Genomic DNA, 57,671 nt, shown 5'->3' on the forward strand with positions numbered 1-57,671 from the left:
TTTCGCCTATCGAATTTCTTAATAATAGTGTCCAATATGATTGACAAACCTACATTTTTTATATATGCAAAAAAAGTTTACCTATCATTCGGTTAGGAAACGTTTACTTGATTTTTGTGTCTAAATGTACCGCAGTAACAGTGTGTTTTTTGTGAAAAGTGAGAAAAATTTATTATTTGCGAAAAAACTATTGTAAAATCGGGATTTATAAAGTATAATATAGGTATATTGTTATGTTTCGTACTGACCTGAGGTCAGACAACATTTAGTATTGGAGGATATGATAATAATGGGTAATGCTGACAATGTATTGTTCGACAATGACTCAAGAGTTGCACCGCTTGGTCTTATCGCTATGGCAGGCGCTTCCGAGCTTGGCAAGAAGGTAGACGGTTATCTTACAAAATGGGCTAACGAAAACGAATTTGTTAAGGATACTTTCCTTGTTGAGGCTGTTTGTCCTAGATTTTCTTCCGGTGACGGCAAGGGTCTTATCAAGTCATCTATCAGAGGCGACGATCTTTTCATTCTCTGCGACGTAGGAAACTACAGCTGCACATACAACTATTTCGGCAGGGAAAACAGTATGTCACCTGACGATCATTATCAGGATCTTAAAAGAATAATCCAGGCTGCAGGCGGTAAGGCTCACAGAATAAACATCATCATGCCTTCCCTTTACGGCGGCAGACAGCACAGAAGAAACTACAGAGAATCTCTTGACTGTGCAGTTGCTCTTCAGGAGCTTCAGGCTATGGGCGTTTCAAATATCCTTACTTTTGACGCTCACGACCCAAGAGTACAGAACGCTGTTCCGCTCATGGGTCTTGACAACATAATCCCTTCCTATCAGGTTCTCAAGGCAATGTTTAAAAACCTTTCAGATTTCAGACCTGACAAGGATCACTTCATGATAATCTCCCCTGACGAGGGCGCTATCAACAGAAATATGTACTACGCTTCTGTTCTGGGTGTAAACCTTGGTATGTTCTACAAGAGAAGAGATTATTCAACTATCATCGACGGCAGAAACCCTATCGTTGCTCACGAATACATGGGTAATGACGTTGCCGGTAAGGACGTTTTCATCGCTGACGATATCATCTCATCAGGCGAGTCTATGCTGGATATCGCTGTAGAGCTTAAAAAGCGTAAAGCTAACAAGATCTACTGCTATGCTACTTATCCAATTTTCACAAATGGTCTTGAAGCATTCAACAAGGCTTATGCTGACGGTATCATCGACGGTGTATTCGGCACAAACCTCACATACAGAACTCCTGAGCTGCTTTCAAGCCCATGGTTCTACGAGGTAGACTGCTCTAAGTACATTGCTTACTTCATTGCATCACTCAATCATGACAAGTCAATTTCACAGGTCATCGACCCACACACAAAGATCGAAGCTCTGCTGAAAAAATACGGCATAAAGTAAATTCAATACACAACGATAAAGTTCGGGGCGGACGGCTGTCCCGAACTTTTTTTTATATGAGGAGAAGATAAAATGATATTTGCAGGGATAGTTGCAGGAGGCTGTGGCTCTAGGGTAAAAAGTGCGGTTATACCAAAGCAGTTTATAGAGATAGGCGGAGTGCCTGTTATTGTCAGAACAGTGAGAGCGTTTCTTGCAGTGGAGGAAATAGATATGGTTTATGTGGGCATAAAACCTGACTGGCACGAATACACTGACGAGCTTTTTGAACGCTTCGGGATAGACAAAGAGCGTGTAAGAGTCATAGACGGCGGAGCGGACAGAAACGGCACTGTTATGAACATAGCTGAGGCAATAGTCGCTGAACATGGTGAGAATGAGGGGGACATAATACTCACCCATGACGCTGTAAGACCGTTTGTGACGGAGAAGATAATAAAGGACAATATCGAGGCGATGAGGGAACATTCAGCCTGCGGAACTTATATGCCTGCGGCTGATACCATAATAAGATCAGACGGCGAAAAGGTCAGGGAAACGCTTAACAGAAGCGAGCTTTATCAGGCGCAAACTCCGCAAACTTTCAGACTTTTGGATCTGAGGAAGAATTATTATTCGCTTAGCGAGGAGCAAAATAAAAAGCTGACGGATACTTGTTCTGTGTTTACAGCTTGCAATGAGGATATATACCTTGTCGTCGGGGACGCATTGAATTTCAAGATAACCACAGACAGCGATCTAAGAATGGCGAATGCACTTGCAGAGTTAAATGAGAAATGAGAAATGAGAAATAAATCAAGGCGGTGTGGGAGAAAAATCTCTGCACCGCTTTTTCTATACCCTACCATGCTTTGTGCGGTTTTCAGCATAAATAAGATCACGCCCAAAACGAATATTCTCACAAAGCTTGTCAATAATAACAAACGAAAAGTTTCGCAAAGCTTATCTGTTGTTCAAAAAGTCAATAGCCATGTCTGCAGGCAGTACAACTTTTGTGCATACCTATAAAATATATTAGTTATGCCTAACTAAGATTGACATACGGCCTCGCCCGTGGTAAAATAAATGTGGTTAGTAGTTACTAACCTAGTGAGAATAGATCATGCAGACTTCTCTATGATGACAAGAGCGAAATGTCATCAGCCCGAATGGTGGTGCGTTCGGGTAGTCTGCATAATATTAAAAAGGAGCTTATATTATGAACTATCTTGAGATCGTAAAAGTAATCGGACGTGAAATTTTGGATTCCAGAGGAAACCCAACTGTTGAAGCTGAGGTATATCTCGCAGACGGAACAGTGGGCAGAGGCACTGCACCAAGCGGTGCATCAACAGGCGAGTTTGAGGCCCTTGAGCTTCGTGACGGCGATAAGGGCAGATATGGCGGAAAGGGCGTAACAAAAGCAGTTGAGATCATCAACACTGCTATCAATGACGCTGTCTGCGGTCTTGACGCTTCTGACATCTATGCCGTTGATAAGGCTATGATAAAGGCTGACGGCACTAAGGATAAGTCAAAGCTTGGTGCTAACGCTATCCTCGCTGTTTCTATCGCTGCCGCAAGAGCGGCTTCTATCTCTCTTGATATCCCTCTCTACAGATTCCTCGGCGGCATTTCAGGAAACAGACTTCCTGTTCCTATGATGAACATTCTTAACGGCGGCGCTCATGCTGCAAACACTGTTGACGTTCAGGAGTTTATGATAATGCCAGTTGGTGCTCCAAGCTTTAAGGAAGCTCTACGCTGGTGTGCTGAGGTTTTCCACGCTCTGGCCGCCCTGCTTAAATCAAAGGGACTTGCTACTTCTGTAGGCGATGAGGGCGGCTTCGCTCCTGACCTTGCAAGCGACGAGGAAGCTATCCAGTATATACTCGAAGCTGTTAAGAATGCAGGTTATGAGCCTGGCAAGGACTTCATGATAGCAATGGACGCTGCTTCAAGCGAGTGGAAAGGCTCAAAGAAGGGCGAGTACGTTCTTCCAAAGGCCGGCACAAAATTTACTTCTGCCGAGCTTATCGAACACTGGAAGAAACTCGTTGAAAAATACCCTATCATCTCTATCGAGGACGCTCTCGACGAAGAGGACTGGGAGGGCTGGCAGCTTCTCACTAAGGAGCTTGGCGGCAAGGTGCAGCTCGTTGGCGACGATCTGTTCGTAACAAATACAGAAAGACTTGCAAAGGGCATCAGCCTTGGCTGCGGCAACTCTATCCTTATCAAGCTCAATCAGATAGGTTCAGTTTCTGAAACACTTGAGGCTATCAAAATGGCTCATAAGGCAGGCTACACTGCGATTTCTTCACACCGTTCAGGTGAAACAGCAGACACAACTATCGCTGACCTTGCAGTTGCTCTTAACACTTGCCAGATAAAGACAGGCGCACCAAGCAGAAGCGAACGTGTTGCAAAGTACAATCAGCTTCTCAGAATTGAAGAAGAACTTGGCGAAAGCGCTGTTTATCCACAAATGGGTGCATTTAACGTAACCAGATAGTTTTTTGTCATATAAGGATCAAGCGAAAGCTCAGAAAAAGCAGTCCGTTGGGGCTGCTTTTTTTGTTGGATAAATGCGTTGTAGTAGCGTCCTGATGTCGCTCTCTCATCACCACTTGCTTGTCCATTTATCATCACATATAACAGACATAAAAAAATCACGCCCCAACAAAGTAAGGCGTGATTTTGACTAAGGATATTTCCCTAGTGGTGAGCTATCGGGGATTCGAACCCCGGACCCTTTGATTAAAAGTCAAATGCTCTGCCAACTGAGCTAATAACTCATATCGTCCTGCAACGACTTAATTATTATACCAATTTTCCGCCCATTTGTCAAGGGGTTTTCGAGAATTTTTTCACTTTTTCCAAACTGCACATATTTATTCCCCATTTGGCATACTTTTGTGCGTTTTCTAACAAAAAAAACACCCTTGAAAATCAAGGGCGTTTTATCTGCAAAGCTTTTAACTTAGTTTATCTTGTTGCCGCAGTTAGGGCAGAACTGATTTCCGGCAGGAACTTTACCTCCGCAAGTAGGACAGAACTTTTCACCCTGTGGTGCAGCCTGAACCTGTGGCTGTGCGTATGTCTGCTGAGCGTTCTGCTGTGGAACAGAACCTGCATACTTCTTGAAGAGTGCATAAATGCCGCAAATAACAAGAAGAACAAATGCTATCCAGAACAGTACATACATGAACGTGTAGAAACCGCCATACAGCTTGCTCATACCTGAAAGATAGCTTCCTGCCGCATATGTAACTGCAAGACCCAGAACAACACCTGCACCAGTAGTTACCGGCTTGAGGTACTTGTCAGCAATTTTGAAAAAATCGTTCATTAGAGAATGCCTCCTAATTTAATAATATATATTTATTATACAATCGTTATGTCATAAAGTCAATAGATTCGAGTAAAATTTTTCACTTGTTTACGTTTCTATTTGTTTGCTGTAATGACAGAAATAAGCATAAAATCGCTATTTTCTTTACCCTCTGTGTCAATAACTATCTCAACGGTGTGTTCTCCCTTTGCTCCGCTGTATATCTCATCAAGACAGCAAAGGTCTCCCCAATCCTCGTCAAAGTTTGCGTCAAGAAGAACCTTGTTCTGCCTGTCACCGTCTATGACAGCATATGCAACAGGCGCAGGCTTGTTGATAGTCTTTCTGTATTGCACCATTATAATACCGCCGCTCACGTTGAATTTAATACAACTTCCCTGCTTGTGAGCTATCCAACCGCCCTTGAATGGATCGCTCCACTGCTCTGCCGCATGAGTATCAGGCTCAAAGCCCTCCATAACGGGCGAACAGCTATAGTTCTGAAAACGCTGTGCATCCTCATATCTGCTTGCAGTGAAAGGCTCAGGAAGTGAAGGCTTCTTCTCTGCGCCGAGCTTCTTATAGTATGAATATTCTGTATCAAGCAGATTGCAGATAAGATCAGCTATCATCTTGTGACCTAGGTCTGTAGGGTGGAGCATATCCGCTGTGTAGTCTGCAAGACAAACGTTGCCAAGCTGTATCTCAGGGAAAATGTAGTTTCTTACACTGACGATAGGCAGGTCATAGTGCAGACCGATAGCGTTATGTATACCCTGTGCATTTGTGCCTGTATCGTAGAAAAGATTGTTTATAAGCACAACTGCCTTGACGCTCTCAGCTTTCAGCAGACGTCTTACAAGGCTCTCGTATGTTTCCATAAATAGGGGCGAACTGCTGTCGTTTACCGAAAACTCAACAAAAACAAGGTCCGGCTGTTTGTCAAGGACGTGTTCCTGCACTCTTGCCACCCCAAACTGCGAGGTAGTTGCACCAATACCGGCATTGAAGTAGCTTATCTCCGCCTCAGGAAAATTCGTCTGCCACCATTTTGCACTGCGGTCAACATATCTTAACTCAGTTTTTGTAGCATTACAGCCCATTGTTATGGAGCCGCCCAAATAAACAATGTTAAGCTTTTTTTCATTCTCTATCTTTTTGAATACCTGTGGAAGATAACCCATACTGCCGATATTCATGATAGATACGTTTTTGTCCGTCATATCCATTTCTCCTTTTATTTCTATAATGGTCTATTATAGTATTATAGCATTTTTCAAAACAAAAGTAAATCATAACGGGCAAAAATATTTTGCTTTAAGCTACAAAAAGCGGTAATGTTTTTTGTTAAAATCGTGCAATGTAGATGTTGACGAAAAGTAATGATATGTTGTATAATAAAGAATAAATATACAATATGAAGAAAGAAGTGTTCATAATGCACGATTTTAAGGCACTCTGCCGTCAGGCGCACACATTAGTAATATTCAAGAGCTTACATGAAGTTCCTGTATTTGAAAAGCTACTTGACACACTTGCTGTATGCGAATCTGACAGCGACATGGCTATAGAAAAATACTCAGATTTTGTGGCTGAGCTTTTTGCATATTCGGATAATCTTACAGAATATATGCTCAAGCTGGTTCTTGAAAATGAAAACCTTTTTATGCTTAAAAAGGGAGAGGGCAAGGAGACAGGTGCGCTTTTGGAGGAATGTCTTGCAAACGAGCTTGCCGTTATCGAGGAGCTTTCACAGATACCATGCGACGAGATAATCTCAAAGATAGACTATGACGGCTTTCTGCCGAGATATGCTACACAAAAGCTTGACTTCTCACAGATATATGCCGACCGTATACACGCTATCGGTCAGTACGGATATGGCATTTACTCACAGTATCATGTATTTGTTATCAAAGACGGAAAGATAGTTCCGGTTGAATATCCTGACGATATAAAGCTTTCAGACCTGCACAATTACGAACGTGAGCGTCAGGAAGTCATCAACAACACTCTTGCGCTTTTGAAAGGCAAGCCTGCCAACAACGTTCTGCTTTATGGTGACTGCGGTACAGGCAAGTCCTCAACTGTCAAGGCAATAGCAAACGAATATGCCTGCAAGGGTCTCAGACTTATTGAGCTTAAAAAGAAGCAGCTCCATGAGATACCGGCCATTGTAGAAACGGTAAGCAAAAATCCATTGAAGTTCATCATCTTCATAGACGATCTTTCATTCACAGAGGACGATGATGATTTTGCGGCACTGAAAGCTATCCTTGAGGGCAGCGTTTCATCAACTGCGGACAATCTCTGCATTTATGCTACCTCAAACAGAAGACATCTTGTACACGAAACGTTCTCCTCACGAGAGGGTGACGAGATACACTTTAAAGACACCATGCAGGAGCTTCTTTCACTGTCAGACCGTTTCGGACTTACTGTTACTTATCAGAAGCCTGACAAGAAGATATACCTTGACGTAGTTGAGAAGCTTGCAAAGCAATACGAGCTTAAAACTCCTATCGACGAGGTGCTTCAAAAGGCTGAGGCTTATGCGCTTTCAAGAGCAGGACGTTCACCAAGAGTTGCAAAGCAGTTCGTGGAATACATGAAGGGCATGGAAGACTAATAAATATATTCAAGAGTAATTATCATGACTAGATCTGCAAGCCGGGGTGTAACGCTATTTGGATAAACCCATGCTTCAAATCACCTTTTGGCGACGCAGGCTATGACGTTGAGGACTATTACACTGTCGCTCCGCGTTATGACACTAACGATGTTATTAAAGGCTCGGCCGCTGTATTTGTTGAAGAATAAAATAACATAAAAGAGGTCAGGGACACATTCCTTGACCTCTTTTCTTATGCCGTCTAAAGTTTATCCACCGTTGTCAGAGCATACTCCGAAACTCCGTTGGAGTTTTTCCAAAGTGCATTTTAAACCGCTTCATAAAACCATATTCATTAGTATAACCGCACCTCTCAGCCACTTCCCTTACGCTGAGATTTGTCGTTGCAAGAAGCTGACTGGCTCTTTCCATTCGTGCGCTTATAACGTCTGTCATGACGCTCACTCCAAACATTTTCTTATACATATGCTGAAAGCTTGACCTGCTTATACCCATATCCCATGCCATGCTGCCTACGTCTGCGATGTCCTCAGGCATTGCGTATATGTACGCTCTAAGCTGCATAAAGCGGCTGTTCCTGTCAGTAATAATACAGGACTTCTTGTCTGTACACTTTAGCTGTCTTGCAAGCTTTAACAAAAAGATCTCCATATAGCACCGTGTTACTTCCTCATGCCCCTCTTTCATGAGCTGATACTCATATGCTACCGAGCGCATTATCTGACTAAGCTCATCGATATTTCCAAGGTATACCAGTGTATCTTTTGGAATATCAAGCTTTTCAAATTTTTCATTATCGCCCTGCTCATAATTGAAATACAGCCAATCATCAGTATAAAACTCTTCTGCGGCATGGTATTTCACGGGGGTATCCGGTGAAAGCAGGATAAAAGAATTTTTCTCTGCCCTATGCTCGATACCATTTATAACGAACACCGACGGTTCTTTTATGAGCAATATAAGGGGACAGCCCACCCCTTGAGGACAATCCATAATAAAATCTTTTCTATGGCGATAATTATAGCCGACCGCACCAACAAGCATTCTGATTCCTCCCTGCTTTTATCAACTTCATTTTACCACACCGCTACATTCTTGTCAACGAAAAAAGAGCAGACGCTTTGTTCTGCTCTTCTTTCACATAATTCTATAATAGTATTACAATTATCCCCAATAGGTTCTCCAGACATTGAAGTAACCCCAAGGAATTTTAAACGAGTAAGCTATCTTGCTGCTGTTTGTCTTGTAGCTTCTGTTGCACCAGAAGTAAACATTATAGTCATTAGCAATACCATTAAGGTGAGTTTTGCCGTATACTGCGCCAAAAACTGCCCGCTTCACTCTTCTGGAAACGTTTGAATAATTTGCTCCGTCCCTTGAGAGCTGTGCAGATGACATAAATCCACCGCTTCTATAAATGATATCCTGAATATTGTTATATCTTGCATAGTAGGATCTCCACATTGCATTCCTTGTGTACTTTGCGGCAACATACTGGTTTGCAACACAATCTGCAACATAAACGATTGGCTTATCCCACTCTGAGCCTGACATCTTACCGACCTCATGATAAACTATACGGCACATTGCTTCCCAGCCTGCCTTGTTGAAGTCCATTCTCGCTGTCTTTATTGTCTGTGTCTTTGAGTAAGCAGAAGCGGCTGAGCCGTTTACAGCCTTAACTCTGAACTGATATGAAGTCGTTCTCTTAAGACCTGTAACAGTGCAGTTCGTATTCTTGACTGTCTTGTATTTCTTCCAGCTCTTATATTTGCCGCCCTTGATGTACAGCTCATAGCTTGAAGCACCTCTTACCTTGCTCCAATGCACCTTGATAGTGTTTGTCTGCTTGTTATACGGATGAGTGAAGTCACTTCCATAGTTGATCTGAGCGGTCATCTTAGGAGTCGAAAGCTTTGCCGCAGCAGCATCGGCACTAAATCCCTCTGTCATTACCAAAAATGTCATAAGTGCTGCAATGAACATAACTATCACTTTCAGTGACTTATTCTTTGCTGAAATAAAACTTGCTGAATGATCCATTAATAATACGGCTTTACAACGCATACACGCTGCATTGCCAATTCACACCCTTTCTTTTAATTAGCGGCGGTCATGTCAGTGCCGCTATTTAATTTTATTACGGTCGATTAAAATTATGTATCAATCTGTAACGATAACGGTTAAGAAAGTTACAAACTGATTACAAATTACTACACTATTGTAACACGTCCATTTGCATTTGTCAAGCTTTTTTATAGTTTTTTTGATTTTTGTTTATAATTTGAAGCAAAGAATATAAAAATTGTACTAATATTTCAGCACATTGAATATTAATTTACTGTATCAGCAAGAGTTCACGCACAATTATCACAAAGAAAATATGTGCAGAATATGAACAAAATCAATGGATCAACCACAGAGATCCTGCTGTTTTAAAAAAATCTGTGGGGAAAGAGGCAAAATAATGAAAAAATATTTACCTGAGGGCAAGATCTTCAACAGCCCTGAAAACCGATATTATCTTCAAAGCGAACGAACAATGGCTGAGGCAATGGCTCAGGGATCGATACTGGAGGGTCATGCTGTGCTTTGTGACAGCGAACACAACATAATAGTAGAGCTTCCCTTTGGCAAAGGAATGATCCCAAGATCAGAGGGAGCAATCGGAATACAAGAAGGCAAAACAAAAGACATAGCATTACTTTCCAGGGTAAACAAAACGGTATGCTTCAAGGTGACCGATATTGTTCACGAAAAGGGCGAGGTCATATGCAGGTTGTCAAGGCGTCTTGCACAGGAAGAGTGCATTGAGCGATATATAAGTACACTCACATCAGGGGACGTTATACCGGCAAAGGTAACACACCTTGAGCCTTTCGGGTGCTTTGTTGACATAGGCTGTGGTCTTCCTTCACTTATACCAATAGACGCCATATCCGTCTCACGCATCACCCACCCCAACGACAGATTTTTCAACGGTCAGGACATATATGCTGTGGTAAAAAGCTGTGAGGAGGACAGGATATGCCTTTCTCACAAGGAACTTTTAGGCACATGGGAAGAAAATGCAGCATTGTTCTCCACAGGAGAAACCGTAGGCGGGATAGTACGCTCCATTGAACCATACGGTATTTTTATAGAGCTTGCTCCGAACCTTGCAGGGCTTGCAGAACCAAGAGAAAATGTGCGTGTGGGGCAGGCAGCAAGTGTTTACATAAAAGCTCTTATCCCCGAAAAAATGAAAGTAAAGCTCATTATCGTAGACGTATTTGAAAACAGCGTTTTTCCCTCAAAGATAAACTATTTCATCACCAGCGGCAGGCTCACAAAATGGGTCTATTCCACCAATGAATGTTACAAAAATATATGCTCTGAATTCGTGTGATAAACGTACATATTTTTGTACTTGTAATCTTATTTGTACTATAATTTGTACTTGTTTTCACAGCAAAACAAGAGATAAAAAAGGCATTGGCTTCCAATTGAAGCCAGTGCCTTTTGACTTGTCAGGTCATTAAGAGTAATACCCTTTTTTCAATAGGTCAACTATTCTCATAATATTTCCTCCCTGTCCCTATATTTTTTCAGAGAGTTTCAAGAAGCTCTGCGATCTTTTCTTTTTGAGCAAGCCCGTCAGAAAAAGCAGTCGCACCGCCAGCAGCTGTGCCAAGTTTAAGAGCATATTCATAATCGCCCTGCAATATACCGGCGGTAAAGCCTGCCACCATTGAATCGCCTGCACCAACGGAATTTTTCACCTTACCATTACATACTCCACAGCGATGTATTTCACCGTTTTCGTCAATAAGCATTGCACCGTCCCCTGCCATTGAGATAAGCACGTTCACAGCGCCCATTTCTTTAAGCTTACGTGCGTATTTTTCTATTTCATCATCAGCAGTGAGGGTCACTCCGAACATCTCGCCAAGCTCGTGGTTGTTAGGCTTGATAAGGAAAGGTTTATATTTAAGCACATTGAGAAGCAGGTCTTTTGTTGCGTCCACTACTGTTCTGATATTCTTGTGCGCGAGCCTTTCGAGTATCTTCTCATAGATATCTGAAGGCAGCGAGGCAGGTATGCTTCCTGCGAGTATAAGCGTATCTCCGTCCTGAAGCTTATCAAGCTTTGCAAAAAGCTTATTCACAGCCTCATCATCTATATCAGGACCCTGACCATTCAGCTCTGTTTCCTCAGCAGATTTTATTTTCACATTTATACGGGAATTACCGTTTTTGAGATGAACAAAATCTGTATCAATTCCCATTTCCGCCAGTCCGTTCTCGATAGCTTCACCTGTGAAGCCTGCAGTGAAGCCAAGTGCCTTTGACTGAATGTCCAGCTCTCTAAGAACTACAGACACATTTATACCCTTGCCACCGAAATACATCTCTTCCCTATCTGAGCGGTTGGTAGACCCAAGCTTCATTTCCCCTGTATGGACAACATAGTCGACAGCAGGATTGAATGTTACAGTATATACCATTTTACATTACCTCCTTGATATTTGCTTTTGTAAGATATTTCTGTCCTGAAGCTTGTAGGTGATCGTCACTTACCATCTGCTAATTTATCGTCGTCGCTTCTTAAAATGCAGAGAGCAACAACAAGACCTGTCAAAGCAACAAACACCGCTTTAGTTTCAAGCAATTCTGTGACAAATGCACCCACTGCCGCTCCGCTTATAAAGCAAAGGATTATGCCATAATACTGCATTGCATTACTAAGCTTCTGCTTATCCTTAGTTTTCAAATACTGAAACAGGTTATCCGTACCGCTTCTAAGATTGCCAGTACACATCGTGGTAGCAAAAGGCTTTCCGTCCATTTTCCTAAAACCCTCCACCTGCATTGCACAGGTAAAAGAAACTAGGATATTCGCCAATGTGTTAAGCGTACCGTCAGGGATAAATCCCACAATAGTCAGCACCACAAGCTCCACACCGATTATGATCCTATGCCAATGTATCCTCGGGTGTTCATTGAATTTCAGCTTCACAGCTTCCACTATCAGCACGCCAAGCATAAAGGACAGTATAGGCATGAGATAAAGAAAGACCTTCAGCCAGCTTCCCTCTTTGATATTGATAGCCAACAACACCATGTTACCTGTCTGTGCATTTGCAAAAACATGGTCACGGCTGATGTAGGTATAAGCGTCAAGATAGCCGCCCACTATTGCGAGCATTACTCCAACGCCGTAAAACTCAGCTATATGTCTGCCGTTCTTCATTGCGCAGCCCCCAGTGGCTCAAGCTCATTAAGATCATATGGCGTTTTCTGATAAATGCAGTAGTTGAGCCAGTTTGAATAAAGCAGATTAGCTGAACAGCTCCAATTGAAAATAGGCTTGTTTTGCGGATCATCGTCAGGAAAATAGCTATATGGTATCTGTATAGGCAACCCCTTTTCCTTATCTCTGAAATACTCTTTTGCAAGGGTCTCACGATCATATTCCCAGTGACCGAACAGGAAAAACTGTCTTTGCGTCTTATCTGAAACAAGATGCACACCAGCCTCGTTTGACACTGCCACCACTATAAGATCGTCCACCTTTTCGATATCTGCACGACGCACCTCAGTATGGCGTGAGTGCGGACAATGGAAAACATCTCCAAAGCCTTTAAGAATAATGCTTTCGGGATAGTCGATATGGTGCTTGAAATTGCCAAACATCTTCTCTTTCAAAGGATATTTGGGAACGCCATAATGATAATAAAGTCCGGCCTGAGCGCCCCAACATATGTGGATAGTTGAGAAAACATTGGTCTTTGACCATTCAAAAACTCTGCAAAGCTCGTCCCAGTAATCAACGTCTTCATACTCCATTTGCTCAACAGGCGCACCGGTGATTATAAGACCGTCATATCGGTTATCACACACCTCGTCAAAATTCTTGTAGAAAGCAAGCATATGCTCGATAGATGTGTTCTTTGACATATGACTGCTCATCTGAATAAGGTCGATGTCAACATGAAGAGGGGTGTTGCTCAAAAGACGCAGAAGCTGCGTTTCTGTCGCAATTTTGTCAGGCATGAGATTGACAATAGCGATCTTCAAGGCACGAATGTCCTGATGAGCGGCTCTGTCATCGGGAATAACGAATATATTCTCCTTTTCCAACGTCTGAAACGCAGGAAGGTCATTTGGTATTTTAATTGGCAAAGTATATCCCACCTTTTAATTATACTCTAAAAGATTATTATAACACGATCTCTGTTAAAAATCAACCAAAAGAGAGATTTATTCATATATTATTGAGAAAAAAGGGAGCGACCTAAGCCGCTCCCTTTGTGTATCAACAGTATATAAATCCGTACAATTATTCGTAAAGTGGATATTTCTTGCAGATAGCGTTTACTTTTTCTCTGATTTCATCAGCCTTATTGTCAAAGTCTGTTGCTGTGAGATACATACACTCTGCAATAACGTCCATGTCCTCCTCAACAAGTCCCCTTGTGGTAACTGCCGCTGTACCAACTCTTACACCGCTGGTTACAAATGGCTTCTCAGGGTCGTTAGGGATAGCATTTTTGTTTACAGTGATGTAAACCTCGTCAAGCTTTTTCTCAAATTCCTTGCCTGTGATGTGGAATGGTCTGAGGTCAACAAGCATAAGATGATTGTCTGTGCCGCCTGATACGAGATTGAATCCTCTGTCAAGAAGTCCCTTTGCAAGAGCCTGTGCATTCTTTACGATCTGCTCACCGTATGCCTTGAACTCAGGCTTGAGAGCCTCGCCAAAGCAAACTGCCTTTGCAGCGATAACGTGCATAAGAGGACCGCCCTGTGTGCCTGGGAAAATAGCAGAATTTATCTTCTTAGCAATATACTCGTTGTTTGTGAGTATAAGTCCTCCTCTTGGTCCTCTCAGGGTCTTATGTGTTGTTGTTGTAACAATGTCAGCATATGGTACCGGTGACTGATGGCAGCCTGCAGCAACAAGTCCTGCAATATGCGCCATATCTACCATAAGATATGCACCAACAGCCTTTGCTATCTCAGAAAGCTTCTCAAAGTCGATAGCTCTTGGATAAGCACTTGCACCGGCAACAATAAGTCTAGGTCTGCACTTGTTAGCCTGCTTGTAAAGAGCCTCGTAGTCGATATAACCCTCGTCATTTACGCCGTAAGGAACAAAATTGAAATACTTACCTGAAAGATTTACAGGCGAGCCGTGTGTAAGGTGTCCGCCAGCGTCAAGGCTCATGCCCATAACAGTGTCGCCAGGCTTAAGAAGAGCAAAATAAACAGCAGTGTTAGCCTGAGCGCCGGAATGTGGCTGAACGTTAGCATACTTAGCACCGAAAAGCTTGCAGGCTCTTTCAACAGCTATATCCTCCACAACGTCAACGCACTGACAGCCGCCATAATATCTCTTGCCAGAATATCCCTCAGCATACTTATTAGTAAGCACAGAACCCATTGCAGCCATAACGGCAGGTGAAACGATATTTTCGCTTGCGATAAGCTCAAGATTTCTTCTTTGTCTTGCCAGCTCGGCTTCCATTGCTTCGCCGACTTCTTTATCGACATTTTCAACAAAGCCGATAGTATCCATTATTTTCATCGAAATTACTCCCATCATAAAATTTTACGGACATTCCGTTCTCTTTTATTATAACGTATTTTTCTTTTGATGTCAACGAAAATTTTTTTTGATTGAGAAGTGAGGAGTGAGGAATTAAGGTATCGCCCAAGGCGATTTATTTTTGTAGAATATGATCTACAGCCACAAGAACGCTTCACTCTTAACTGATTTTTCATTTCTCACTTCTTTATCTTCTCCCAATACGCTTTCGCCATTTGCTCCGTCTTATTCTCACCATACTGATAATAAGTCCTCCCCACAAGCTTATCAGGCAGATACTGCTGTTTTACCCAATGATTTGGATAATCGTGAGGATAAAGATAGTGCTGTCCTTTCACTTTTGCGCCCTCGCCGTCAAAATGCTTATTCTGCAAGTGCCGTGGATAATCTCCGAAATCACCATTTCTAACATCTGCTAAAGCTGCGTCTATTGCTGATTCAGCAGAATTTGATTTTGGAGCAGTGGCAAGAAGAACCACAGCTTCCGCCAATGGTATCCTTGCTTCAGGCAGTCCCAACTGCAATGCCGAATCAACGCAGGATTTCGTCACTACCGCCGCCATAGGATACGCAAGTCCAATATCCTCGCTTGCGATAACAAGCAGCCGTCTGCACAGAGAAATGATATCCCCTGCTTCTATAAGCCGTGCGGCATAATGAAGTGCGGCGTTCTCGTCAGAACCTCTTATGGACTTCTGCAAAGCCGACAGGATATCATAATGCTCATCTCCTGCACGGTCATAACGCATATTGCTGCGCTGAGTTAGAAGCTTCACATTATCAAGGTTCACGGTGAGCTTTTCGCCGTCATTATCCCCCGAAAGTATGCAAAGCTCAACTGTATTTATTGACTTTCTCACATCACCGCCGCAGCCCCTTGCGATATGCTCCAACACGCCATTTTCAAGACGCAGTTTCAGTCCCAGCTCATCAGCCATAAGCTGAAAAGCACGCTTTATTGCAGGCAATATCTCCTCCGAAGTCAGCGGCTTGAACTCAAACACAGTTGAACGACTGATTATGGCATTGTACACATAAAAATACGGATTTTCAGTGGTAGAAGCGATAAGAGTTATCTTGCCGTTTTCAATGTATTCAAGAAGCGATTGCTGTTGTTTTTTGTTAAGATACTGTATCTCGTCAAGATAAAGCAAAATACCATTAATGCCGCTGAGTGTCTCAGTTTCAGCAACTATCTGCTTGATATCCGCAATAGAAGCACTTGTGCCGTTGAGCTTATGCATAGTCATATTAGCATTATTTGCTATCATTCTTGCGACCGTGGTTTTGCCAACACCTGACGGACCATAAAAAATCATATTCGGTATTTTACCGCTTTCGATAATACGCCTGAGAGGTTTATTTTCGCCCAGCAGGTGGGTCTGTCCCACAATATCATCAAGGGTCTTGGGTCTAATTCGTTCAGCCAAAGGCACACTCATTTTATGATCTCCTTAAAAAGCAATTAGTCTAAAATGTTCTGAATATCCTCTAAATGAAGCTGATAAGCCATGCTGTTTATCTTTTTAAGCAGGTAGGTTTTTGCAACAAGAACAGCTTCCTGATATTTGGTGTTTTCCATACCAAGGCAAATACGATAAATAATGAATTGATTAGAGGAGATTTTCATGATCATGTGATTATTGCCCTCGAAAGTACCACGGCAAATGGAGTTGGAGTTGACGAAGTTCCAAAGGTCGGAGTAAGTAAGAGCAGTGACTTCATCAGTAATAAACTGTTGGATAAGTTCATTCATATGGATACCCCCTATAGTGTATTTTCTTTAGTATAGCACATATTTCCGCATAATTCAAGGGAAAATGCGGTCAAAGTGGGGAGTGTCGCCCATTAGCTTCATGACCTCGTATCGTAAACAACAAAATGCAGACGTCCCGATATCGAAGTGTCGAATTTTTTTGATTGTGACAAATTTATGCAAGCGACCGAAACGAGCGAACAATGCTCGTCCCTACCACAAATTGTGCGTTTTCTCAAAGTTTGTGCAATAAATTACAAGATGTAACGTCCAAAAAGCGGACTGTCGAGGGCGCCAGCCCCTACATGGTTTGTTAAACAAATAAATAATGTGCGGATAATGCAGATATGCAACAAAAAAAGAGGCAGAATACTCCGCCTCTCATTTATCTGTACAAAGATTTGTACTATTTTTTCTTTCTGGCCGAACTTACCGCACGAGTTATCTCAGGCTCTGCTTCGCCACGAACACATTCAGCTGTTATCTTTATGCCAACTATCTCATCATCAGACGGCGCTTCAAACATGAGCTTTGTGAGTATCTTCTCAACTATCGCCCTAAGTCCTCTTGCTCCTGTCTTTTCTTCAATAGTCCTCTTGGCTATCTCTCGCTTGGCGTCCTCTGTGATCTCAAAATCGATGTTGTCAAGCTTGAAAAGCTTCGTATATTGCTTGATAAGCGAGTTCTTTGGCTCTGTCAATATCCTGCAAAGTGCGTCCTCGTCAAGCTCGTCAAGAACCGTGATAACAGGAAGTCTGCCCACAAGCTCCGGTACGATACCGAACTTAACAAGATCGTGTGGCACTACCCTCTTCATCACATTGTTATCATCCTCCTTGCTCTTGACCTTTCCGCCAAAACCAAGTGAAGATGACTCTGTACGCTTCTTGATAACACTGTCAAGTCCCTCAAAAGCTCCGCCACAGATAAACAAAATATTCTTCGTGTCTATCTGTATGAACTCCTGATGTGGGTGCTTTCTGCCACCCTGTGGAGGCACATTGGACACACAGCCCTCTACTATCTTAAGAAGTGCCTGCTGTACGCCCTCACCGCTTACATCTCTTGTGATAGAAACGTTCTCCGATTTTCTTGATATCTTATCTATCTCGTCGATATAAATAATACCGTTCTGAGCCGCTTCAACATTATAATCTGCCGCCTGAATAAGCCTTGTAAGCACGTTTTCAACATCGTCGCCTACATAGCCTGCCTCTGTGAGCGTAGTAGCGTCAGCAATAGCAAAAGGCACGTTCAGAAGCCTTGCCAAAGTCTGTGCAAGCAAAGTCTTTCCTGTTCCTGTTGGTCCAAGAAGTAAAACGTTACTTTTCTGTATCTCTACGTCATCATCGTCATTGAGTGACAAAATTCTCTTGTAATGATTGTATACCGCAACAGAAAGCGCTATCTTTGCTTCCTCCTGCCCGATAACATACTCATCAAGAACTGCCTTTATCTCCGCAGGCTTCTTAAGGGTTATGCCGCTGTCAGCTGAATTTTTACCCTTGCCACGCTGCTTCGTTGTAGGAAGTCCCTCCTGCTCAGCCAGAACATTATAGCAATAAAGTACACACTCGTCACAAATGTGGCTCGTGCCTGCTGAAAAAAGTGTTCTAACCTTGTCCTCAGGCTTGCCGCAGAACGAGCATTTTCTTATTGTATCATTAGCCATTTATTTCACCGAACCTATCTGTTAGTTATTACCTTGTCGATAAGACCGTATTCAAGAGCCTCCTGAGCTGTCATATAATTGTCACGCTCAGTGTCGATGTTGATCTGCTCGATAGGCTTGCCTGTGTTCTGGGCAAGTATCCTGTTGAGCTTCTCTCTGGTCTTTACCATGTGGTCAGAATGTATCTTGATATCTGTACACTGACCAGAAATTCCGCCGCCTGCGATAAGAGGCTGATGAATGAGTATCTCACTGTTTGGCAGAGCAAATCTCTTACCCTTTGTGCCGCTCGAAAGCAGGAATGAACCCATTGAAGCAGCCATACCCATGCATATAGTTGACACGTCGCACTTGATATACTGGATAGTATCATAGATAGCCATGCCGGCAGTGATTACTCCTCCAGGGCTGTTTATATACAGGTCGATATCCTTTTCAGGATCCTGTCCCTCAAGATAAAGCAGCTGTGCCACTACTACGCTTGCCACTGCGTCGTCTATCTGGTCGCAGAGCATGATTATTCTGTCATTGAGCAGGCGGGAATAAATGTCATAGCTTCTCTCGCCTCTGCTTGTCTGTTCCACTACATAAGGTACCAATGCCATAAAATTGCCTCCTTAATCTATTTTCGCCCGCATAAGGTCATGCGGGCGAAAGCATAAATTATCTTACTTTATAACTGCTGCGTCCTTGATAAGGTCAACAGCCTTGCCAACTGCAATATCCTTCTTAAGGTCGTCATCATGGATAAACTGCTTGATCTGGTCAACATCAAGCTTGTAAGCCTCAGCAAGCTTATCGAACTCAGCCTTAAGCTCGTCCTCAGTTACCTCGATATTCTCAAGCTTTGCGATCTTTTCAAGTGCAAGTCTGAGCTTGACCTGCTTCTCAGCCTGCTCAGCATATGCCTTCTTTACAGTGTCGATAGTCTGACCTGTATACTGCATATAGAGATCAAGTGAGATGCCCTGTGGTGCAAGTCTCTGCTCCAGCTCGCTGATCATCTCGTTTACTCTGTTGTCAAACATAACCTGTGGGATCTCAGCTGTCATGTTCTCGATGACCTTATCGAATATCTTAGCCTCTACCTCAGAATCAGCGTGCTTCTCGTTAGCTTCCTCAAGCTTCTTCTTAACGTCAGCCTTGTATTCGTCAACTGTATCGAACTCTGTTGAATCCTTTACCATATCATCGTCCAGCTCAGGCATAACCTTCTTTGATATGCTCTTGAGCTTGATCTTGAATACAGCAGGTGCGCCTGCAAGTTCCTTTACCTGATACTCCTCAGGGAATGTTACGTTGATGTCGAACTCCTCACCGGCATTGTGACCAACGATCTGATCCTCAAAGCCAGGAATGAACTGACCGCTTCCAAGTGACAGTGTGAAATCTTCTGCCTTACCACCCTCGAAAGCAACATCGTCCTTGAAGCCCTCGAAGTCGATAACAACGTCGTCACCATTCTCAGCTGCTCTGTCGTCAACAGTTTCAACTGTTACGTTCTTCTCTCTGAGAGCGTCAAGCTGCTTATTGATATCCTCATCAGTTACAGGATTGACAACTTTTTCAACTTCTATACCCTTATAGTCCTTAACTTCAACCTCAGGCTTTGTGATGCAAGTTGCCTTAAGCTTTACGCCGTTTTCCTTGCTGATCTCAGTTACCTCTACCTCTGGGCGAGTAACAAGTTCCAGACCGGACTCTTCAACTGCGCCGTTTACAACAGGAGCGTACAGAAGATTTACAGCGTCCTCAAAAAATACCTGCTCGCCGTATTCCTTTTCGATAAGCTTTCTAGGAGCCTTGCCCTTACGGAAGCCAGGCATAGCGATATTCTTTCTTGCTTTAAGATAAGCTTTCTCTATTGCAGCCTCAAAATCCTCAGCAGAGATCTCGATCTCAAGCTCGTACTTATTGGTTTCAACATTGTTTGTAGCTTTTAAACTCATTTATTATTCCTCCATTATATAAATGTATCTTATACATTATAGCACAAATATATTGTCATTTCCAGCATTTTTTTATAAATTGTCACTTTGCACAATTTTCGTTATGTCCAATGGGTCAAAATGCAAGAAATCACTAGCTATAAGCCGATATTCCACTCCGTCACGAGTGCCGTTTATTGCATAAGCGTGGGCTCTTCCGTGAAGGTGTCCGTAAAAACACTTTTTTATGCCGTATTTATGAAGCACTTCAAGCATATCATAATTGCAGCTATTGCCGAAAAGCGGCGGATAATGCAAAAACACCACAGGCTCTAAGCCTGCCTTTTGAGCAGACTCGATAGAGAGCGCAAGTCTGCCTGCTTCCCTTGCCAGAACCTTCTGATCTGCAGGTTCACCATTATCGCTTATCCAGCCTCTTGTTCCGCATATGCCGTAGCTCTCATAGCTGTAATGATTGTTATGCAGGATATTTATGGTATCAAAACCGTTTTCTGCGAAAAATTTATCCATTTTGTTCTTGGTGTTCCACCAATAATCGTGATTGCCCTTGGATATTATTTTTCTGCCGTTGAGCTTGTTTATAAACTCAAAATCCATTCTGGACTGTTCAAGGCTCATTCCCCACGAGATATCGCCGGGTATCACCACGGTGTCCTCAGGACGAACTTTGTTCTGCCAGTTTGTTTCAAGCTTTGTCACATAGTCAGACCAGCCGCCGAATATATCCATTGGTTTATCTGTACCCAGCGACAAATGCAAGTCGGCAATGGCAAATAGGCTCACGGTTTTTCCTCCATTCCAGAAACTTCATGTATTATCCCAATCACTCATGCACATACTACTTTTGCAGCAAAAAGCTGCGGAAGGAGCGATGTACAAATGGAGAAGGATAGAATTTACGGTATCCACTGCAACGTAGACAAATGCGTTTACAACAGCAACAACTGCGAATGTACCGCAGGCAAGATCAATGTAGGCTGTACCTGCACCGACCCTAACTGCTGTGACGAAACAGAGTGCAAGACATTCAAGGCAAGAGGCTAATTTCCCTTGCCATGGTCAGTGGACATACGCTGTGCGCTGACCTCCGCCCGACAATAGTCGGACGGGTACATATCAAATACCCAGAGCTGAGTAGATGTAGTCCTTCATATCAGCCTTGTCGATCACCTTTGTGAATCTTACTTCCTTATCCTTAAGTGCAGCAAGTGAAGCAGGAACAGGTATCTTTGAAACCTCGGCAAGCTCGTCAACAAGACCGAACTCGTCAGCGTTTGTATCCTTACCGATAGCTGCAAGAACTGAGCCTGAGAACTTATATGGGCTTGCTGTTGAAGCGATAACAGTCTTTGTCTTGTCGCCTGTAGCAGCCGCATAGTCCTTGTACACCTTAACTGCAACGGCTGTGTGAGTGTCGCAGGTGTATGAATACTCGTCATAGATCTCCTTAATGCAAGCCTTTGTCTGCTCATCGTCGCAGCAGCCTGCATAGAACTCGTCAGCGATAGCCTTCTTCACTTCGTCTGTTACCTCATATCTGCCAGTCTTGGAAAGGCTGCCGAACCACTCTCTTATCTGAGCGTCGTCACAACCGCTAAGGTGATAGAGAAGTCTTTCAAGGTTAGAGGAAATAAGGATATCCATAGAAGGTGAGATAGTTGTATGGAACGGACGGTTTCTGTCATAAATACCTGTCTTTATAAAGTCTGTGAGGACGTTATTTGCGTTTGAAGCGCAGATAAGCTTATTAACAGGAACGCCCATATGCTTTGCATAGTAGCCTGCAAGGATATTACCGAAGTTGCCTGTTGGAACAACGATATTTATCTTGTCGCCAAGCTCGATCTCACCGTCAGCAACAAGCTGAGCGTATGTAGATACATAGTAGATTATCTGTGGTGCAAGTCTGCCCCAGTTGATAGAGTTTGCAGAGGAGAACATCATGCCGTTCTCAGCAAGCTTGTCGGCAGTTTCCTTGCTTGTGAAGATAGTTTTAACACCTGTCTGAGCGTCGTCAAAGTTGCCCTTGATAGCGCAAACGCCAACGTTGCCGCCCTCCTGAGTTGTCATCTGCTTTTTCTGCATAGCTGAAACGCCGTCCTCCGGATAGAACACCAGTATCTCTGTACCCTCAACGTCCTTGAAGCCCTCGAGAGCAGCCTTGCCAGTGTCGCCTGATGTAGCAACGAGGATAACTACCTTCTTGTCAACGCCAAGCTTCTTGATAGAAGTCGTGAGCAGATATGGAAGTATCTGGAGAGCCATATCCTTAAATGCACAAGTCGGACCATGCCACAGTTCAAGCATATAAGTGCCGTCAAAAAGGTGAGCAAGCTCTGCAATATTGTCTGTGTCGAAATTCTTTGTGTTGTAAGCACCCTCTACACAGTAGCGTATCTCAGCCTCTGTGAAATCTGTGAGGTACTTTGAGAAAACGAAAAATGCTCTCTCAGCGTAGCTTTTTTCGCCAAGAGCCTTGATATCATCAAGTGTTATGGCAGGTATCTCAGACGGAACGAAAAGACCGCCGTCCTCAGAAATGCCCTGTGCTATCGCCTGTGCAGACGAAACCTTTACTTCGCTGTTTCTTGTACTTTTGTAAAACATAAACAACAACCCTTCTTGTTTTAGATGTCCGACAGGTGTCGGCTATTTACAGACCATTTGTTCAGATAACGTCTAACATTCCACGTCACGGGCGAACAGTGTTCGTCCCTACAGACACAGTTCGTTCGGCATATCCGACCCATGGTCTTTATTTCATACTTGCATCAAAAGCGTTCACATAATATCTTAGCTTTTTGACTCTGCCGTTCTCCAGCTCCACCGCCGCAACATCGAACCGACAGCACACAGGCTCTAAAATCCCCTTACAAAAAGCCTGTGCTGTCTGAACGATACGCCGCTGCTTGACCGGATCAACAGCTTCTTCAGCGGAGGTAAGAGAGCCATGCTCCCTAGTTTTGACCTCCACGAAGGCTATGATATCCGCTTTCTCTGCGATTATATCTATTTCACCGCCTCTGACGGTAAAATTCCTCTTTATTATCTCATACCCGTGTCTTACAAGAAAGCCGCAAACTGCGTCCTCCCCGATATTGCCCGCCTTTCGGCGCTGGGTATGGTCAATGCCCGTTTTTCTTTGCATAATACTTTTTGAGAAAACTCATTCTATGTATCCCGCACGGTCCATACTGGTCTATCATCTGATAGTGGAGCTTTGTGCCATAGCCCTTATGCTTCTCAAACCGATACTCAGGATATTGTTCAGCCATTTGCTCCATATACCTGTCCCTTGCAACCTTTGCAAGAATTGAAGCCGCCGCCACTGCCTGACTTTTGGCATCTCCCTTTACCACCGCTATGGCTGGACACTCAAGCCCCTCAGGGGTCTTGTTCCCGTCGATAAGGCAGACGTCAGGCTTGGTATCCATATCCTCCACCGCTCTTTTCATTGCAAGCATTGCGGCGTTAAGTATATTTATATCCTCTATCTCTTCCACGGTTGCGGTCTGTATAGAAAAGTCAACTGCTTTTTCCATTATCTCATCAAAAAGCTCCTCACGCTTTTTCGCTGTAAGCTTTTTGCTGTCGTTTATCCCCTCTATAACTGTGTCCTTATCAAATATCACAGCCGCTGCAAACACATCTCCTGCAAGAGGACCTCTGCCAGCTTCATCGCAGCCGCACACCACGTTATAATCTTTTCTTATCTCGTTGTCAAACTCGCTGAGCGTCATATCAATACCCCTTTGGTTTTTCAAGAGTAAGTCTGCCGAGAGTACCGTTTCTGAACTCGTCCATAACTGTAATGGCTGCCCTTTCGGTATTTATCTCTCCGCCAGAAACTAAAAAGCCACGCTTTCTGCCTATTCTTTCAAGAAGCTCAAAGCCTACCACACAGCCGATAGTTTCCTCGTCAGCAGGCTCTATATCATCGGTTCTTATGCCATAACGTTTCTCGATAAGCTCAGGATAGTTCTCTTTCAAAAACTCAAGCAGACGACAGGCAAGATATTCCATGTCCATGATATCGTCCTTGACTGCACCTGTAAATGCGAGCCTTTCGCCAACAAGCTTATCCTCAAACTTAGGCCACAGCACACCCGGCATATCCAAAAGTTCAAAGCCCTCGTCAAGCTTCACCCACTGTTTACCTCTTGTAACACCGGGTCTGTCCTCGACTTTTGCAAGCCTTGACCCTGCAAGTCTGTTTATAAATGACGACTTGCCCACGTTTGGTATACCCACTATCATTATTCTTATAGGTCTGCCAGACATACCCTTGGCATTCCATTTCTCAATATCGTCCTTTAAAAGCTCTTTGAGCTTTCCATAAAACTTGCTTACGTTTTTGCCGCTCCTACAATCTGTAGCAAGAGCAGTTATTCCCTGTTTTGCATAATAGTCCAACCACATTGCCGTTACCTCAGGGTCGGCTGAATCAGCCTTGTTGAGAAGCACAAGCCTTGGCTTTGAGCCTACGATACGCTTCATTTCAGGGTTTCTGCTTGAAAACGGGATACGAGCGTCAGTTATTTCCACAACTGCGTCCACAAGCTTCAGATTTGACGCCATTATGCGGCGTGTTTTTGCCATATGTCCAGGAAACCACTGAACGTGAGATACTTCGCTCATATCTTCCTCCTTACTCTAACTCAATCTACCTTACCAACGCCCTCATCATTGCCTGCCGCAAATCGGAACAAAACTCTGCCGACTATCTCGTCATAAGGCACATATCCTATTACACGGCTGTCTGTGGAATGATTTCGGTTGTCGCCCATTACAAAGCAACAGCCCTCAGGCACTTCATATTCATAAACTTCACTTTCTTTATTATAGTATCTTTCATCAAAATACTCATCGTCAAAGCTGCCGTCGCACTTAATATAGCTCTCATCAAGCACTGCTCCGTTGACCTTGACTATAGCCGACCTGTTGTCTATCTCGACCTTTTGCCCTTCAACGGCAATGATACGTTTGATTATCCTATTGTCAAGAACAGACGAGTTGACCACAACTATATCCCCCTGCTTTGGCGTATAAAGCAGTTTTGATATAACAAGAGAATCATTTTCAAAAAGAGTGTCCTGCATTGACTGTCCTTGTACATTCACTGTTCTAAACACAAAAGTAAAAACAAGCACGACCACGAACATTGCCATGACTATTATCTCAAGAAAGTCGAACAGATTATCAACAGCTCTTTTGCCCTGCTTTTTCAACTTACCTTACCAAAGCTGTCAAATGGATAAAGCCTTAAAACTGCCTTACCAAGCACGTCAGATGGGTCGATAAAGCCTATCCTTCTGCTGTCTGTGGAATTATTTCTGTTATCACCCATGACGAACAGCTTGCCCTCAGGCACGTCATACTCAAAAACATTTTCTTCCACTTCATATTCCTCATCAAAGAGGTTAGTGTTATACATAGCTTCCCTGATATTGTCATTTGAAATGACCTTACCGTTGACAGTAACCGTATTGTTATTATAATCAACGACAACCTTATCTCCACCTGTGCCGATAACACGCTTGATGATAGTTTTACCGAGCTTTTCGCTGTTGATAACAACTATATCGCCCTTTTGCGGTGTATAATTTATGTGAGTGATTATAAGTCTGTCCTGATCCTGCAAAGTTTCACGCATAGAAGGACCCTGAACAAGAACTATCCTGAAGAAGAAAGTAAATATCAGGATCACCATAAACATAGCGAACACGAAAGATTCAGCCCATTCAAAGACCTCGTCCATAACATTCACGGGCTGTTTTTCCTTTAGGTCGTCAGGGGCGGCTTTTTTAGCCTTGTCAATATCCTCCTGAGAAACGTCGCCGAATTTTTTATTATCGTCCATAAAAGCCTCGATCCTTTATCCAAAGACGACAAAAGCCGTCAAATACTCATATAGATTTATTATATCAAATTTCAAAACAAATTACAAGGGGGTAAGGAAAATTTCTTTTAGATAGGGGGAGCGGAGGGTTTAAGTGAGGAATGAGGAGTGAGGAATGAGGAATGAGCATAGCTGAACAGAGTTGTGCACAAGCACCGAGCGTAGCGATTTTGCGGCAGAAGAAACTATCGGCAACATCTGTAGGGGCGAACAGTGTTCGCCCGTGCTTAGGATTTGCTGTAAATTCAGAATTGTAGGGGGAGAATTTTTTGCTGCCGAACCTTGTTGTTGCCGTGGGCTTATTACTTCGACAGGCGAACAGCGTTCGCCCCTACACATACATCGTGCAGATATCGCAAGTACAGCAAAACACCCCCTACAGGAACTTTGACAGATCAACATTCATGGCAAAGTCATCATACCACGACAGATCGCAGCCTTGTCTTTCTTTGGGCTTTGCCGCAGTCTTTCTCTTTGAATCATTGTCAAGCCAGCCTGAGATTATGCGGTATGGGTCTGTGCAGTGCCTGCCCTTGGTAAACAGCCATTGAGATAATTTAGATATATAGCTCTCTAAAGACAGACCGACAGACCGACACCTGCTTTCAAGCTCGTTATACTGCTCTGATGTGAGCATTATATTTTTGTGTGTGCCGAAAGACCTGACGACAGACTCCGCTGTCCCTGCGTCTTTCTTTTTCTCTTTATCTATAGCTTTATCTTTATCTTTGTCTTTATCTATATCTGTATCTATATCTTTATCTGTATCTATATCTGTGTCTTTGTCTTTATCTATGTCTATATCTTTATCAGCTTTTTTTGCTTTTTCTGAAAACCTTTTGGTTTGTGAAAAAGCTTTTGGTTTTTCTTCTGCATTATCTGCTGATGCAGCTGTCTGCTCAGCTTTTTCATCAGTATTCCCTGACTCATCAGACTTTTTAGGTCTGCCGCCCTTTTTACCGCACTCGCTCCTTTGAGCACACCTTTCTTCCCATGCAATGCCGTCACGCTCGATAGCAGCCCTCATCATAAGAAACGCTATCTTTGCTCCGCCTGACAGCTTTGGAGTTTCTCCCCTCTTTGCATAAGCAAACAGCGCCATGACAAGCTCGCCTATCTCTTCCCTGCTGTCAAGCGCCTGAAAAATGTCCTCCCAGTCTTTGTAAAGCATGAACGCTTTGTTGTCTGTGTGAAAATTCTTTGCCATTTTTATCGTCCTTTCTCTGTGAAGCAGAGGAAATTATCCCCCTCTACTTATCCCGAAAAAGACCTTTTTTGTTGCATAAAAAATGCAACAATTGCAGAAATGTTGCCAAATTAAAATATAAATCATTTGTTTGCACAAATCAAGTGCTGATATTTTGTGCAATGTGACGGTGAAATGTCATGTGATTTTGCGGCAAGACAAACTATCCCAAATAATCTGTAGGGGCGAACAGTGTTCGCCCATGCTCAGAACTTGTACAAATTCAGAACTGTAGGGGACGACGCCCTACATGGTTTGTGAAAATATAACGAATGTACGAATATCATAAAATTGTCGGGCGATATATGCAGGCGAACGCTGTTCGCCCCTACCGTATATCGTGCGAATAACTCAGTCGTGGATATAAAAAAAAGAGCCGACCAAAGCCGACTCGTTTTTATAGAAAGAATTATCTGATAGCTTCCTTGACCTTAGCTGCCTTACCAACTCTGTCACGGAGATAATAGAGCTTAGCACGGCGAACCTTACCGCTGCGTACAACCTCTACCTTTTCAACTACAGGTGAATGAACAGGGAAAACTCTCTCGATTCCACAGCCGTGAGCTACTCTACGAACTGTGAATGTCTCGTGGATTCCACCGTGCTTCTTAGCGATAACTGTGCCCTCGAATACCTGGATTCTGGACTTGTCACCCTCTGTAATTCTTACGTGTACCTTTACTGTATCACCAACGTTGATAACAGGTGCCTCGGATTTAAGGCTTGAATTAGAAATCTGCTTTAAAGCGTCCACTTTAAATTCCTCCTTAATATTTTCAGACATTCATACGCTTTATGGCAGCTATCGCTGCAAAGCCAGAGGACTGCCCGCTTTAATGTCGTGCCTTTCGTTCAAAGGCGTGGCATTAACTCTCGTCGGAAGAACCGACGGTAATTCAAATGCTTTAATATTATACCACATCTCAAAACCTTTTGCAAGGATATTTATATAAAATTTTCGCCGTTTGCCATGAGTATTTTTGTACGTTCTGTATAAATTTCCGATATTTCTATACCATAACGCTCACAGAACGTGTCTATGACTACGTTCAGATTAAGATTGAAAGAACTTCCGCAGGGCAGCTTTAAAGTCACCTCAAAGCTGTCCTCTAGCTCTTTGCTGTCAAGCACTGTGATATGCGGCTTTATATCCACAAGATTGATAGTCTTTTTCTTGGTTCGCTTTTCTATCTCTATCTTGTCAAGTGCCATGAACTTGCCGAAAAGCTCCGCCACTTCATGTACGCTCTTATCTGTTTTCAGCCTTGCCACATACTCCGCCGCTGTAATATCGGTGTGCTTATGCTCAGGCTTTGAGACGCTCACTATCTCAAGCCCCACAGGCGTTTGTGCGTTCATTCGCTCCAAGACCTCGCTGTATGGGATATCCTCAGTGAGAGCAAAGTCCATTATCTCTACCCTGCTGTCAGTGCCAAGGGGCAATGCAAGCGGGAACATTATATACACATGGGGATTGAAGCCCTGAGTGTGCCATATTGGCAGATGCGCCCTTTTGAACACTCGCTGAAAGGCTCTCATAAGGTCAAGATGAGAAATGTACTTCGCCCTGCCCGTTTTGGAAAATACCGCTCTGTATTCAAATCTCTCCAAACGTAGATTTACATTCTTCGGCTCAGCGTTTGCCACAGTAAACACCTCCGTATTCGCATTTTATGCCACAGCCCGAACAGCCCTCTTTGCAGTTTCGTGTAGTCACTGCCTGATGTGCTTTCTTGTTCTCACGGACGAAAAACTCATGGCTCACAAGATAATCAAGGTGCGACCACGGCGCTATCTCGTCATAAGAACGTCTGCGGTGAGCATAGAAGCTTGTATCAAGCCCGCACTCCTCAAATGCTTCCTGCCACTTGTCAGCCTTGAAATGCTCGTCCCAGCCGTCAAGATAGCAGCCCTTTTTCCATGCGGTGTATATTGCCTTGCCAAGACGTCTGTCGCCCCTTGCAAGAACCGCTTCCAATATAGATGTATAGGATTGGTGAGTGCTAAGGCGTATCTTACGGCTTGTAAGGCTCTTGAAAAGGTGTTCCTGTTTCTCTTTTATCTCCTCGGGAGTTGCCTGTGGCTCGAACTCGAACGGAGTAAAAGGCTTTGGTACGAACGTTGCAGTAGAAACTGATATCTGCACGCTCTTGCCACGCTTTTCTTTTGGTGTTTCGTAATAAAGGTCAAGGACTTTCTGAGCAAGCTTTGCGATACCCTCAACGTCCTCCAGCGTTTCCTCTGGCAGACCAAGCATGAAATAAAGCTTTACAGTGCTGTATCCGCCCTCAAAGGCAGTGCGGCAGGTACGCATTATCTCGTCCTCGGTGATGTTCTTGTTTATTACGTCACGAAGCCTTTGTGTGCCTGCCTCAGGAGCAAAGGTCAGACCGCTTTTTCTTACGGACTTTATTTTCTCCAAAAGCTCTTCGCTGAAATTGTCTATTCGCAGCGAAGGCAGTGAAAGGTTTATCTGCTCGCCGTCGGTGTATTCCACAAGATTTTCCAAAAGCTTGTTTATCTCAGTGTAATCGCTCGTAGACAAAGACGACAAGGACACTTCCTCATAGCCTGTCTGCTCGCAAAGGGACTTTGTTTCGTTCTTTATGGTGTCGATGCTTTTCTCTCTGAAAGGTCGGTAGATAAAGCCTGCCTGACAGAATCGACAGCCTCTTATGCACCCTCTCAGTACCTCAACCACCGCTCTGTCATGGACTATCTGAGTGAACGGCACAACAAATCCCTCAGGGTAATATACCTTGTCAAAGTCCTTTATAACACGCTTTTTCACCCTTGCAGGAGCTTCGGGGACGTTTGGCGTGATAGACTTCACAGTACCGTCCTCATTGTAATCAACGTCATAGAATGACGGAACATAAACGCCCTCAAGCTTTGCGGCTTCTCTTAGAAACTCCTGCTTTGTAGGCTTCAAAGGCTTCATTCTCTCGTAAAGTTCAAGAAGCTCCACGTTGACTTCTTCGCCCTCGCCAAGAATGAACAGGTCGAAAAAGTCAGCCATAGGCTCAGGGTTGCAGGCACACGGACCGCCTGCGATAACAAGTGGTGTAAGCTCAGTTCTGTCCTTTGCAAGTACCGGCACACCTGCAAGGTCGAGCATTTCCAATACATTATTATAAGAAAGCTCATACATGAGCGTAAAGCCGATGAAGTCGAAATCCTTTATAGGGTCAAGGCTCTCAAGAGCGTAAAGAGGGATATCGTTCTCACGCATGAGCTTGTTATAGTCCTCTTCAGGCATAAAGACACGCTCGCACCACCAGTTTTCACGGGCATTTTTCAGACCATAGAGTATCTTCATGCCGAGGTGTGACATACCCACCTCATAAGTATCAGGAAAGCAGAAGGCGAAGCGCACGTCCACCTTATCCTTATCCTTTACAACGCTGCCCACCTCGCCGCCTATATACCTTGACGGACGCTGAACTTTAAGCAGCAGCTTTTCTATTTTCTTTTTCAGTTCTTCCAACGTTTTATCCTCCGATATTGAATGTCTGTACTATCTCACCGCACCCAGTAAAGCGAGAGCAATACACAAAGTGAGGTGAAACGGGCGAACACTGTTCGCCCCTACAGATACATAAGCATTTCATATTATTATACCAAATATTTATTACAAAAGCAATAAGCAAAGTGTTAATATATGACTTCCGAGAGGACGATAAAACAAAAAGTTGCGGCGAAGGATATGCTGACGGTGCCGTGGAGTATCATATGTATCATAGCCGCCGCTGAGAGCAGAATAAATACCGCCCTGAAAAACTCGCAGACCTTGCCATTGGCAAGCAAGGCGAGTATCCTGCCGCCGTCAAAATAGCGAAAGGGCAGTAGGTTTAGCGCACCAAGCAGAAAATTCACCTGACAGAAAAAGCCACCACCACTTGCCATATATGACAGCAGGCAGAGCATAAAGTTCACGGCAGGTCCTGCGAAAAGCACAACAAGCTCGTGATTTTTAGAAAGCTGTTTATTATCAGGAGTAATGCGGATACCGCCTCCATAGACAACAATTTCTTGCGGAGAGCTTCCGAAAGCGGTCATGAGTACAAGGTGACCCAGTTCGTGGAGTGCGCAGCTCACAAGGGTCATGAGCAATTTTTCCGTTTGGGTCGCAGAGCATATCGTCACGAGGGCTATAACAAAGAAAAAGCTGAATGAAACGCCATAGGTCGTATTTTTGATTTTTAGCTTAAACAAGTTCATCACCGAAATATGTATATTCGGAATTTGCTCAAATAATGTGTAGGGGACGGCGCCCTCGACGTCCCGCTCGGAGAGATAACACCATAACTGTCATATCTTCGATATTGGGATTTTTTTGGTTGCTAAATGGAGGGGCAACGCTGTGATTATCACACCCCTGATGCCGAATTATTCGGGATACATTATTGTGACGTTTGCCAATAATTCCGCAGGCGAGGGATAGCGGGACGTCGAGGGCGCCGTCCCCTACATTTTGGCACTATGGTTTGCCATGCCGCAAAATCGCTGCGCTCTTTGCTGGTGCTTTGTTTGAGTTATAGAAAAAGCGGTGCAAGTTTTATTTCTCGACACCGCTTTGATTATTTTTTTTGTTTGGTAGTTTCATTTCTGCACCCCTCTGCACTACATAGCAGAATAAACTCGGTGCATACATTTACCTCGTGCTGAAGAGCCACAAGGGTCAGCTATGCCAATTCCTCACTCCTCACTCCTCACTTGTTACAGCTACAGCATCTTCCTCAAATACTGTCCCGTATAAGACCTGTCGCAAGCCGCAATTTCCTCAGGCGTGCCTGTGCAAACGATAGTTCCGCCGCCGTCACCACCCTCAGGGCCTAAGTCTATGATATGGTCTGCGGTCTTTATGACGTCAAGATTGTGCTCGATAACAAGCACTGTATTTCCCCCGTCTGCAAGCTTCTGCAATACCTCTATAAGCTTGTGTACGTCAGCAGTGTGAAGTCCTGTAGTCGGCTCGTCTAGGATATATATAGTCCTGCCTGTGGCTCTCTTTGAAAGCTCTGTGGCAAGCTTGACTCTCTGCGCTTCACCGCCTGAAAGGGTTGTGGCCGCCTGCCCTATCTTCACATAGCCAAGGCCGACCTCATACAGTGTTTCAAGCTTACGGCTTATTTTAGGGATAGCGCTGAAAAACTCAACGCCCTCTTCCACTGTCATTTCAAGCACGTCATAGATGTTCTTGCCCTTATATCTAACTTCCAGCGTTTCACGGTTGTATCTCATACCGCCGCAGACTTCGCATGGCACATACACGTCAGGCAAAAAGTGCATTTCTATTTTGATTATACCGTCGCCCTCGCAGGCTTCACATCTTCCGCCTTTGACGTTGAATGAGAAACGTCCTGCTCCGTAGCCTTTCATCTTTGCATCAGCGGTCTGAGCGAAAAGTTCTCTGATATCGGTGAACACTCCCGTATAGGTGGCAGGATTAGACCTTGGCGTTCTGCCGATAGGCGACTGGTCGATATCTATTACCTTATCAAGATGCTCTATGCCCTGCATTTCCTTGAACGCTCCAGAGCGTATTTTTGCACGGTTTAATCTGCCCGCAAGCTCCTTATAGATTATCTCGTTCACAAGTGATGATTTGCCTGAGCCTGACACACCTGTTACGCAGGTGAAAGTGCCAAGAGGTATCTCAACATCTATGTTTTTCAGATTGTTCTGTGTCGCACCGATAACTTTCAGATACTTGCCGTTGCCCTGTCTGCGTGTTTCAGGGACAGGTATTTTCTTTGCACCGCTGAGATACTGTCCTGTGATAGAACGCTTGCACTTCATTATATCGTCAACAGTTCCTGCGCAGACTATCTCGCCGCCGTGAATGCCTGCTCCCGGTCCAACGTCAACCACGAAATCTGCCGCACGCATTGTGTCCTCGTCATGCTCGACCACTATGAGAGTGTTGCCAAGGTCACGAAGCCTTTTCAAAGTTGCGATAAGCTTGTCATTGTCACGCTGATGCAGACCGATAGACGGCTCGTCAAGGATATACAGCACGCCCACAAGTGATGAGCCTATCTGCGTTGCAAGCCTTATACGCTGGCTCTCACCGCCTGAGAGAGTACCTGCGGAACGTGACAGGGTGAGATATTCAAGTCCCACGCTTTTGAGAAAGCCAAGACGTGACTTTATCTCTTTTATTATCTGCTCGCCGATAAGCTTGTCACGGTCGCTTATCTCAAGGTTCTCAAAAAACTCCAGTGCCTTTGCCACCGATTTGTGACAAAGCTCTGCGATATTTATTCCGCCAACTGTAACGCTCAGGCTTTCTTTTTTAAGCCTTTCACCATGGCAGGCAGGACACTTTTCATCGCTCATATACGCTTCTATATCAGCCTTCGCCCAATCGCTGTTGGACTCTTTATAACGTCTTTCAAGGTTCGGTATAACGCCCTCAAATTCAGCCTGATAGTCAGCCTTATAGAACTTATTGCCACGCTTTAGGTGAAGCTTCTGACCCTGCGTGCCGTACAGAAAAACGTCTATAGCGTCCTTGTCGAGATTTTTAACAGGCTCGTCAAGGGAAATGCCGTAGGTCTCAGAAATTGCGTTGAAATACATCATGGCGATAGAACCTTCTTCAAGGCTGTTCCAGCCGCTGGCTTTTATCGCACCCTGCCTTATGGAAAGGTCTTTGTTAGGAATAATAAGCTCAGGGTCTATCTTCTTGAACACGCCAAGACCTGTACATTTTTCGCAAGCACCGAAAGGATTGTTGAAAGAGAACATTCTCGGTGTCAGCTCGTCGATAGAAACACCATGCTCAGGGCAAGCATAATTCTGCGAGAAAAGCATTTCCTCTCCGCCGATAACGTCAACCCCCACAAGTCCCCCTGTAAGCGAAGAAACAGTTTCGATACTGTCGGTAAGACGGGACTTTATGCCCTCCTTGATAACAAGTCGGTCAACGACTATCTCGATAGTATGCTTTTTATTTTTTTCTATTTTTATCTCTTCCGAAAGGTCATAGGTTATGCCGTCGATACGCACTCTCACATAGCCCGACTTTCTGGCACGTTCAAGCTCTTTTGTATGCTCGCCCTTACGTCCTCTGACGATAGGCGCTAAAAGCTGAATCTTTGTACCCTCGTCAAGCTCCATTATCTTATCCACGATCTGATCCACTGTCTGCTGACGTATCTCTCTTCCGCAGACAGGACAGTGTGGCACGCCTATACGGGCGTAGAGTAGTCTGAGATAGTCGTATATCTCGGTGACTGTTCCAACAGTTGAACGTGGGTTTTTGGAGGTAGTTTTCTGGTCTATGGATATAGCAGGGGAAAGCCCCTCTATGCTGTCAACATCAGGCTTATCCATTTGACCCAAAAACATTCTCGCATAAGAGGACAGCGACTCAACATAACGTCTTTGTCCGTCGGCATATATGGTATCGAATGCAAGAGAAGATTTACCCGAACCCGAAAGACCTGTCATAACAACAAGCTTATCTCTCGGTATGGTAACATCAACATTTTTGAGATTATGCTCTCTTGCACCTTTTATAACTATCTCGTTAATTGGCATTATTAACTTTACTCTCCTTTTGGTATTGAAAAATCACATATTGGTATGCAGGTGGGCGAACGGTGTTCGCCACTACACACGTTTTGTGGATATATATCCGTCTTATGTTTCGCAAGGCTTTTTATTTCTTCTCACCCTTTAACTCCGCAATTTTATCACGCAGGAATGCGGCGTGCTCAAATTCAAGCAGCTTTGCCGCCTCTTTCATTTCCTTTGTGAGCTTGTCTATGAGCTTTGCGGTTTCCTGCTTTGAAAGCTTTGTTTTCTGCCTTGCCTCGTATTCCACCTCTTCTTTGGTGGATATCTCTATTACATCTCTTATATCCTTGACGATAGTTTTCGGAACTATGCCGTGCTCTTCGTTGAACTTCATCTGTATCGCACGACGGCGCTCCGTTTCGGTGATAGCCTTTTCCATTGAGCGTGTTACCGTGTCGGCATACATTATTACCTTGCCCTCGGCATTTCGTGCGGCTCTGCCTATGGTCTGTATAAGTGCGCTTTCAGAACGCAGAAAGCCCTCTTTATCGGCGTCAAGTATTGCCACAAGAGTTACCTCAGGCAGGTCAAGACCCTCTCGCAAAAGGTTGATACCAACGAGTACATCGAACTCGCCCAGACGCAGGTCACGGATTATCTCCATACGCTCGATAGTGTCTATATCGTGGTGCATATATCTCACCTTGACGTCAAAGCTCTTGAGATAGTTTGTCAGATCCTCTGCCATTTTCTTAGTAAGAGTAGTAACAAGCACACGCTGATTTTTAGCTGTTCTTACATTTATCTCGCTGAGCAGATCCTCTATCTGACCCTCGGTGGGCTTTACGATTATCTCAGGGTCAAGCAGACCTGTCGGTCTTATGACCTGCTCCACTATCTGCTGTGACTTTTCCTGCTCGATAGGTCCAGGGGTAGCGGACACGAACACCGCCTGATTAATATGAGAATAAAATTCATCAAATGTCAGCGGTCTGTTGTCCATTGCTGAGGGCAGACGGAAGCCATAGTCAACAAGGGTCTGTTTTCTCGCCCTGTCGCCTGCATACATACCTCTCACCTGCGGCAGAGAAACGTGCGATTCGTCCACGAAAAGCACAAAGTCATCAGGCAAAAAGTCAAGCAAAGTGAATGGTGTTGAGCCTGCAGGACGTCTTGCAAGCACTCGGGAATAGTTCTCGATACCGCTGCAAAAGCCTATCTCCTCCAACATCTCGATGTCATAGTTAGTGCGCTGTGCGATACGCTGAGCTTCGATAAGCATATCGTTGTCTTTGAAATATTTGATACGCTCGTCAAGCTCCTGCTTTATCTCTTCGATAGCGTCGTGCATTTTATCACGGCTGACGATATAATGAGAAGCAGGGAATATCGCCGCATGGGCAAGGGAGCAAAGCACCTCGCCAGTCACCACGTTTATTTCAGTGATACGGTCTATCTCATCTCCGAAAAACTCCACTCTTATGGCAGTGTCTGTAGAATTTGCAGGAAATATCTCCACCACATCTCCCCTGACACGAAACTTGTTTCTCACAAAATTTATATCGTTTCGCTCATACTGGATACCCACAAGGTCAGCGATAAGCCTGTCACGGGATTTCTCCATACCACGACGTATAGACACCACCATGGACTTATACTCCTCAGGGTCACCAAGGGAGTAGATACAAGAAACGCTGGCAACGATAATAACGTCACGGCGTTCAGCGATAGCGGAGGTAGCGGAATGTCTGAGCTTGTCTATCTCGTCATTAACGGAGCTGTCCTTTTCGATATAGACGTCCTTACTAGGCACATAGGCTTCAGGCTGATAATAGTCATAGTAGGACACGAAATATTCCACGGCATTGTTCGGAAAAAACTCCTTGAACTCAGAGCAAAGCTGAGCGGCAAGTATCTTATTATGGGCAAGCACGAGCGTTGGACGGTTTATCCTAGCAATAACGTTTGCCATAGTAAAGGTCTTGCCGGAACCAGTAACGCCCATAAGGGTCTGCTCTCTCATGCCGCTTTCGATACCCTTTACCAGAGCGTCCACAGCCTCAGGCTGGTCGCCTGAAAGCTTATAATCTGAAACAAGCTGAAACTTATCCATAAATGCCTCCTCAATCGAACAGTTGTTTTAATCATTATATTACAATTATTTTTAATTGTAAAGGCTTTTTTATCAATATTTTTTGAATTTGCGTATATGTACGATTTTTCGGACTGGTATTGTTACTCAACCTGCGGTATCAACTCGATGTATGTGTAGGGGCGAACACCGTTCGCCCGTCGAAGAAACAAACCCACGGTAACAACAAGGTTCGGCAGCAAAAAATTCTCCCCGACAATTCTGAATTTACAGCAAATCCTGAGCACAGGCGAACGGTGTTCGCTCGTCGAAGTAATAAGCCCACGGCAACAATAAGGTTCGGCAGCAAAAAAAATTCTCCCCGACAATTCTGAATTTACAGCAAATCCTGAGCACGGGCGAACGCTGTTCGCCCGTCGAAGTAATAAGCCCACGGCAACAACAAGGTTCGGCAGCAAAAAATTCTCCCCGACAATTCTGAATTTACAGCAAATCCTGAGCACGGGCGAACGGTGTTCGCTCGTCGAAGTAATAAGCCCACGGCAACAACAAGGTTCGGCAGCAAAAAAATCTCCCCGACAATTCTGAATTTACAGCAAATCCTGAGCACGGGCGAACGGTGTTCGCCCCTACAGATTATTCGGGAGAGTTTGTCATGCCACAAAATCGCTACGCTCGGTGCTTGTCCACATCTCTGTTCAGCTTTTTCCACTCCTCGTTCCTCGCTCCTCACTTAATACCGCTCCCCTCTTGCATTATCCCACACTTTAGGTTATAATATCACTATAGTAATAATTTCAGGAGGACGTAACATGAATAGATCATATGACGAATACAACTACACCCTCTCAAAGCGTGAACTGGAAGAGCTTAAATTCTTGTTCATCTCTGATGATGTGGATTACAACGACACTGACAGCAACGGGCTTACTTTCCTGCTCACTGCTATCGAAAGTGCTGACTTTGTTGAGCAGGATGGCGTTCTCAAGCCTGACAAGCGAAGTGTTGATTTCATCAAATGGCTCATCGCTCAAGGCTCAGATGTGAACTTCCCTGCTGACAAAAAGCCTTTACAATATGCTATCAAATGTGAAGAGGAGATATCTCGCCGTAAAGGCAAAGCCTGCGATATGTCAGAAATTCTTCTGCTTCTCCGTGAAAGCGGTGCTGACAGCACGGGCCTTGACGAGCTTATTGACGGAGGATTCTCCGCTCGTGTGAAGCTCTGAGGTATAGCATGAGAGAATTTATAATAAATCAGAATGACGCAGGTCAGCGTGTTGACAAGTTTCTCACAAAGGCTGTGCCGAAGCTGCCTAAAAATCTGCTGTACAAATATCTGCGCCTAAAGCGTATCAAGGTCAACGGCAAACGCTGTGAGATATCCACACGGCTTGCTTGCGGTGACGTTATGCAGCTTTACATCAATGACGAATTTTTCGAGGGCGAAGTTGCTGACAGACCTGCTTTTCTCAGTGCGCCAACGTCTTTGAATATTATTTACGAGGACGAGAATATTATCCTTTGCGACAAAAAGTGCGGACTTGTGGTACATGAGGACGAAAGCGGCTCGGCGGACACGCTTATAAACAGAATACAGCACTATCTTTATGAAAAGGGTGAATATCGTCCTGAGGAGGAGCTGTCTTTTGCTCCTGCCCTTTGTAACAGGATAGACCGCAACACCGGGGGCATCGTCATATGTGCGAAAAATGCTGAAAGTTTGCGTGTGCTTAATCAGAAAGTTAAAGACAGAGAGCTTGAAAAGCTTTATCTTTGCGTGACCGTTGGCATACCAAAGGAAAAGTCTGCACGGCTCACGGCTTATCATCAGAAGGACGAGGCGACAAAGACCGTCAGGGTATCCGACAAGAAATTTGAGGGCAGCCGCACCATGATAACCTCTTATCGTGTGCTTGCGGAAAACAAGGCTGATGATCTTGCTCTTCTCGAAGTTGACCTTGTCACAGGCAGAACGCATCAGATAAGGGCGCACCTTGCTCACATTGGCTATCCACTTCTCGGCGACGGAAAATACGGAATAAATAAAGTCAACCGTGCATACAATGTGAAAACGCAGGCACTTTATTCGTACAAGCTCACCTTTAAATTCACCACTGACGCAGGTATACTTGAATATCTAAACGGCAAAAGCTTTCAGGTTAAAGACGTATGGTTTTGCGAAAAATTCTTCGGATATAAGCTCTGATATTTCGTTAAATCGCACTATTTCGACACTGTTGATTTGTCATATACGACAAAATAATATAATTTTTGTGCAAATTTTGTGTAAATTGTTCAAAAGTGCTTGCAAATGTATATAAAATATGTTATAATTATTTAGTCAAATTTAACGGCTGTACTATATATACAGAAAATGACAGATATATTTTATAGATTTGGAGGAACAAAGGTATGACAGGAGATCTGCATTGTCACACAACGCTGTCTGACGGCTCGCTTGGTATAGAAGAGGTCATTGTTCAGGCAAAAAGAATGGGACTTGACTTTCTTGCGATAACAGACCATGACACTCTTTCATCATCAAGCAGAGCGCAAATACTTGGTGAACGTTATGGGGTCAAGGTCATTCCTGCGGTAGAGCTTTCAGCATGGGACAAGAAGCGCAATTCAAAAGTACACATTCTGTGCTATGCGCCGCAAAAGCCGGACAGGCTGGAGGGTCTTTGCCTGAAGTCATGCCAGATAAGAAAAGACTGTGCAAAGGAAATGATAGAGAAGGTGACGGCTAGATATCCTATCCCTGCCGACGCCGTGCTGCGCTACACAAAAAGCTCAAAGAGCATTTTTAAACAGCATATCATGAGAGCATTGGTAAATTACGGCTATGCCACTGAGCTTTACGGCTCTGTGAACGACAAGCTTTTTGCATATCCAAACGGCGAATGTCTTGTGACCCGTGAATATCCTGACGTAAACTTTGTGCTTGATCTTATACACTCCGCAAAGGGCATTGCTGTTATGGCACACCCTGTTATGTTCAACAACACCGAGCTGCTTCTTGAACTTATTGAGGCAGGCAAGCTTGACGGAATTGAAGCATATCATCACTCTGCTACTCCAACTCAACAGCAGAAGCTTGCAGACATCGCAAAGGAACATGACCTGATAGTGACTGGTGGCTCTGACTTCCACGGTCTGTATAACGAAACAATGACGCATATCGGAAGCATGACCACTGATAAGGAAAATCTTGATAAGCTTTTCAAGCTCATTCATATAAATTCACAAAAAGCTAACAAAGCGGCTGTGAAAACGGAGAAATAATATGGTATAATAAAGGGACATTATCATGCGGTAATGTTCCTTTAATGCGTAACAAAGCCTAGTTTGGCTGTAATAGAGAGGACTGTATAAAATGAACGTAATGGAAGAATCACTACAGAAACACAGAGAATGGAAAGGCAAGATAGAGGTCTGCTCGAGAGCAAAGGTAAACAATGCCAAGGACTTGACGCTGGCTTACACTCCGGGCGTTGCTCAGCCTTGCCTTGAGATACAGAAAGATCCCGACCTTTCATATGAGCTTACAAGACGTGCAAATCTTGTGGCTGTTATCACAGACGGCTCTGCTGTGCTTGGTCTTGGAAATATCGGCGGTCTGGCAGGTATGCCTGTTATGGAGGGCAAGTGTGCGCTTTTCAAGGAGTTCGCAGACGTTGACGCTTTTCCACTTTGCATAAAGTCCAATGACGTTGACGAAATTGTAAACACCATCGCTATGATATCAGACAGCTTCGGTGGTATAAATCTTGAAGATATCGCTGCTCCAAGGTGCTTTGAGATAGAGGCAAAACTTAAAGAGAAAGTTGATATCCCTGTTTTCCATGACGATCAGCACGGAACTGCTATCGTTGTCGGTGCAGCACTTATGAATGCCTGCAAGGTGGCAAACAAGAAGATAGAGGATATTACACTTGTTATAAACGGTGCAGGTGCGGCTGGCTGTGCTATAGGAAAGCTTTTGCTTTCTCTTGGTATCGGCAATCTTATCATGGTAGACCGTGAGGGAATAATCTGCGAGGGCGACAATTATCTTAACGAGGCTCACGCTGAAATGGCTAAGGTCACAAACAAGAACAAGCTCCATGGCTCTCTTGCTGACGCACTCAAGGGTGCAGACGCTTTCGTAGGTGTTTCCAAGCCAAAGCTTGTGACCACTGAAATGGTTAAATCCATGAACGACAAGCCTATACTTTTCGCAATGGCTAACCCGACTCCTGAGATAATGCCTGACGAAGCAAAGGCGGCAGGTGCGTTTATCGTTGGCACAGGACGTTCAGACTTCCCTAACCAGATAAACAACGTTATCGCTTTCCCCGGAATTTTCAAGGGTGCGCTTGCAGTGAGGGCTTCTGACATCAACGAGGAAATGAAAATGGCTGCCGCAAAGGCTATCGCAGGCTGTGTGCCTGAGGACAAGCTCAATGCGGAATTTATTCTGCCGAACTCTTTTGACAGATCTGTACCGGTCGCTGTGGCTGAGGCTGTGGCAAAGGCTGCAAGAGAAACAGGCGTAGCAAGAATTTAGGAGGTTTTTCAAATGGCAACGATAAGCTACACTCCAAAGGGAGTATGTTCAAGAAAAATAGATATCGAAGTAGAGGACGGTATCGTAAAGAAAGTGCATTTCACAGGCGGCTGTAACGGCAACACACAGGGTGTATCAAAGCTTGTTGAGGGCATGAAGGTTCAAGACGTTATTGACAGACTTGAGGGTATCGACTGCAACGGACGTGGCACATCATGTCCTGCTCAGCTTGCGGAAGCTTTGAAGTCTGCACTCTAAGCTTTCGTACTGAACATTACACGGATATAATAACGGGCTGTTCGCCCCTACAAAAGAAAACGGACTGCATTTTGTGTGCAGTCCGTTTTTTTGTACATATTCTAATTTTCTGTCGCTGTGCTTTGAGTGAAACTCATTGATACAAATCCCGTACCAGTTACCGTAATATTGGTATGATTACCGTCAGACCACTGCTCTGCACTGTTAATGCCGTTCGTTCTATAGAACTGAATATCATATTGATTTTTCTCGGCAGAATCGACTTTCATAGTTGCAGTGGCAATTTTTGTATTTACATCTGTAGAAACATTTAGGCTGTAAGTGTTTTTAAACCATGTGCTGATATCAACATATTTCGTGTTCCATGTCAGTGTGACAGTACCCTCGCCACTGCCTGACAGGCGGTAGTTGAATCCGTCAAGATCTTTAGGCGAGGCGGCGTTGTCAATGAATGTGCCTGTCCATGTTGCTGATGTGTTATCATTTATATAGATAACGCCAAGCTTTGCGGAGAGCGTTTTCAACTCTGCCTGATCTGTAGGTGCGGCTGTCACTTTCATGTATATATCAGACTTTGTGAGCTGCGACTTATCAAAGGTCAGCACAAATTCATGCTTGTTGAAATCGTCAGCCATAAGTTTCAGAAGTGAAAACTCTATTTTTGAATTGCTTCCAAAAGTCTTTTTTTCGCCGTTATATTCAACTGAATATTTTGCAGCTTCTTCTCCGGTAACGGCATTTCCGTCGCTGTCCACAAGCTCAACTGTAATGGTGTATGTGATATCCTTATCATTGTGCTTTATCATTGTTTGCGGATAGTTGCATACATTGACTGTCACACAAGGCGAGGTTTCCATACTGCTAAAAGTTATCGTCCTTGGAAGATCATTTTCATCTGTTGTAAGATAATTAGATGAAAACAGCATACCGGCTCCCTTTTGCGTGGATACAACTCGCTTTACACTTGAAACGCTGGTATAAGCCGCCAAAACGCCAACAGTACTGAGTGCGGCTGCCACAAAAGCTATCCATATTGCAAGCCACGATCTTTTAAGCTTTTTTATAAATTTGCCTTTCATAGCTGCCGCCCTCCTCTCTGTCTGGTGATATATTACTTTCTTTGAACTGTAAGGTAGACCATATCAGTTTCTTTATTGTTTTGGACATTTTCATTCCATTTTACTCTTATTATAAAATAATCGCAAAACGGGTCTTTATTGTCAATTACCGTCAGTGCGTCCGACTGCCAATAAAGCGCTTCGGCATTTTTCTGAACATTGCCGTAGCTGTCATAAGACTTTTCATGAAGCGTGCTGTCAGCAAGTATCTCCGAGCCTTGCTGATTGAGATAATGTCCCGAGATCTTATTGCCGTCTATATTGTAATAAAACGTTTTATTCTCTTCATCAGATACATAAACTACAGTATCATTATTTTTATCAGCTTCCGGTACGTCTTTCGCACGGTATATCTCATACTCAAAAGGGATATTCGTTGTATGTGCAAGCTGTATTTGATATTGTTGCACGTCTGCCCCGCCTATGCCGAAAACAAAGTCTTTATAATTGCCGTCCTCAACGTCAATATCTGCCATTTCAAGATTTGCCACAGATTCTTTGTTTCCTGCGGTGATATAAAGCTGAGTAGGGGCATTTATTTTTGTTGTAAGTGCAATAGAACGTTTGTGAGTAAACCACGCATAAACAGGCAGTGCCACAAGCAGTACCACCGAGAGAGATACTGCTATGACCAGCTGGAGCTTCTTCTTTTTTTCTAATTTTCTGAATTTTCCAAAAATGCTTTTTGTCATAATTTTCTCCTGAAAATGCCTGTTTATTATGAGTTTATAAAGCCTGTTTCTATTTTTGCGTTTGTGTAAACAACATAGTCGCTTGAGGTAGTTCCATTAACAACTGAGTTGTTGTCATTAAGCAATACTGCGGTAAGCTCAACTCTGTAGTTTGCATAGGTAAGTCCCTGCTCCTCAAAAGCCTTGCCTGTTTTTACTGTAAATTTCGTAACGGCTGTGTTTTGTTCTTCGCCATTATAATCAGTGGTAAAAACGCACTCCTTGCCATTCAGACCGCTGTTTGATGTGGCGTTTTCCAAAGTAAAGCTACTGAGATATTTGCTAATATCGTTTGTCTGCTTATATTCGCCACTATTGTCCTTAACATACAACCTCATTGTATACTGTATTTTTTTGCCGCTGTCCCTTGTTGATCGACTCAAAGCAGACAGATCATAGATAGCATTTGCTGTTATTGCCATTTCTTCTGTAGTCATATCTTTGGCATTGATACCAAGCTGTGAAAATGGTGAATCCTTCGACTCAAGAACCGTTGACTCTGCAACGTTATAGTTTAGCTGTGCCACCGTCATTGCCTTTCTATAGTAGCGTCTTGCAGGCATATCTCCACTTTTAGAGATAGAGCTGTTCTCAATATTGTTTTGACTATATGCAACATAAGACGCCGCATTTACGCCAATACCGGTTTTGGTATCCCCGTCCTTACGCTCAGGGAACTGATCTATGATCCCTGCAGTACCATAAGTTAAGCTGATATCAGCCTTGACAGTTATAGAGCCATTTGTGTCACTATTGATATAATCGTAGACCGAATCGGGATACATCAGCATATAGCTGTCTTTAGCTTCTGAAAGTGTCTCAGTCTTGCTTATTTTTGCGTTTGATAACTCTGTGTCTGAACTGTTTAAAATGCTGTAATCAACATTCACCGAAGTTCCTGCAATGATCTTTGCATTAGCTCCCGCATCGTTTTCATCAAAGCTCTTCATAGAGAATTTAAACGCCTGATACATATTGAAATCGTCACTCTTATAGCCATTAAATGTATCTCTAAGACTCTGATCAATGCTTATTTCTGACGTCATTGTCGCACGGACAAAATTATTTGACGCTGTTATCTCCTCTGGGTCATGAGCCGTCACACTTACTAGCTGTGTAAAAAAGTTTGCAATAACATATGCGCCAGTGTCATTATTTGTCACTTGGACAAGGTTTGTAGGAATATTACCATTGAGCTTTCTTGGCTTATTACCGCTATAATAATTCACAAAGTTCTTGATGACTTTTTTTGAGCTTCCCTTTTCTGGAATATTGATAGTGAGATAATAGATTTCGCTTATTATCATTTCGTCATTAGCATTTTTTGGTGTATCACTGTTCGCTGAAACAGTTATCTTATAAGTGCCTGTTTCACCCTCGCCGGCAGGTCTATAATACTTGCCGTCGCTTGTTTTTACAGTAGCTGTAGCTTCATCATCTGCCTCAACAAGTGTTCCGTCAGATGATTCTTTAGCTGTTACCGACGCATATCTTAACAGTACATCATTCATTGTGACCGGTTTAAAGCCGCTTATATTTGTCAAGTCAAGCTCACCGGTTGTTTTATTAAACTTAGCATCACTTGCGGTAGAATGATAAGTCTTGTCATTGTTATTTGCATCAACAAGAGTTAGCTTTGTATCATCGGTAAGCACACCACTGTCAGCGGCATTATCACCAATAAGGTAAAGCTTTTTATCAAAGCTCCAAAGCAGGCTATCACCATTATTGAGCATTTTTTCCCATTCGTTAGCGGATTTGTAATAGGAATACTTAAAATAAGTAGTAACAGGTGCATCAAAGCTCTCAAAAGCAAGCTTTGTTTTATCCGTATAATGAGAATGGTTATAGTCTGTGCCTGAGATAACGTAAGATTGGAAGCTGAAATCAAGCACCTTTCTTACAAAAACAGGAATATGAAGTCTAAGAGCAGTTTTGCCACTTCCCGTTGGGTCGATATAATCGAGAGTAATGACAGTAAATCTGTTTGTGCCGTCGTTATCGTACTGACCGTCTGTGACCTTGAAATATCCTGTCTTGCTGTTAAACGTAAGAGTGCTTTTGTCTGATTTTTTTAAACTGCCGTTATCATACACATAAGTCGCTGTGCTTACATTCATAAGATCTGTTGTTTTCAGCTTATTTGAACTGCTGTCTAAAACATCATGATTTGTCAGAACTGAGATATACTTTGCGAGCATTTGTGTGATATTCAACGATGAGTTATCATCAATAAGCAGAACAGGAAGATCATTCAGCTCCTGAACATCAAGCTCGGAAGCTTGCTTGAATGTTGTAAGCTTTGAATTACCCAGATCCTCTGCATATGTCTTTATGGTACTGTTTATGCCATAGTATTTTGTCTTTGTGCCATTCGTATAAGAAGCAGCGTCACTGATGATAGTCTGCATATTTCCGCCAACAAGATCGCCTGTGAAAATTTTATCACCGGCGGTTTTGCTTGGATTTATGTTGACATAAGGTGAATTGATATCAACGTGCGTGCCGCTTCCCTCACCGATATTATGGGTATTATCCTGAGTACCTTTGTAGTCGGAGTGAACTGCGGTGAAGCTGGCAGGTATCTGTGAAGCATAATACTGTATATCAGGTAAACAATTCGTGTTATTTACCGATACTCCGATAAATTCAGATGATAGATTTTTATATTTGTTCCAACCTATCAGGTTAGAAACAGACACACTGTTGTTGCCTTTTATATAGCTTAATTTATTTATGAGAATATCATAAGCATAAGTGTTGCCGCCGTCATTATGACCTATCACACCGCCTGCACCTGCACCATTGGACTTATCCTCTGCTGACAGAGTAACATTGTTGACTTCACAATCAGATATCTTCAGATCACCATTAGCTTTTATACCAACATAACCTCCGATACCTGCATCACCAGTTTTAGCGGTTGGTATACCTATGGTTGCATTTTTTACAGCAGACTTTGATATGGTCACAGCCGCATTCTGTGTGCCGACCATTCCGCCTGAACTTGTATAGCCATAAACACCGCAAGCTGATGTTTCAGATGTTCCTCCATAGTAACAGTCATTGATAGACAACTGGTTTTTGTTTATTCCAACGAATCCACCAGCATTACTACCATAAACATCGACGCTGACGCTTGTATTTGTTATTGTGCATGCTCCGTTAGACAGTCCTATAAGACCGCCCTCGTTCATTGTCTGGGTTGCAAGGGGTTTATTGTCTTTTTTTGAACCGATAAAGCTATCTTCATTATAGGCTGTAAGCTGAACATTGCTTATTGTCGTTTTGATATTTGCAGTGCCTGCGATTCCACCTACGCCAAACCAAGTTTTTGTGCCTTTATCAAGATTAGCAAATTCAACTTTATTAATTTTTATCTTAGAATCCTTAACAGCGAATTCGCTGCCTTTCTGAGAATTTCCCACAAGACCGCCTGTTTCAAATCCGCCATACACATAAACGCCACTGTTTTCAGACTTAACGTTACTTATATTGATATCATTTGTTGACTTTCCTATAAGTCCTCCCACAGTATATGCGCCATATATTTCAAGATCGGTCAATGTTATTCCGCTAAACGTGCAAGAACTCTGTACTCCGCCAACAATACCACCTGTAGAAAGGTCTTCATTAACATACGATTGTCCATCGTAGTTATACGTCTTAACGCTGATCTTGCCGGAAAGCTTAAGGTTATTTACAGTTAAAGCATACGTTGAACAGTTTATCAACCCAACTCCTTTTACGGAGGCAAATGCGGTACGATATTTATAGTTATCCATATCTTGGATTTCAATAGTGCTACCGCTCTTGTTGTCTGTTATTTTCACAGCATAGGCTTTTATATCTGTATCGAGCTTTATAGTCTGATTATTTCCCTCGATAGCTGTCAAAGACAAAGTATAATCACATTTAATGTCGCCCAAGTTACTATTTGTTGCATCAAACAACTGATTTATACCACGAAAACCGGTTCCGGTGAGGTCATAGGTTTTATTTCCTGTGAGTTTAACAGTAAAGTTCTTATTTAATTCGTGTGCCCACTTTGCTTCATAAAGACCTTTTTCACTTGGCTTTGTATATTTTTTTAGCATTACAGAATTTTTCTTTTCATATTCCCTGCTTGTAGCCTTTTCAAGTCTTTGATAATCTGAGATCGCAGTTTTGTAATCTTTATCATCAGAAGTCAATGTAGCTGTGCCAACTTTTGAATAGTCTGCATTTCGAGTAAAAGTATAATGACCATAGCCGCAAGTATTTTTATTACGGTCTGTATATCCCATACCGGACTGTGATATGATAGACAGCATAAACAACGCTTGTGCATTAGGTACTTCAATAGTATTGGTCGAGCCGGCAATAACATTTAATTTCTCACCATCACTTAGCTCACTCTTAAACTGCGTGATGAGATAATTTTTCCTGCCATTGTTAAGGTTAGTTGACTTACCAAACGTTGTTCCCTCTTCGATAGCAAAGCCGTTTACAACTCTGCCTATATATGGATTGATAAAAAGATTGGTATATACGTTTTCACCCACTGCCTCAGTATTGTTGGTTGTAAGCGCACTATCTTTGGCAACGATGTCCATATTTCTGAAAATAACGCCGCCGTAAACTATGGCCCAACATATCCGCCTGCAGTAATGAGATGTTGTTTGCTGTTATCGTTATTTGCAAATGTTATATTAGGATTTGTTACCTTGACATTATCAATGATATTATCTCCACCGAACACAACGCCCATAACACCGCCATAATACTCCGTCTTTTTGGTACTATAGTTTAATTTATTATTATTGTTTTTTGAAAGCGTTACTTCTTTGGTATATTCTATATTGATATCTTTTACAACACTTCCGCTGCTGAACCTGATGAGCGGGCTTGCAGAATTATTGGTGATAGTTGGATATGTTCCGTCGGATCTCTGCTGTCCAACTATAACGCCCCTGAAAACGTAACTGTTTGATGTTCCGCCAAGACCTGCAAAAGAACTGCCGAGAACTATATCATCATTTATCTTGTAATAAGCCTCGCAAAGATATTTGATCATGTTATCTTTTGAAACTTTTTCCTTTCCGCTTACGAAATTGCCTGTTCCATCATAAGTATAAGTTTTATGATTAGTGCCTTTACAAAAAGCACTATTAGCATTAATAGTCGATTTATCGGCAGAAACATTTGCATTATAGTTTACTTCCCAGCCATTTGTAGGTGCGGCTGTACTGATAACTCGTGCGACCTCTGCAAGTGTAGAAGCGTCAAGGATATATGGATCAGAGTATGTTCCGCAACCCTCGTCAAGATATGGTCGCTCAAGGTTTACGTCTATCTCATCATAGTTTTGGGTGGTATTATACGATATAGCAACATATGGCTTGTAACTTGTAAAGCTATATTCCTCTGTTGCGTTATTTTTGACAGGGGAAGTATACCTGTCATCTTTACTCCAATCGCCATGATACTTATTCTGCCTGCTCACATTATCTACACGATTCTTTATGGTGTCAGACACTTCTTTTCCGTAGGTTACATTATGCTTAATATTGCCAGCTGAGTCTGTACCCCAATCGTCGTCCCATTTATAGTTGTATATTGCAGAAGAGCCTGCACCGTCAGAATGCTGAAAGCTTTCAAGCAAAGTAGCATTTTTGAAAATTGAATTTACATCACTTGCGTCAAGCTTGATATTTGAGAAAGTCAGAGATATATTTTGACCCTTTTCGCTTCCTACATTGCCTATAAGGCTTGTTGCAGCATAATCCTGACCGCCTTTATCATATTTAGCAGTAGTCCTACTGTGTTTTTTCTGTGACACATTCTGTATAGTGATCTCTGTCATGTTGCCTATCTTATTTATAAGCAAAGGGGCATAAGAATTTTCACCATTTAAACTTAAAGAAGTATCATTCACATACAGATCGTCAAGAACGATACTGCCGGTAATTTTGACAGATTTTTTTGTAGTATTGGTGTCGTCAGCAACCGAGCCGCAAACCAATGCACCTGAACCACCATTCACCTTACCGATATTTCCCTTAAAGGTCATTTTACCGCTTATGGTAACAGCTCCATTTTCATTTCTGAAAAGTCCGCACTGCATCATGTAATGCTGATTATGTACATTATTTAAGTTTGTTCCATCCATGCCTTCTGTTGTACGGGCATAATTGTCACTATTACTGCTTGATACGTTTTCAGACTCATTAAATTCCTTATTATAAAAAGTAATGGTTGAATTTGATTTTATATTACAACCATTTGTATCAACTGGATAAAATGAATATCCTGTCAAATCTATTTCTGCATCTGTTGGAAAATCTATATTTGTGCTATTAATATAATTTTTTATATTATTTGCCGCAAAAAGCTTTGCGCTCCACTCAACAGCCTTAGCTCCACCTGTCGTACCACTACCATTCTTATACTTATCAAGGTTATAATAATATCTTACACAAGAATTATTTTTCCATGACTTACCATTATTTTTGGTTTGATTTTGATAGGTGTTGCAGTGTTTGCCGTCCATATAAAGTAAACATTTTCCGTCCTCTGTAACTGCAGGAATTGAAACTATAGCCTGCTTATTTGAAAGAGGATTTGTTTCAATCAAAATACTACGGCCAGCTATTTCATCAAATCGTTTATAGTTATCTGCTATTTTTATTGTGGGATTTAATATTTTGTAACCATTTTGCTCGACAAGCTCAAAATACGTTGCATCACTAGTACCATTGTATTTGTCATTGTTATTATTATTATATCCAGTGCTATAATCAAACCCGTAATAGTCATCACTTTTTCCGAAAAGAACCGAAGCAAGTAATCCTAGAATCTTACATTTTTGAGCATTGATCGCAATACTATCAAAAACAATTTCTTTAATACTCCAGTAACCTGTTGTGGAATATACAAGACCACCAAGTTCTTCACAGTTTGTATTAATAGTCGATTTAGTTACATTCAATTTTTCAAGCGTAACTTCAACTCTATACCAATCATGGCCAAGAAAACCTCCACCTGTTTTGCAACCTTTGCTATCATTATCCTTAATAGTCAGAGCACTAATAGTCACGTCTTTTATTAACACTAGATTAGTAAAAACAGCTTCGCCAGTTGATTTGTAATAATTAGGAATAACATCGTTTGCTCGTATTTCAGCAATGAGTCCACCAACTCTAGAGTTACTTCCTGTGTGTTTGTCAGTTATATTTCCGCCAACAGTGACATTATCAAATTTAATACCGGTTGCAGGCTTTGATTTAACAGCTCCTACCATTCCGATAACTCCGCCAAGACAAGTACAATCTACCTTTGTTGTGCTATTATCGTATGTAAGATTTGCTGTTACAGCAGAATTAGTGAATGAAACTTCGCTTGTGGCGTCAGCAACATATCCAACAAGACCGCCAACAAAGTTTGTAAAATCACCACTTGGGGCTGCGGTCACATTGGCGGTCACATTGGAGATAGTCAAAGCTCCGCTGTTGTATGCAGATACAGAACCAATATAACAAGCGTCACCGTCCGAAGCATTATCGCCAACAATATTGAAAATTGAAACAAGCTTTATATTGCTTATTTTTGCACCGCTTGTCTTTGCAAAAAGTCCATTATGAGTATGGAAAACTATCTTATCATTTTCTGTTCCCACTGTCATGGTAAGTTTATGACTATTGCCAGTAAGCGTGCCTGTGAAAGTATCCTCACCATTATCACGCATAAAGCCTGTTAGACCTGTGTCGCTTATATCAACATCTGCACTAAGAGTAAAATTCGCCTTAAGTATTGTTGTTTTACCTACAGAATTTTCGCTGTACTTAACAAAATCATTGCTATCATGCTGCATTATCAAAGCCGCACGGGCAAAATCTGCTCTATTGCTTATGGTTATATTATTATTAGGAAATCCATTTATTGTAACAGTATGCCCTGATCCATCAAAAGACAGAACACCGTCAGCACTCTCAAGCAGATCGGAATTGTTAAGCCGAAGCACTCCGCCCCAATCCATATCGTCTATGACTTTTGAAGATGTCCTTGTAAATGACCAACCGCTTAAGCTATATATCAAAGCATTGCCTCTATTTCCTACTATCTGACATCCGTTTTTGTTAGGGTCTTTAGGATAAAATTCTGAAAGGTTTGTTTCACCGCCAAGCCTTACAACGCCATTTTTATTAAATTTGCCAACAATGCCACCTACGCTCTGGTTTGCAGAAACATTATTTGCCGTAACTGTGACATTGCCTCCAACATCAATAAAAGCCTGATCTGCATAGCCCACAAGTCCGCCATAATTATTTTGTGATGATGTGGAATTTTTGATACTTATAGTGGTATTCCTGACGCTTACATAAGCCTTGCTGTTATCACCTATCTTACCAATAAGCCCGCCAAAATCAGTAGAATTGCATGAACCGATCACATCTACAGTAACATCACTGATTTCAAGTTCAGAGCTAAGAGCATTGGCAGAATATCTTCCGACAATACCGCCATAAAAGCCTGCCCTGACAGTACCCTTGAAGTTTGAAGTAATAATATCATTAGCGTTGCCCGTGATACTAATTTTTACACTATCTGTGCTGTTTGTCAGCACTCCGAAAACAGAACCAACAGCCGCACTGTCAGCGGTATCTCCTGATGAACAAGCAAGTGCCATTTTCATGCCACTGAATTTTGAAATATCAAATGTCTTTTCGTTGGCTTTACTATATATATAAGAGCCGAAAAGACCGCCCGCAGTTACAGAGCCTGTAACGCTTCCGGTCATGGTAATGGTGACACCTTCGCCAACATTTATTTCTGCATTCTCTGCACTGCCCACAAGTCCGCCTGCGTTGTTCGCTGATATATTTACATCCGTCAAGGTGTTGCACTTGTCGATGTTCAGTGTTGCACCAGCACTCATTTTCCCGACAAATACACCTGCGTTCGATTTGCCAGAAACGTCAAGCAAATTACTTGACAAGCTTACGGCAAGACTTGTGTTTTCGTCCATAGTGCCGCAGGCAAGACCTGCATTATCCCCACCTGATACTTCCACCTTGACACCATTACTTAGAGTGATATCCAGATCGACCTTTGCTCCATTTTTCATATTGCCTATAACAGACGTGAAGGATTTATAATTTGTAGCACCTGAATCATCTACAGGATCAGCTTTTATTTTCCACTTATTAGCTGAAGCCACATCACCGTGTATAACATTCTCAGCAAGCAAAGCTGAATTTTTTTCTTCCGGTCTAGCAAAAATAATAGTATCTAAATTTGCACTGTCACTAAGATATTCAAACAGAGCAAAATTAATAGGAAGATTAATAGCTGAACCCTCATTTGCTTTGACTGTTCCCTTGAAAGGATATTCTTCATTGCCAAGTCCTTTTTCTATTCCTGTAAAATCAGAAGCCTTAAACTGAGATTGGTTGTTTGAAAACAATACAGTGATATTCTGATAAACAGAAGGATCTGCATTAAGAAGCTTTTTAAAATCTTCTGCATTCTGTATAGTATAAACGCCGCTTTTGATATCATTAGAAATGTCAGTATATGTATCTTCCGCCATAGCTGAGATCGCATTGGTGACAGTTGATACCATTTTAGACACAACACCTGAAATGTCTGCAAGAGGCATACTCGTGACAAGCAACACGGCAGCGGTAACTAAAGAAATAACATTCTTGCGATACTTGCTGTAAAGCTTGTGGCATATTCTATTGATTTTCTGATTTCTATTAGCTTTCACTTTCAACTGCCTCCGTGCAAAGTCAATATTCTTATCTATACGTTTAGTTCAACAAGGATATATTGCACCTTTGTACCTATCTTTTCGTCAGCGTCATTATACATGGAGCTTAGTGATGATAACTGAGCTGTGCTGTATTTTTCACCTTTAAGTATTTTCTCAATAACTGTTTTATTTTGTTCTTTATCAGCATCACCTGACAAGAACAAATTTATATTACCATTTATATATTTTGCAAAATTCAAACGCTCTTTACTATCATCATCAAACAGCACATTTTTCTCTGTCAGATTTTCATCTGTGCTTTTCATTAGTATCTGACCAAGAGTGTTCGGCCACACCCAATATACGTTCACTTCCTGCGGAACGTCTACTTTACAATCTTTAAACGTCCTTGTGAATGTTTCATCACTAAGAAAATCGGAATATGTGTGAGTGCTTTCATCATATTTCTCAAAAAACATGATGTGTCCATTCAAAAAGTTTGTAACATTTTCATCAGTTACCTTTTCGTATGAAACGCTGTCGCCGTTTTTATTCTCTGCATATCCCGTGATACTCAACTTAAACTGTATCTCCATTTCCCCCGACTGGTTCGGGACAACATAAAAAGTAAGCTTTCCATGACTACCAGGATTAATACCATTCGTCATACCGCTTTCTTCATTAAGAAGCCAGTAGATCTTGTTGTTCTCGTCAGAAGTGATGTTGCTCCCATCAGACACCTTAGAGTAATCATTGCTGTCAAGTATCTCAGCTTTAAGCACATTGGCACTTCCTACTGTTTTCAGTTCAAATGGCGAATCTACGCTTTTCATTCCAAATGAATCAAGATCAAGGGCTTTATCAATGGTAAACCAAGCCAGACTGACCGCAATAAGTATAAATGCCAGCACTGCAACTGGTATTATTTTTATAATAAGCAGTTTGCGTTTCTTCTTTTCTTCCTCGCTGTCTGCTTTCTCTATCACTTTATGCTCAGCCACTTTGGCGACCTCCATTATTTCATCGAGTCAAGCTCTTTCTGCAATTCTATCATGTGGTTTCTGCAAGCGGTTATCTCGCCTGTGTATTTGTTGAACCACTCAACGTCCATTTCGTTAGGCTCTTCCTGCAAAAGAATCGCCTGAACCAGTGCCGATTGTGAACGTGATCTCTTACGCTCTATCTCCTCGATAGTAAGTCTGCATTTCTTTATTTCTCTTTTAAGCTGCCCTTTACTGCTCACGTTATTGTCCTCCTTGCATTAATTTCCCATTTTATCAACCGAATCAACTATCTCGTTGACTTCCCTATAGCCTTTGTCAAGATTTTCGGTGATATGGTCAAGTGCTTTTTTTACGTCCTCAAGCTTGCCCTGCATTTGTTCGGGATACTTCACAAAACAGTAATGAAGCTCGTTTATAGCCTTCTGCTCCTCCGTGTAATCGTCGATAAGAAACACCAGCGACCTTGCCGCACCCATGTCCGAAATTATCATGTTATATCTTGTTGGAAGATCCTTGCCGCTTTCAAGATAAGTGTCTATCTCCTCAGAGGCGGCAGACAGATTTTCCATATACTTAGCGATGTAAGTCTTTCTGACTTCCTCGGACTTGTCCATATAAAGCCCGATAAAAACGAACAGCCCTGCAAGTGCCGCAACACAAATAACGATAGCCGTTATCATTTTAGCCTTCATTATCTTTTCCTGATTCAAAGCTGTTCGCCTCCTTTTTCTCGTTTTCCTGCATTTTCAGCCGCTGAACTTCCTTTTCAACAGCCTCACGCATAAGCTTTTCTTTTTCTTCCTCAGCCGCTTTCAAGGCTTCATCACGGTTTGAATATATTTTTATCTCAGCGATAGTTTTTACCTCATACACCGCCATGAAAACGGTTGGGATTATCACAAACAGTATGAGGAGCTTCTTTGTTGATGCAAATGACCCAAGCCACTTGAAAAATCTGAGCTTTCCATAGTATTTTCCAATAATGCTATCTTTTTGCACCGTCACGCTGTCCTCTATTTTGTTAGCATCGCCTTTAGTAACAAAAGTGCCGTCGCTCAAAACCTCAGATATCCTGTGAGTATTTATCTCGCCTTTAATACTATCATCTTGAGAGTAGAACGAAATGATATCCCCTGCCTTTAAGCTGTCAGTATCTGTCCTTTTGATGTAAATATAGTCGCCCTCATGTATAGACGGCTCCATACTTCCGCTCACGACTTTCAGTACGCTGTAACCAAAAATGCTTGCTGTTTTGCCGATACAGCCGCAGACCATTATGTACACCGTCACACTCAGCAGTGCTGCAAACACAGCAGAGCCAAGTATTGTCAAAGCTATTTTTACTATCCTCAACGCCTTGCCGATGATACCGACGCTCCCTCCTGCACTAAGGTTTCTTTCTGTACTTTTCTTTCAAATGTCTTACCAGTCTGCCCACAGCCGAAACGTGATACTCCTTGTAAAGACGTTTCATTTCAGTGTCGATAGCTTTCTGCTCCTCAGCAGTGCGCTGTGGCGGAATATATGGTCTTGGCGGTCTGTTCTTTCGCTCAAGACGTTTTCTCTTTTTAAACTGCCTGTTTTTGATACGCCTCTTTACATCATATTTCAGATACGGAGCATATTTTTCATAAATGATCTCGATTTCACGCTCTGCACGTTTTCTCTCTGCCTCAGCCAGTTCTTTTTCCTTCTTGACTTTGAGCATCCTGATATAGTCCGGATTATCCGTCACAACAGGTATGATCCCAAATGCGTGAGCTAGAACATATGTTATGCCACGTTTTGCCATGTAATATGGATTTTTGGAATATTCTTTAAATATCTCATTGATATTTTTATTTTCAAAGCTTTCACGTTCAGCTTTAAGACGCTCAGCACGTTCACGCTCACGACGTTCCTGCTCACGCTGTTGTTGTGCTTCTTTCGCCTTTTTTGCAGCGATCTCAGGGGACTCATACTCTGACACAAAGCTTGAAGACACTGCTTCTTCATTCGTGCTGATCTGCTGATCCATAGCAGATCCAAGGCTGCTGCGGACGAGCTTTTTCTCCTCTCGGATCCTGGCTCTTTCCTCACGGACACGCTGCTCCTCTTCACGTCGCTGACGCTCTTCCATTTGCCTTTTGCGTCTTGCGATCTGCTTGATCTCTTCCTCTTTCTCACGGCGTTCACGTTCCTCACGCTCCGCCTTTTCTCTTGCAGCCTGCTCCGCCTGCTGTTTTTGGATAAGCTCCAATCTTCTGCGTTCAGCTTCCTCATGCTCCAGCCTTATGCGCTCTTCTTCCTCACGCCGCTGACGCTCAAGTTTCTCCTGCTCGGCACGCTTTCTTTCAGCTTCTGCAGCCGCAAGCTCCTCAGCCCTCTTACGGTCTTCCTCGTCTTTGAGAAACTGCTTTTCTATCTCAACTATACGGTCAAGCTCTGCCGTAAGGTTTCCTGCCTCTTCGGCAGACATACCCATATCTGTCTTACTTGCACTACTTTGTTCACCCTCGCCAACTATGACATCATATTTATCAGACGTCTGCTTATCAAAACGCCTGACAACCTTTGGTGCAAGGGTCTTGCTCTTTATGGTTTTAAGCTCCTCCGACTTGTCTGCCCCATGGGTATAGGAGCGGAAAAGCATATAGTTCATTGCGGTCAGACCATATATATCCTCGATATAAGAATCATCAGGTCTTTGTGCAGTATCAGAAACGTTGACCTCGTAGCCTGCCTTATCGTAGCTTTCGATAAACTGCCAAAGGGTAAGACACGCCATAAGGTCCACATTTTTAGTGATAGCGTTTGTTCTCATAACAGGCGGTCTGATAAAAGCGTTGCCAAGAGTGGTACAAAGCACTGAACCTTTATAGCCCTCGATAGCCTTTTTGACCCTTTCAAGCCTTGCCCAAACGTCAGTATCCTTGCTGCCGCCGACAAGACTGTCAACAGTTTCTATCTTAAAACTTATGTTGACTTTTCTGCCGTCGCCGCTGTCAGCCACGGTATCGTAATTAAAAGAATAAGCCTCCTGCGCCTCTGCGGTCTGGACAAGCTTATTGTATCTTATATTTATAAAAATGTATAGCCTGTCAATAAGGGTATTTACAAATCTATTTTCATATGTATCGAGAGTTTCTTCCTTATGAATGTTGAGTATCTTTGACGGAGT

The 57,671-nt window shown here is 42.9% G+C and carries 48 protein-coding genes and 1 tRNA gene (1 of these 49 running past the window's edge); 12 read left to right on the plus strand and 37 right to left on the minus strand.

Going from position 1 to position 57,671, the window contains the following annotated elements; translation table 11 throughout:
* Nucleotides 1-289: 289 nt before the first annotated feature.
* The 3 genes from DW938_RS04075 to eno all read left to right on the plus strand — a co-directional run bounded on the left by DW938_RS04075 (nucleotide 290) and on the right by eno (nucleotide 3,929).
* Nucleotides 290-1,435, plus strand: a complete 1,146-nt coding sequence (locus tag DW938_RS04075) for a ribose-phosphate pyrophosphokinase (RefSeq protein WP_181982500.1) — start codon at nucleotides 290-292, stop codon at nucleotides 1,433-1,435.
* Between the two features lie 72 nt (nucleotides 1,436-1,507).
* On the plus strand, nucleotides 1,508-2,215 hold the full coding sequence (locus DW938_RS04080) for an IspD/TarI family cytidylyltransferase (RefSeq protein ID WP_118123967.1): 708 nt from the start codon (nucleotides 1,508-1,510) through the stop codon (nucleotides 2,213-2,215).
* 418 nt (nucleotides 2,216-2,633) lie between these two features.
* On the plus strand, nucleotides 2,634-3,929 hold the full coding sequence (gene eno, locus DW938_RS04085; protein ID WP_118123968.1) for a phosphopyruvate hydratase: 1,296 nt from the start codon (nucleotides 2,634-2,636) through the stop codon (nucleotides 3,927-3,929).
* A 207-nt stretch (nucleotides 3,930-4,136) separates the two neighbouring features.
* Here the strand turns inward: eno and DW938_RS04090 are convergent.
* The 3 genes from DW938_RS04090 to DW938_RS04100 form a co-directional block, all read right to left on the minus strand.
* A tRNA-Lys gene (locus DW938_RS04090) sits at nucleotides 4,137-4,212 on the minus strand.
* 185 nt (nucleotides 4,213-4,397) lie between these two features.
* Nucleotides 4,398-4,766 carry a zinc ribbon domain-containing protein gene (locus DW938_RS04095; protein WP_118123969.1) on the minus strand — a complete coding sequence of 123 codons (369 nt, stop codon included), beginning with the start codon at nucleotides 4,764-4,766 and terminating at the stop codon, nucleotides 4,398-4,400.
* A 98-nt stretch (nucleotides 4,767-4,864) separates the two neighbouring features.
* The gene (locus DW938_RS04100; protein WP_181984366.1) at nucleotides 4,865-5,971 is read right to left on the minus strand and encodes an SGNH/GDSL hydrolase family protein; all 1,107 of its coding nucleotides are present in this window, start codon (nucleotides 5,969-5,971) and stop codon (nucleotides 4,865-4,867) included.
* 215 nt (nucleotides 5,972-6,186) lie between these two features.
* Between DW938_RS04100 and DW938_RS04105 the strand changes: the two genes are divergently transcribed.
* Both DW938_RS04105 and DW938_RS04110 read left to right on the plus strand, forming a co-directional pair.
* Nucleotides 6,187-7,377, plus strand: a complete 1,191-nt coding sequence (locus tag DW938_RS04105; protein ID WP_117876140.1) for an ATP-binding protein — start codon at nucleotides 6,187-6,189, stop codon at nucleotides 7,375-7,377.
* A 56-nt stretch (nucleotides 7,378-7,433) separates the two neighbouring features.
* Nucleotides 7,434-7,568, plus strand: coding sequence for an alpha-amylase family glycosyl hydrolase (locus DW938_RS04110; RefSeq protein WP_337790674.1), 135 nt, complete (start codon nucleotides 7,434-7,436; stop codon nucleotides 7,566-7,568).
* 73 nt (nucleotides 7,569-7,641) lie between these two features.
* On the opposite strand, the gene DW938_RS04115 is transcribed toward DW938_RS04110, so the two are convergent.
* Both DW938_RS04115 and DW938_RS04120 read right to left on the minus strand, forming a co-directional pair.
* Nucleotides 7,642-8,424, minus strand: coding sequence for an AraC family transcriptional regulator (locus DW938_RS04115; protein ID WP_118123971.1), 783 nt, complete (start codon nucleotides 8,422-8,424; stop codon nucleotides 7,642-7,644).
* 120 nt (nucleotides 8,425-8,544) lie between these two features.
* Nucleotides 8,545-9,423 (minus strand): fibronectin type III domain-containing protein, encoded by an 879-nt coding sequence (locus DW938_RS04120; protein ID WP_242992367.1) that lies wholly within the window; start codon nucleotides 9,421-9,423, stop codon nucleotides 8,545-8,547.
* A gap of 424 nt (nucleotides 9,424-9,847) precedes the next feature.
* Here DW938_RS04120 and DW938_RS04125 point away from each other — a divergent pair, with 424 nt between their 5' ends.
* On the plus strand, nucleotides 9,848-10,768 hold the full coding sequence (locus DW938_RS04125) for a S1 RNA-binding domain-containing protein (protein WP_118123972.1): 921 nt from the start codon (nucleotides 9,848-9,850) through the stop codon (nucleotides 10,766-10,768).
* 199 nt (nucleotides 10,769-10,967) lie between these two features.
* Here DW938_RS04125 and pfkB read toward each other — a convergent pair whose 3' ends face one another.
* The 10 genes from pfkB to DW938_RS04175 all read right to left on the minus strand — a co-directional run bounded on the left by pfkB (nucleotide 10,968) and on the right by DW938_RS04175 (nucleotide 21,131).
* A complete protein-coding gene (gene pfkB / locus DW938_RS04130) occupies nucleotides 10,968-11,867 on the minus strand; it encodes a 1-phosphofructokinase (protein WP_118123973.1) in 900 nt (299 codons plus the stop codon).
* A gap of 65 nt (nucleotides 11,868-11,932) precedes the next feature.
* Nucleotides 11,933-12,613: a YoaK family protein gene (locus DW938_RS04135; protein WP_118123974.1), complete on the minus strand. Its 681-nt coding sequence runs from the start codon at nucleotides 12,611-12,613 to the stop codon at nucleotides 11,933-11,935.
* Nucleotides 12,610-13,545, minus strand: coding sequence for a homoserine O-succinyltransferase (metA, locus tag DW938_RS04140; RefSeq protein ID WP_118123975.1), 936 nt, complete (start codon nucleotides 13,543-13,545; stop codon nucleotides 12,610-12,612). Before metA ends, DW938_RS04135 begins: the two co-directional genes overlap by 4 nt.
* A gap of 157 nt (nucleotides 13,546-13,702) precedes the next feature.
* Nucleotides 13,703-14,950 carry a serine hydroxymethyltransferase gene (gene glyA / locus DW938_RS04145; protein WP_022286707.1) on the minus strand — a complete coding sequence of 416 codons (1,248 nt, stop codon included), beginning with the start codon at nucleotides 14,948-14,950 and terminating at the stop codon, nucleotides 13,703-13,705.
* A 200-nt stretch (nucleotides 14,951-15,150) separates the two neighbouring features.
* Nucleotides 15,151-16,413 carry a replication-associated recombination protein A gene (locus DW938_RS04150; protein WP_181984367.1) on the minus strand — a complete coding sequence of 421 codons (1,263 nt, stop codon included), beginning with the start codon at nucleotides 16,411-16,413 and terminating at the stop codon, nucleotides 15,151-15,153.
* 23 nt (nucleotides 16,414-16,436) lie between these two features.
* The gene (locus DW938_RS04155; protein WP_117856359.1) at nucleotides 16,437-16,727 is read right to left on the minus strand and encodes a hypothetical protein; all 291 of its coding nucleotides are present in this window, start codon (nucleotides 16,725-16,727) and stop codon (nucleotides 16,437-16,439) included.
* A 406-nt stretch (nucleotides 16,728-17,133) separates the two neighbouring features.
* Nucleotides 17,134-18,399: an ATP-dependent Clp protease ATP-binding subunit ClpX gene (gene clpX, locus DW938_RS04160; RefSeq protein WP_117856358.1), complete on the minus strand. Its 1,266-nt coding sequence runs from the start codon at nucleotides 18,397-18,399 to the stop codon at nucleotides 17,134-17,136.
* Between the two features lie 14 nt (nucleotides 18,400-18,413).
* Entirely contained in the window at nucleotides 18,414-19,004 is a 591-nt protein-coding gene (clpP, locus tag DW938_RS04165) for an ATP-dependent Clp endopeptidase proteolytic subunit ClpP (protein ID WP_022286703.1), read from the minus strand.
* A gap of 63 nt (nucleotides 19,005-19,067) precedes the next feature.
* Complete coding sequence (tig, locus tag DW938_RS04170) at nucleotides 19,068-20,348, minus strand: trigger factor (RefSeq protein ID WP_117891741.1); 1,281 nt, start codon at nucleotides 20,346-20,348, stop codon at nucleotides 19,068-19,070.
* A gap of 72 nt (nucleotides 20,349-20,420) precedes the next feature.
* Nucleotides 20,421-21,131, minus strand: a complete 711-nt coding sequence (locus tag DW938_RS04175) for a metallophosphoesterase (protein WP_118123976.1) — start codon at nucleotides 21,129-21,131, stop codon at nucleotides 20,421-20,423.
* 96 nt (nucleotides 21,132-21,227) lie between these two features.
* On the opposite strand from DW938_RS04175, the gene DW938_RS04180 reads away from it, so the two are divergent.
* Nucleotides 21,228-21,392 (plus strand): DUF1540 domain-containing protein, encoded by a 165-nt coding sequence (locus tag DW938_RS04180; RefSeq protein ID WP_117856355.1) that lies wholly within the window; start codon nucleotides 21,228-21,230, stop codon nucleotides 21,390-21,392.
* Nucleotides 21,393-21,464: 72 nt separating this feature from the next.
* Here DW938_RS04180 and thrC read toward each other — a convergent pair whose 3' ends face one another.
* The 13 genes from thrC to uvrB form a co-directional block, all read right to left on the minus strand.
* A complete protein-coding gene (thrC, locus tag DW938_RS04185; protein WP_181982503.1) occupies nucleotides 21,465-22,955 on the minus strand; it encodes a threonine synthase in 1,491 nt (496 codons plus the stop codon).
* Between the two features lie 148 nt (nucleotides 22,956-23,103).
* Nucleotides 23,104-23,496 (minus strand): YraN family protein, encoded by a 393-nt coding sequence (locus tag DW938_RS04190; protein WP_118059584.1) that lies wholly within the window; start codon nucleotides 23,494-23,496, stop codon nucleotides 23,104-23,106.
* On the minus strand, nucleotides 23,474-24,088 hold the full coding sequence (locus DW938_RS04195; protein ID WP_038671652.1) for a ribonuclease HII: 615 nt from the start codon (nucleotides 24,086-24,088) through the stop codon (nucleotides 23,474-23,476). The genes DW938_RS04190 and DW938_RS04195 overlap by 23 nt, the downstream gene beginning before the upstream one ends.
* A 1-nt stretch (nucleotide 24,089) precedes the next feature.
* Complete coding sequence (gene ylqF / locus DW938_RS04200) at nucleotides 24,090-24,986, minus strand: ribosome biogenesis GTPase YlqF (protein ID WP_022286696.1); 897 nt, start codon at nucleotides 24,984-24,986, stop codon at nucleotides 24,090-24,092.
* 20 nt (nucleotides 24,987-25,006) lie between these two features.
* Complete coding sequence (gene lepB / locus DW938_RS04205) at nucleotides 25,007-25,576, minus strand: signal peptidase I (protein WP_117876152.1); 570 nt, start codon at nucleotides 25,574-25,576, stop codon at nucleotides 25,007-25,009.
* On the minus strand, nucleotides 25,573-26,208 hold the full coding sequence (lepB, locus tag DW938_RS04210; protein ID WP_051706514.1) for a signal peptidase I: 636 nt from the start codon (nucleotides 26,206-26,208) through the stop codon (nucleotides 25,573-25,575). Before lepB (DW938_RS04210) ends, lepB (DW938_RS04205) begins: the two co-directional genes overlap by 4 nt.
* Nucleotides 26,209-26,623: 415 nt before the next feature.
* Entirely contained in the window at nucleotides 26,624-27,454 is an 831-nt protein-coding gene (locus DW938_RS14725) for a DUF6291 domain-containing protein (protein ID WP_181984368.1), read from the minus strand.
* Between the two features lie 448 nt (nucleotides 27,455-27,902).
* Nucleotides 27,903-28,247, minus strand: a complete 345-nt coding sequence (gene rplS, locus DW938_RS04220) for a 50S ribosomal protein L19 (RefSeq protein ID WP_022286692.1) — start codon at nucleotides 28,245-28,247, stop codon at nucleotides 27,903-27,905.
* Between the two features lie 191 nt (nucleotides 28,248-28,438).
* Nucleotides 28,439-29,140: a TIGR03936 family radical SAM-associated protein gene (locus DW938_RS04225; protein WP_118123978.1), complete on the minus strand. Its 702-nt coding sequence runs from the start codon at nucleotides 29,138-29,140 to the stop codon at nucleotides 28,439-28,441.
* Complete coding sequence (locus DW938_RS04230) at nucleotides 29,127-30,980, minus strand: TIGR03960 family B12-binding radical SAM protein (protein WP_117905167.1); 1,854 nt, start codon at nucleotides 30,978-30,980, stop codon at nucleotides 29,127-29,129. The genes DW938_RS04225 and DW938_RS04230 overlap by 14 nt, the downstream gene beginning before the upstream one ends.
* A gap of 167 nt (nucleotides 30,981-31,147) precedes the next feature.
* Nucleotides 31,148-31,708 carry a site-2 protease family protein gene (locus DW938_RS04235; RefSeq protein WP_147342356.1) on the minus strand — a complete coding sequence of 187 codons (561 nt, stop codon included), beginning with the start codon at nucleotides 31,706-31,708 and terminating at the stop codon, nucleotides 31,148-31,150.
* Between the two features lie 510 nt (nucleotides 31,709-32,218).
* Nucleotides 32,219-35,041, minus strand: a complete 2,823-nt coding sequence (uvrA, locus tag DW938_RS04240) for an excinuclease ABC subunit UvrA (protein WP_118123980.1) — start codon at nucleotides 35,039-35,041, stop codon at nucleotides 32,219-32,221.
* 121 nt (nucleotides 35,042-35,162) lie between these two features.
* On the minus strand, nucleotides 35,163-37,133 hold the full coding sequence (gene uvrB, locus DW938_RS04245) for an excinuclease ABC subunit UvrB (RefSeq protein ID WP_118123981.1): 1,971 nt from the start codon (nucleotides 37,131-37,133) through the stop codon (nucleotides 35,163-35,165).
* A gap of 791 nt (nucleotides 37,134-37,924) precedes the next feature.
* On the opposite strand from uvrB, the gene DW938_RS04250 reads away from it, so the two are divergent.
* The 5 genes from DW938_RS04250 (at nucleotide 37,925) to DW938_RS04270 (ending at nucleotide 41,922) form a co-directional block, all read left to right on the plus strand.
* Nucleotides 37,925-38,341, plus strand: coding sequence for a hypothetical protein (locus DW938_RS04250; RefSeq protein WP_022286686.1), 417 nt, complete (start codon nucleotides 37,925-37,927; stop codon nucleotides 38,339-38,341).
* An 8-nt stretch (nucleotides 38,342-38,349) separates the two neighbouring features.
* On the plus strand, nucleotides 38,350-39,321 hold the full coding sequence (locus tag DW938_RS04255) for an RluA family pseudouridine synthase (RefSeq protein WP_118123982.1): 972 nt from the start codon (nucleotides 38,350-38,352) through the stop codon (nucleotides 39,319-39,321).
* 206 nt (nucleotides 39,322-39,527) lie between these two features.
* Nucleotides 39,528-40,400: a PHP domain-containing protein gene (locus DW938_RS04260; protein ID WP_118123983.1), complete on the plus strand. Its 873-nt coding sequence runs from the start codon at nucleotides 39,528-39,530 to the stop codon at nucleotides 40,398-40,400.
* Nucleotides 40,401-40,491: 91 nt separating this feature from the next.
* Entirely contained in the window at nucleotides 40,492-41,664 is a 1,173-nt protein-coding gene (locus tag DW938_RS04265; protein WP_118123984.1) for a malic enzyme-like NAD(P)-binding protein, read from the plus strand.
* 12 nt (nucleotides 41,665-41,676) lie between these two features.
* Nucleotides 41,677-41,922: a TIGR03905 family TSCPD domain-containing protein gene (locus tag DW938_RS04270; RefSeq protein ID WP_022286682.1), complete on the plus strand. Its 246-nt coding sequence runs from the start codon at nucleotides 41,677-41,679 to the stop codon at nucleotides 41,920-41,922.
* Between the two features lie 101 nt (nucleotides 41,923-42,023).
* Here DW938_RS04270 and DW938_RS04275 read toward each other — a convergent pair whose 3' ends face one another.
* The 9 genes in view from DW938_RS04275 to DW938_RS04315 are tightly spaced (at most 55 nt apart) and all read right to left on the minus strand, a layout consistent with a single transcriptional unit that may run on beyond the window.
* Nucleotides 42,024-43,001: a hypothetical protein gene (locus tag DW938_RS04275; RefSeq protein WP_118123985.1), complete on the minus strand. Its 978-nt coding sequence runs from the start codon at nucleotides 42,999-43,001 to the stop codon at nucleotides 42,024-42,026.
* Between the two features lie 32 nt (nucleotides 43,002-43,033).
* Nucleotides 43,034-43,732 carry a hypothetical protein gene (locus tag DW938_RS04280; RefSeq protein WP_118123986.1) on the minus strand — a complete coding sequence of 233 codons (699 nt, stop codon included), beginning with the start codon at nucleotides 43,730-43,732 and terminating at the stop codon, nucleotides 43,034-43,036.
* Nucleotides 43,733-43,758: 26 nt separating this feature from the next.
* A complete protein-coding gene (locus DW938_RS04285; protein ID WP_118123987.1) occupies nucleotides 43,759-48,366 on the minus strand; it encodes a hypothetical protein in 4,608 nt (1,535 codons plus the stop codon).
* A gap of 26 nt (nucleotides 48,367-48,392) precedes the next feature.
* Nucleotides 48,393-53,522, minus strand: coding sequence for a hypothetical protein (locus tag DW938_RS04290; protein ID WP_118123988.1), 5,130 nt, complete (start codon nucleotides 53,520-53,522; stop codon nucleotides 48,393-48,395).
* Nucleotides 53,523-53,557: 35 nt separating this feature from the next.
* Nucleotides 53,558-54,508 (minus strand): hypothetical protein, encoded by a 951-nt coding sequence (locus tag DW938_RS04295; protein ID WP_118123989.1) that lies wholly within the window; start codon nucleotides 54,506-54,508, stop codon nucleotides 53,558-53,560.
* Between the two features lie 14 nt (nucleotides 54,509-54,522).
* A complete protein-coding gene (locus DW938_RS04300; RefSeq protein WP_022286677.1) occupies nucleotides 54,523-54,750 on the minus strand; it encodes a hypothetical protein in 228 nt (75 codons plus the stop codon).
* 18 nt (nucleotides 54,751-54,768) lie between these two features.
* Nucleotides 54,769-55,221: a hypothetical protein gene (locus DW938_RS04305; protein ID WP_118123990.1), complete on the minus strand. Its 453-nt coding sequence runs from the start codon at nucleotides 55,219-55,221 to the stop codon at nucleotides 54,769-54,771.
* Complete coding sequence (locus DW938_RS04310; RefSeq protein WP_147342357.1) at nucleotides 55,193-55,843, minus strand: signal peptidase I; 651 nt, start codon at nucleotides 55,841-55,843, stop codon at nucleotides 55,193-55,195. Before DW938_RS04310 ends, DW938_RS04305 begins: the two co-directional genes overlap by 29 nt.
* Before the next feature lie 55 nt (nucleotides 55,844-55,898).
* Nucleotides 55,899-57,671 carry the 3' portion of a DUF2357 domain-containing protein gene (locus tag DW938_RS04315; RefSeq protein WP_118123992.1) on the minus strand. Its footprint extends 345 nt past the window's final position, so the window shows 1,773 of its 2,118 coding nt (coding positions 346-2,118); its start codon lies off the right edge, out of view; the stop codon is at nucleotides 55,899-55,901.

Source organism: Ruminococcus sp. AM43-6 (assembly GCF_003461785.1).
Taxonomy (GTDB): Bacteria; Bacillota; Clostridia; order Oscillospirales; family Ruminococcaceae; genus Hominimerdicola; species Hominimerdicola aceti.

Coding starts and splice junctions, on each gene's coding strand:
- DW938_RS14725 (WP_181984368.1), bottom strand. CDS start 27,454: ATGGCAAAGAATTTTCACACAGACAACAAAGCGTTCATGCTTTACAAA.
- DW938_RS04265 (WP_118123984.1), top strand. CDS start 40,492: ATGAACGTAATGGAAGAATCACTACAGAAACACAGAGAATGGAAAGGC.
- DW938_RS04150 (WP_181984367.1), bottom strand. CDS start 16,413: ATGAGTGTGCCTTTGGCTGAACGAATTAGACCCAAGACCCTTGATGAT.
- tig (WP_117891741.1), bottom strand. CDS start 20,348: ATGAGTTTAAAAGCTACAAACAATGTTGAAACCAATAAGTACGAGCTT.
- DW938_RS04135 (WP_118123974.1), bottom strand. CDS start 12,613: ATGAAGAACGGCAGACATATAGCTGAGTTTTACGGCGTTGGAGTAATG.
- DW938_RS04275 (WP_118123985.1), bottom strand. CDS start 43,001: ATGAAAGGCAAATTTATAAAAAAGCTTAAAAGATCGTGGCTTGCAATA.
- uvrA (WP_118123980.1), bottom strand. CDS start 35,041: ATGCCAATTAACGAGATAGTTATAAAAGGTGCAAGAGAGCATAATCTC.
- DW938_RS04285 (WP_118123987.1), bottom strand. CDS start 48,366: ATGGACATCGTTGCCAAAGATAGTGCGCTTACAACCAACAATACTGAG.
- ylqF (WP_022286696.1), bottom strand. CDS start 24,986: ATGAGCGAAGTATCTCACGTTCAGTGGTTTCCTGGACATATGGCAAAA.
- uvrB (WP_118123981.1), bottom strand. CDS start 37,133: ATGGATAAGTTTCAGCTTGTTTCAGATTATAAGCTTTCAGGCGACCAG.
- DW938_RS04180 (WP_117856355.1), top strand. CDS start 21,228: ATGGAGAAGGATAGAATTTACGGTATCCACTGCAACGTAGACAAATGC.
- DW938_RS04125 (WP_118123972.1), top strand. CDS start 9,848: ATGAAAAAATATTTACCTGAGGGCAAGATCTTCAACAGCCCTGAAAAC.
- clpX (WP_117856358.1), bottom strand. CDS start 18,399: ATGGCTAATGATACAATAAGAAAATGCTCGTTCTGCGGCAAGCCTGAG.
- DW938_RS04075 (WP_181982500.1), top strand. CDS start 290: ATGGGTAATGCTGACAATGTATTGTTCGACAATGACTCAAGAGTTGCA.
- DW938_RS04155 (WP_117856359.1), bottom strand. CDS start 16,727: ATGAATGAACTTATCCAACAGTTTATTACTGATGAAGTCACTGCTCTT.
- eno (WP_118123968.1), top strand. CDS start 2,634: ATGAACTATCTTGAGATCGTAAAAGTAATCGGACGTGAAATTTTGGAT.
- DW938_RS04255 (WP_118123982.1), top strand. CDS start 38,350: ATGAGAGAATTTATAATAAATCAGAATGACGCAGGTCAGCGTGTTGAC.
- DW938_RS04115 (WP_118123971.1), bottom strand. CDS start 8,424: ATGCTTGTTGGTGCGGTCGGCTATAATTATCGCCATAGAAAAGATTTT.
- clpP (WP_022286703.1), bottom strand. CDS start 19,004: ATGGCATTGGTACCTTATGTAGTGGAACAGACAAGCAGAGGCGAGAGA.
- DW938_RS04195 (WP_038671652.1), bottom strand. CDS start 24,088: ATGACGCTCAGCGAGTTTGACAACGAGATAAGAAAAGATTATAACGTG.
- DW938_RS04080 (WP_118123967.1), top strand. CDS start 1,508: ATGATATTTGCAGGGATAGTTGCAGGAGGCTGTGGCTCTAGGGTAAAA.
- DW938_RS04250 (WP_022286686.1), top strand. CDS start 37,925: ATGAATAGATCATATGACGAATACAACTACACCCTCTCAAAGCGTGAA.
- DW938_RS04280 (WP_118123986.1), bottom strand. CDS start 43,732: ATGACAAAAAGCATTTTTGGAAAATTCAGAAAATTAGAAAAAAAGAAG.
- glyA (WP_022286707.1), bottom strand. CDS start 14,950: ATGAAAATAATGGATACTATCGGCTTTGTTGAAAATGTCGATAAAGAA.
- DW938_RS04260 (WP_118123983.1), top strand. CDS start 39,528: ATGACAGGAGATCTGCATTGTCACACAACGCTGTCTGACGGCTCGCTT.
- DW938_RS04105 (WP_117876140.1), top strand. CDS start 6,187: ATGCACGATTTTAAGGCACTCTGCCGTCAGGCGCACACATTAGTAATA.
- DW938_RS04120 (WP_242992367.1), bottom strand. CDS start 9,423: ATGGATCATTCAGCAAGTTTTATTTCAGCAAAGAATAAGTCACTGAAA.
- DW938_RS04100 (WP_181984366.1), bottom strand. CDS start 5,971: ATGACGGACAAAAACGTATCTATCATGAATATCGGCAGTATGGGTTAT.
- lepB (WP_051706514.1), bottom strand. CDS start 26,208: ATGGACGATAATAAAAAATTCGGCGACGTTTCTCAGGAGGATATTGAC.
- DW938_RS04095 (WP_118123969.1), bottom strand. CDS start 4,766: ATGAACGATTTTTTCAAAATTGCTGACAAGTACCTCAAGCCGGTAACT.
- DW938_RS04190 (WP_118059584.1), bottom strand. CDS start 23,496: ATGCAAAGAAAAACGGGCATTGACCATACCCAGCGCCGAAAGGCGGGC.
- DW938_RS04270 (WP_022286682.1), top strand. CDS start 41,677: ATGGCAACGATAAGCTACACTCCAAAGGGAGTATGTTCAAGAAAAATA.
- pfkB (WP_118123973.1), bottom strand. CDS start 11,867: ATGGTATATACTGTAACATTCAATCCTGCTGTCGACTATGTTGTCCAT.
- thrC (WP_181982503.1), bottom strand. CDS start 22,955: ATGTTTTACAAAAGTACAAGAAACAGCGAAGTAAAGGTTTCGTCTGCA.